Origin of the sequence: Bacillus cereus ATCC 14579, assembly GCF_000007825.1 — a bacterium.
Classification (GTDB): domain Bacteria; phylum Bacillota; class Bacilli; order Bacillales; family Bacillaceae_G; genus Bacillus_A; species Bacillus_A cereus.
Genome location: NC_004722.1, coordinates 5,271,372 through 5,329,042 on the forward strand (window position 1 = coordinate 5,271,372; position 57,671 = coordinate 5,329,042).

A 57,671-nucleotide genomic window follows, 5' to 3' on the forward strand; every position below is an offset into this window, starting at 1 on the left:
ACAGACAATCAAATTCTCGATGAAAAGTCATTCCACCTATATGGGACAACAGTAGCCGTGGATGGCACTTTAACGAAAGATACAACAAACGAATTAAAAGAAGGAAAAGACTATAAACTCAAAATAACAACAGACAACAATACGGGGAAACAACAATTTACAATTGAATTTCTTCATACTATTGATCGAGCTTATATTTTAGAATACCGTTCACTCATTAATGCAGATAATAATGAAAAGGTAAGCAATAAAGCGAAGATTACTGGTAATAGTTTGAAATTAACAGAAACTGAAAAAATTGAAGAAATAGTAGTTAAAGTATCTTCTGGATCTGGAGGCGGTTCTGCTACTAAGGGACGCGGAAACCTTCAAATTAAAAAAGTAGATAATGCAGATCCAAATAAAATTTTATCTGGCGTAGTATTTACTTTATTCGATCGCACAGGTACAACTGCTATTCGAACAATTACAACAGACAAAAATGGTATCGCTCAGTTTAACAACTTAAAACGCGATGAATATCTGCTCAGAGAAATGAAAACTCTTGATGGCTATGTCATTAGTAAAGAATTAAAAGCAGGTAAACTTGTTAAGCTTGGTGCAGAAGAAACTACAACATATACTCTTAAAAACGAGAAATTTGTTGGAAAAGTAGTACTTACAAAGACTGATGCTCATAACAAAGAAAAGCTTAAAAATGCAGTTTTCTCTCTGCTTGATCAAAACCATAATGTCATTCCTGAACATAAAGAATTAATAACAAATGATAAAGGACAAATTACTGTAGATAATTTAAAACCAGGAACTTACTACTTAAAAGAAATAAAGGCTCCTGAACATTATCAATTAGATGATCGACTTATTGAATTTACAATCGAGGAAGATCAAACAACAGTAATTAATAAAGAGGCCCAAAACAACTTGATTAGAGGCTCAGTTATCCTAACAAAAGTTGATAAAGAGGGTAATACTTTAGAAGGTGCAGTATTTAGTGTACGGGACCGAAATAACAAAAGAATTCCTGGTTATACCAAATTAACGACAAATGGTAACGGACAAATCGAAGCGAAAAATTTACTTCCTGGAGAGTACCAATTTGTTGAAGAAAAAGCACCTGAACATTATGAAATAGATAAAAAACCGCTTAAATTTACAGTTGAAAAGAGCCAACAGAAAGCACTTACTGTTACAGCGACAAATCACCTCATTAAAGGTGGTGTCACTTTAACGAAAGTCGATGATGTCGATGGCACTGCCCTTGAAGGTGCTGTATTTAAAATTGTCGATGCGAATGACGAGAAACAAGTAATTCGTGAAAATATAAAAACAGGTTCAGATGGAAAAGTTACCGTTAAAGATTTAGAGCCTGGTGCTTATAAATTTATCGAAACAGAAGCTCCTAAGGATTATACGTTAAGTACAAACCCTATCGAGTTTACAATTGATAAAAGCCAACAAGCTCTTGCTACTGTTACGGCAAATAACAGCTTAAAAACGGGCGAGGTTGAATTATTAAAAGTTGATGAGTTTGGTGAGAAAAAACCACTAGAAGGTGCGGTATTCAAACTTGTCGATACAAATAATAATGACGTTTCCCCTCACACTAACTTAACTACTGATAAACACGGTAAAGTTAAAGTTAGTAACCTACGTCCTGGTACGTATAAATTTATTGAAATAGCTGCTCCTGAACATTACGTTTTACGAGCAGAACCTATTGAATTTACAATCGATAGAAGTCAGAAAGAAACTCTACTTGTGAAAGCTGAAAATGCTTTAAAACCAGGAGATGTTGAATTAACAAAAGTTGATGATATCGATGGTACAGCTCTTGAAGGTGCTGTATTTAAAATTGTTGATGCAAATGATGAAAAGAAAGTTATTCGCGAAAATGTAAAAACTGGTGCGGATGGTAAAGCTATCGCTACTGGCTTACGCCCTGGCGATTATAAATTTATCGAAGTAACAGCACCGAAGTATTACGACAAAAATACAAAACCAATTAAATTTACGATTACAGAAAGTCAAACAACTCAGGCTACTGTTACCGCTAAAAACAGCTTAACAAAAGGCGGTATTGAGTTAACAAAAGTGAATGCTGCAGATGAAAAGGAAACACTTGAAGGTGCAGTATTTAAAATCGTTAATAGAGATACTAATGAAGATGTTCGTACGGACCTTGTTACGAATAGTAAAGGAATGCTAGTTGTAGATGACTTACGTCCTGGTAACTATAAGCTTATCGAAACAAAGGCTCCAACTTATTACGATGTAAATGTAGAACCAATTGAATTTACAATCGAAAAAGGACAACAAAAACTCCTTCCACTTACATTTAAAAATAGTTTAACGAAAGGAAAAGTTAAACTTATTAAAGAAGATGATGTGGAAAGTAGTAAAGCTCTTGCCGGCGCTGTATTCACATTGCAAGATGCAACTGGCAAAGAAATTATGAAAGATTTAACAACAGATGATTACGGAGTATTAGTTATTCCTGATTTAGCACCAGGGGATTATCAATTTATCGAAACAAAAGCCCCTGAACATTATAAATTAGACAAAACACCTATTAAGTTCACAATTAAAAAAGGTAGTAAGGAAGATCTTCCTATCCCTGTTACTGTAAAAAACAGTTTACTTACAGGTGGCGTCACTTTAACAAAAGTTGATGATGTTGATGGCACTATTCTTGAAGGTGCAGAATTTATAATCGTTGACGCTCATGATACTAAAAAGGTAATTCGCAAAGGTTTAACGACTGATAAAAACGGTAAAATTTCTGCTTCTGATTTACGTCCTGGAGACTATCAATTTATTGAAGTAAAAGCTCCAAAAGACTATACCTTAAGCAAAGACCCTATTCCATTCACTATCGAAAAAAGTCAAAAAGAGAATATTACTGTTACTGCTACTAACAGTTTAAAGAAAGGTGCAGTAACATTAACAAAAATTGACGACATCGATCGTACGATGCTCGAAGGTGCAATCTTTAAGATTGTTGATATGAATGGTAAGGAAGTTCATACGAATCTTGTTACAGATAAAAACGGTAAAATTTCTGTTTCTGATTTACGCCCTGGAGACTATCAGTTCATTGAAACAAAAGCTCCTGAGCACTATGTATTAGATGAAACAACGATTCCATTTACAATTGAAAGAAGTCAAACGAAAGAGATCAATGTTACAGGCAAAAATGCTTTGAAAAACGGTAGCGTTGAACTAACAAAGATTGACGATATTGATATAAATACAAAACTTGCTAACGCCGTATTTAATTTATTAGATGCAGACGGAGAGCTAGTTAAAGAAGGCTTAAAAACAAATGATGAAGGTAAAATTGTTGTTGAAAACCTACGTCCTGGTACGTATCAATTCGTTGAAACAATTGCTCCTGAACATTACGATTTAGATAAAAGACCTATCGTATTTACAATTAAAAAGAGCCAAACTGAAACTCTTCATGTCACTGCTACAAATACTTTAACAAAGGGTGCAGTTAAACTTTCTAAAGTTGATGATGTTGATGGCACTGTTCTTAAAGATGCAGTATTTAAAATTGTTAATATGAATGGTGATGTAGTTCATAAAGACCTTGTTACAAATGAACAAGGAATAATCGAAATTAACGACCTACGTCCTGGTGATTACCAATTTATCGAAACGAAAGCTCCGAAGCATTACGTTTTAGATGAAACACCAATCAAATTCACTATTGAAAAAGGACAGAAGAAAGCTATTTCTTTAACTGCTACAAATAGCTTAAAACAAGGTAGTATCGAATTACTTAAAGTTGATGATTTAAACACTCAAACAAAACTTGCTGATGCGGTATTTAATTTACTGGATCAAGATGGCAAAGTACTTAAAACAGATTTAAAAACAAACAGCGAAGGTAAAATCGTTATCGAAAACTTACGTCCTGGTACGTATCAATTCGTTGAAATAACGGCTCCTGAACACTATGATTTAGACAAAAAACCAATTATATTTACAATTGAAAAAAGCCAAAAAGATATTGCTACCGTTACTATGAAAAATAGTTTAACAAAAGGCGGCGTGGAACTTTCTAAAGTGGATGACGTCGATGGCACTACTCTTGAAGGCGCAGTATTTAAAATTGTGGATATGAATGGTACTGTAATTCGCAAAAATCTTGTTACGAATCAACAAGGTAAAATTAGCGTTTCTGACCTACGTCCTGGTGATTATCAATTCATCGAGACAACGGCTCCGAAACACTACGATTTAAACAAAGAGCCGATTCCATTCACAATTACAAAGAGCCAAGCTGATCCTATCTCCGTTACAGCTACAAATAGCTTAACGAAAGGCGCTGTGGAACTTTCTAAAGTGGATGATGTAGATGGTACTGCTCTTAAAGATGCGGTATTTAAAATTACTGATCTGAATGGTAACGACATTCGTACTGAGCTTACAACAGATGTACACGGAAAAATTTCTGTTTCTGATTTACGTCCTGGGGACTATCAGTTTGTTGAAACGAAAGCTCCTGAACACTATAAATTAGATAGTACACCTATTAAGTTTACAATTAAGAAAAGCCAAAAAGAAAAGCTCCAAGTTACTGCTACAAATAGCTTAACTGAGGGTGCTGTAGAATTAGTAAAAGTGGATGATATAAATCCAGATACAAAACTTTCTGATGCAGTGTTTAACATCATCGATGCGAAAGGTAAAATTGTTCGCACTGATTTAACTACTGATAAAGATGGGAAGATTACTGCTACGAACTTACGCCCAGGAGACTATCAATTCATTGAAACGAAAGCTCCGAAAGATTACGATTTAAATAAAACACCTATTAGCTTCACTATCGAAAGAAGTCAACTAACTCACGCTTCTGTTACTGCTAAGAATGGCCTAACAAAAGGTGGCGTGGAATTAACGAAAGTTGACTCTATAGATAAGAAAGAAATGCTAGAAGGTGCGGTATTTAAAATTACTGATCTGAACGGTAACGACATTCGTACGAATTTAGTTACCAATAAAGACGGAAAAATCATCGCTAAAGACTTACAACCAGGAGACTATCAATTTATTGAAACAAAAGCTCCTAAACATTACGACTTAAATGAAGAACCAATTAAGTTCACAATCGAAAGAAGTCAAACAAAGCATGTCTTCGTTACAGCTATTAATAGCTTAACGGAAGGTAGTGTTGAGTTAATTAAAGTTGATGATGCCAAGCAAAACACAACACTTGAAGGTGCAGTATTTAAAATTGTTAATAAGGATGGACACGATGTTCGTACCGATTTAACTACTGATAAAAACGGCCGTTTAGTTGTGGATGAATTACCGCCAGGAGACTATGAGTTTATCGAAACGAAAGCTCCTGAACACTATGACTTAAACAAAACACCTATTAAGTTCACAGTTAAAAAAGGCCAAGAAAAAATCGCCTCTGTTACTGCTACGAATAGCTTAACTAAAGGCGCAGTTGAATTAACTAAAGTTGATGACATCGATGGTACTACTCTTGAAGGAGCAATCTTTAAAATTGTAGATATGGACGGCAAGGATGTTCGTTCTGATTTAACTACTGATAAAGATGGGAAGATTTCTGTTTCTGATTTACGTCCGGGAGATTATCAGTTCATTGAAACGAAAGCTCCAACTGGCTATGATTTAAACATTAAACCAATTCCTTTCACAATTACGAAAGGACAATCTCAGATTACCTCTGTTACAGCTTTAAATAGTTTAACAACAGGTTCAATTGAGTTAACTAAAGTTGATATTGATCACCATGGAACACTTGAAGGTGCCATTTTCAATATTTTAGACCAAGATGGAAAAATCATCCGAGAAGGTTTAAAAACAGACCAACACGGAAAAGTAATCGTAAATGATTTGAAACCTGGTAATTATCAATTAGTAGAAACACAGGCTCCTAAAGGCTATCAATTAGATGCATCACCAATAAACTTTACAATTGATAAAGCCCAAGCTACACCACTACAAATTACAGTTTCAAATAAAAAGATTGAATCTTCGTCAGGTGGAGATGACAAGCCAGTTACTCCTCCAAATAAAGAAGAGAACAAAGGCAATGAAACATCTGAGAAACACGAAAACGGAACTTCCGAAGAAACATCGAATAAAACAGATAACAAACAGCAAGATGATCGAAATACGGATAAACACCTTCCAAATACAGGTCATAAAGAAGACCCTACACAAACAGTAGGTATCCTTCTTCTACTAGCTGGATTATTAAGTATTTTGGCTACAAAACGCAAAAAAAATTATTAATAATTTTTTCACATCCAATCAATCTCTCAATTGATTGGATGTTTTTTTATACAAAAAGGACGATACATAAAGTATCGTCCTTTTAACGGGGTGAGGCTGCCCAAAAGTACGGAAAACCTTTGAACAGCCTCTTATTTTCATATGGATGCCTTACATATATCACTGATAATAATTATGAAATGCGGAAACATAATTACCATCAACTGATTCAAACATGAGAAATGAAACCCTACAGTGGTTCCATTTCTCTACATAATCTAAAGTTTGGGTACACTAGATTCATGCAATGTAGGAGCTTTCAGAGTAGAAAGCGAACCTTCGTTTAAAATGATAGCATACATATCTTCCTCAAAAATATGCAAATATGCATATATTGTTTTTATTTCTCAATGTCAGAATATTGAAAAACAAAAGACTCGAAGGTAAAATAAAGTCATTATCCGTCTTCTTTTGTCAGTCACAGAGAATAGAAGAATAGGAGAGGAAAAAATGAGAAAATCATTGAAACAAAAAATAGTAAGCTCTTTGCTTGCTGTATCACTCGCTGTTAGCTTAGCTCCAATTGGGCAAGCAAAAGCGGATTCCACGTCAGAGGTTACACAAACTCCATCTATTACAAAACAGATTGATCCAAACCGCGCGATTGAACATGTTCGTTTCTTATCTGAAACAATTGGTCCTCGCCCCGGTGGAACAAAATCCGAAGAATGGGCTTCTCGTTACATTGGTATGCAGCTTAAATCAATGGGCTATGACGTAGAATATCAACCATTTCAGGTGCCCGATCAATACGTTGGATTCATTGAATCACCACTATCAACAAAACGTAATTGGCAAGCTGGTGCTGCTCCTAATGCACTCATTTCTACAGAAGCTATTACAGCCCCCCTTATCTTTGTTCAAGGTGGGACAAAATTAGAAGATATTCCAAATGAAGTAAACGGTAAAATTGTTTTATTTGAAAGAGGAACGACAGTTACAGACTATAATAAACAAGTTGAAAATGCTGTTAGCAAAGGTGCAAAAGGTGTTCTTTTATACAGTTTAATTGGCGGACGCGGAAATTATGGACAAACCTTCAATCCCCGCCTAACGAAAAAGCAGTCTATCCCTGTCTTTGGTCTTGCTTATGCGCAAGGAAATGCATTTAAAGAAGAAATCGCTAAAAAAGGGACAACAATTCTTTCCCTAAAAGCGAGACATGAATCTAAATTAACATCTCTAAATGTTATCGCCAAAAAGAAACCAAAAAAGAGTACAGGTAATGAGAAAGCAGTCGTTGTAAGCTCGCACTATGATAGTGTTGTCGGAGCACCTGGCGCAAATGATAATGCTTCTGGAACTGGATTAGTATTAGAACTAGCTCGTGCTTTTCAAAATGTAGAAACTGATAAAGAAATTCGCTTTATTACCTTTGGTTCTGAAGAAACTGGATTACTTGGTTCGGATTATTACGTGAATAGTCTATCCCAGAAAGAACGCGACCGTATTTTAGGTGTCTTTAACGCCGACATGGTTGCAACAAATTATGATAAAGCAAAGAATTTATACGCTATGACACCTGATGGCTCTACAAACTTTGTAACAGACGCTGCCTTGCAAGCAGGTAAACAACTAAATAATGACCTCGTCCTACAAGGTAAATTCGGTTCTAGTGATCATGTTCCATTTGCTGAAGCTGGTATTCCTGCTGCTCTATTCATTTGGATGGGTGTCGATAGTTGGAATCCATTAATCTATCATATTGAGAAGGTATACCATACACCTCAAGATAACGTATTAGAAAACATTTCACCTGAACGAATGAGAATGGCATTAGACGTTATCGGAACAGGAGTTTATAACTCGCTTCAAAAACCTGTTCCTCAAACTGAACAGAAAGCTGCTTAATCATTTAAAAGACCACTGATTTTATCAGTGGTCTTTTATTGAGAAAAAATATATATGCATAAAAGCATATTTTATCCTACCCATTATCGTATACAATATTAACTGTAACAACACCGATTACAACTAATAAGGAGGCTTTTTCTATTATGAAAAAAATGATTTTAGCAGGTGCATTAACTTTAGCAGGAATTACTGGAGCTACTGCGTTTATTCCTGAAACAAAAGTCGCTGCTGCCGCTCAAGAACAAAGCTTTACAAAATTTTATTCTTTGCAAACTGGAGGTAGTTCTGAACAAGAACCTATTTTCCTTCAAAAAGGACAAGAACTAACAATTCATCCTAACAGCAAAACTCCTAGTTACAGTGTTTATGACTCAAATCATAACCTAATTGGACGTTATTCTGATGGTTACGGCCGAATTTTCACTGCAAAAACAGATGGAAATATGTATGTTCAATTTCATGCACCTTACGTTTACTATAGTCCTGTTAGTTTTTCCTGTTACTTATACTATTCAATAAAAAAGAGGTCCTTTATAGGGCCCCTTTTATTTCTCTTGCCAATTCACTTTTACGAATCCATCTTTCACTTTTAATCCGCTTATATTCAATACATACTCTTCATTTGCTTTTAAAGTAACTGTAAAACTACCTTTTTTCGATTCACAGATTTCCTTTAACTCTTTTATACCTTCTCCTCGTCTTTCATACACGCTAAAGCATAAGTTCCCTCGTTTTGCATCTGTCTCATAAGAAAATGTCACTTCTGTGTCCTTCTCATACTGAAGTTCAATATCTTTACCGGCAATATCCCATGATGAGAATTTCGCCTCGTAACTTGTCTCCCCTTGCTTCTCATTTTCTAAATATATATCTCCTGCTTTCCACGCGTCATCTAACGTTTGTGCAAAAGCAAAACCACTAAGTAATACAAACATTGTACTTGCCAATATCGCAACTAATGTTACTTTCTGTTTTTTAACAAAGTTCATCTTATATTCTCCTTCAACTTTCTTTTTACTTCTTCTTACCATATATAACAAAAAACCGATAAAAAATGGAAATATAACCGCTAAGACACTCCATCCTTTACTCATTTGATGTGCTTTAGCATCTGTATATACCCATGATGCAACACATATTAAAAGTGCTATAAAAGCTAAAAACATCGTCACTCCAGCTACTTCAAATAGTACAAACGGATTAGCGAACTCATTCATGTAATTTATACTCCTTCTTTAAAAATGACTGTATTACAACATATATCGGAATGTATACATGCATCATAATCACAATGGCTATTAACATAGGAATTTTATAATCCAAATGAGTGACAAATTGTTCTATAACAATTGTTAGCAAAACAATCCAAATGGTATGAATACAAATCATCCATTTCCTCTCTAACTTCTGAGCCTTTCGCACGCCCTGCTTCGTGTTATTTATTAGCTCTTCGCTTGGAGTTATCTCTTCTGCTAAACTGCTCTTTATTTTCTGTTCAAATTTATCTTCCTTCATGAACGAACCCCTCCAAATGTTCTCGCATTTTCTTTTTCCCATAATTAAGCCGATACTTTACCGTACCAATCGGTATATTTAATATTTCGCTCATTTCTTTATAAGAGTATTGTTCATAATAGTAGAGTACGAGCACGGTTTTATATTTTTCATTCAATAGCTGTATAACTTCCCGTATCATTTCCGCTTCCACTTTTTGAATAAATTCTTCTGATATATTCACATCATCTGCGAAATCTATTTCTCCACCATCCTCTTTATGAAACAAATCCAATATTCGATCTTTCCACCTTTTTTTCTTACGATAAAAATCATAAAACGTACGAACACAAATTGTAGTAATCCATTTTTTATAATTCTCCACGTAAGAAAGTTGGTGCCGCGATGAAAAAACTTTTATCCATGTCTCTTGAAAAATATCTTCCGCGTCTTCTTTCGTCTTTGCTAACTTATAGCATAAGGAATATATTTGCTTCTTATATATATCAATTAATTCTTCTACCTTTTCTTCCATCATAAGCCTCCTGTCATTTATATAAGACGACGCAAATTCCCTTTTTGTTTGATAAAATTTTATTTTTTTATTATCTCCACATAAAAAGGCAATCACAACATCGTGTGATTGCCTTTTATTTAAAAACGAAAGTCCGCTTCCGCTTTTCTTTATTGTCCAGCTCCAGCGGCTAGAATACTCGGTGGCTTCGCGCCTTCCTCCGAGGCAAAGTACGCCTCTCTGTCAGGAGCTCCATCCCCCTCCTATTCTAAACGAGCCGCTTCCGCTTTTCTTAATTACATTTTTTCTGGTGCAGATACTCCTACGATTGCTAATGCATTTTGAAGTGTAGTGCGTACTGCTTTCATTAACTCGTAGCGAGCTTTACTTAATTCTAAGTTATCTTGGTTTAATACTTTTTCTGCATTGTAGAAGCTGTGTAATGTTGCTGCTAATTCAAATGCATAGTTTGTAATACGGTGTGGTAAACGTTTTTGTGCTGCATCCGCAACTACTGCTGGGAATTCACCAAGTTTTTTCAGTAACTCTACTTCTTTCTCAGAAGTAACAAGTTTGTAGTTAACGTCTCCGCCTGTAGCTAATCCTAATTCTTCACCTTGACGAAGGATACTGCATACGCGAGCATGAGCATATTGTGCGTAGTATACTGGGTTTTCATTAGATTTTGATACAGCTAAGTCCATATCGAAGTCTAAATGAGAATCACCGCTACGCATTGCGAAGAAGTAACGCATTGCGTCCACGCCTACTTCTTCCATAAGCTCACGAAGTGTAACTGCTTTACCTGTACGTTTACTCATTTTCATTTTTTCACCGTTTTGGTATAGTTGTACCATTTGGATGATTTCTACTTCAAGTGTTTCTTTATCGTAACCTAACGCTTGAATAGCAGCTTTCATACGTGGAATGTAACCGTGGTGGTCAGCACCCCAAATGTTGATTAACTTATCGAAACCACGCTCTAATTTATCACGGTGATACGCGATATCTGGCGTTAAGTACGTGTAAGAACCATCGTTTTTAATTAATACACGGTTCTTATCGTCACCGTAAGTCATTGAACGGAACCAAGTTGCACCGTCTTCTTCAAAAATCTCGTCGCGCTCTTTTAATACAGCAAGAGCTTGATCAATTTTTCCGTTTTTGTATAATGATGTTTCTGAGAACCATACATCAAATTTAACACGGAAGCTTTCTAAGTCTTTTTGAAGTTTTGCTAACTCATATTTTAAACCGTACTCACGGTAGAATTCATAGCTTTCTTTTTCATCAGCTTTCGCATAACGATCACCGAACTCTTCTGCTAAACGTTTACCGATTCCAATGATGTCCGCACCATGGTATCCGTCTTCTGGCATTTCTTTCTCTAAGCCTAAAGCTTGCATGTAACGAGCTTCAACAGAAAGAGCTAAGTTATGAATTTGGTTACCAGCGTCATTAATGTAGTACTCACGAGATACATCGTACCCTGCTTTTGCTAATAGGTTACATAAAGTGTCACCTACTGCTGCACCACGTGCATGTCCTAAGTGAAGGTCACCTGTTGGGTTCGCAGATACGAACTCAACTTGTACTTTTTCACCTTTACCAGTATTCGTTTCACCGTAAGCTTCACCAGCGTTTACGATTGTTGGAATTAAATCTGTTAAGTAGCTATTATCCATATAGAAGTTAATAAAACCAGGACCAGCGATTTCGATTTTTTCAATAGAAGCTTTTGCTTTATCGAAGTTTGCAACTAGTTCTTCTGCAATCATACGAGGTGCTTTTTTCGCAACGCGTGCAAGTTGCATTGCCATATTTGTAGAGAAGTCACCATTTGTTTTATCTTTTGGAGATTCTAATACAACGTTTGGAATTTGTTCTTCTGTCGCTAATTCTGCCTTTAATACAGCAGCCTGAATTTCTTCTTTAATCAATCCTTTTACCTGTTCTAAGGAATTCATTATTTTGCCTCCTTCAAATTAATTGTAATAGTATATCTGCCAGCTTCTTGTTCACTTAGAAGCAATGCGTACGTTAAGAAGAGTTGTCCTTTTTTCTTTTCATCCGACCATTTAAAAAGAACGTTATCAGTCTTTGTTTGCAATGCAAACGTACCAAGTTCACTCGTATACGTACCAGTTGTCCATTCACCTTTCACATGCGTCTGACGCATAGAAACAGCACCTGAACGCATAATGAGAACTTGTTCATCTTGAATTTTAATAATTGTTTTCACTTCGCCTTGTTCGTTCGGCTCCTGGAATGTTACATATGTACCTTGACCTTTTACATAGTATTGACCATTTGCTTCAAAAGCAACGGTTTCCTTCCTCGCCCCTTCACGGATTTCTGTTACGAAATGAACGTGTACCGGCAAGCCTGCAAGTTGTTTCTCCACGTCTTGCACACCTTTCAAATGTTATAGATATTAAATACTACTTATAATAAATCACTTTTCCTATCATATCAAAAAAAGACTCTGTCTGTCTGCTGAAAAATCAGGAAAACTCCATTTCAAAAAATAATTCACTTCTACTTTATTTCATATGATAAAATATTTTTTAAATCTAAATATTCCTTCAATTAAAGAGGTGAATGTAGTGATACCAACAAAGTTAAAAAAGGGTGCTGAAATACGAGTGATTTCACCATCGTGTAGTTTAAGTATTGTTTCAAATGAAAATAGAAAACTTGCTATAAAAAGATTAACTGACATGGGCTTTCAAGTTACATTCTCAAAATATGCTGATGAGATAGATCGATTTGCTTCCTCCTCTATTTCTTCCCGCATTCAAGACCTCCATGAAGCATTTCGAGACTCTAATGTAAAAGCTATTTTGACTACACTTGGCGGATACAACTCAAATGGTTTATTGAAACATCTCGATTATGATTTAATTCGTGAAAACCCGAAATTTTTCTGTGGTTATTCTGATATTACTGCCTTAAATAATGCAATTTACGCAAAAACAGGGCTTGTTACATATTCAGGACCCCATTTCTCTTCGTTTGGAATGGAGAAAGGGCTCGGATATACAACCGATTACTTTTTAAAGTGCTTAACTTCTAATGAGCCTATTGAAGTCCTTCCATCTGAAACATGGAGCGATGATTCTTGGTATATAGATCAGGAAAATCGAGAATTTATTAAAAATGAAGGATATGTTTCAATTCAAGAAGGAGAAGCTACGGGAGATATTATCGGTGGCAATATGAGCACATTTAACTTACTGCAAGGTACACCATATATGCCAAATTTAAAGGAGAAAATTTTATTTATTGAAGAAGATAGTTTAACTGGAACATCTACTCTTAAAACTTTTGATCGTTATTTACATTCCCTTATGCAGCAGCAAGGTTTTGAATACATAAAGGGAATCGTTATAGGAAAGATGCAAAAAGGTGCAGAATGTACGATAGAAGACATTCAAGAAATGATTGCTTCAAAACCTGAACTTGCACATATCCCTATCATTGCAAACGCAAGTTTCGGGCATACAACCCCGATTTTCACTTTTCCAATTGGTGGACATGCAAAAATTATTTCTCACAAAGAGAAGACATCTATCACTATTTTAACGTACTAAAAAAGGAGCGAATGAGTCGCTCCTTTTATGGTTTTTCTATTTTTTCCAACGCTTTTTGCGGAATGGATTCTTTCGGGATTTCAGCCCATCCTTTTCCTTGCATACCTTTTGCATAAATTTTTATAAACGCCCCCGTATGCAATTCACGGTTCATCATTCTTTTAATAACTTGTAACTTTCCATCTTCTGTATACCCTTTAAAAGTATACAAGTATTCTCCGTCTTTTTTCTCACCTTTATCTATAACCGCATAATAATCTTGTATTTCTTTATTTGAAAAGAAGTTGTCTACAAAAGCATGTACACCTTCTGTTTTTGTGTTCAAATAATACGCTGTTCCACCTAGAATAATGGCGAATACAGCTAAAACTTTAATTACCAATTTCATACATGAACCTCCTGTTTGCACTTCTTTCTCGCTAGTATTATATCTATACTTGTATTATACGGAAAAGAGCATACTATACTCTATCTAAAAGTCTTACACTTTCCTTACATTATTGTAAGGGATTTTTTCTTACAACCAGTTCCCAAGAAAAAATTTTTCCGTTTCATACACTTTTATATTATTATTGAATGATACGAATTTTTATTACAAAAATCAAAGGAGACAGTTTTCAAATGGCTATCTTGCAAGGTTTAGCACTATTACTTGTTGTACTTTGTCTATTTACACTTTTCAGTTACCGTGCGCCTTACGGAATGAAGGCGATGGGCGCTTTAGCTAATGCAGCAATTGCAAGTTTTCTTATTGAAGCATTTCACCGTTATATAGGTGGAGAAATGTTTCATAATGACTTTTTACAATCAGTAGGAGAAGCTTCCGGTAGTATGAGCGGTGTCGCAGCAGCGATTTTAGTCGCATTAGCAATCGGTGTTTCCCCCGTATATGCTGTTTTAATTGGTATCGCTACTAGTGGATTTGGTATTTTACCAGGATTTTTCGCTGGATACGTTTGTGCCTTCGTCGTGAAATTTCTCGAAAAGAAATTACCAGCTGGTGTGGAATTTTTAGCAATCCTATTTATCGCTGCACCAATCTCACGCGGAATGGCAATGCTTATGGATCCGCTCGTTAACGCCACACTTGGTAAAATAGGTTCTATGATTTCAGTTGCAACTACAGAAAGTCCTATCATTATGGGTATTATGCTTGGTGGATTAATAACAGTTATTTCTACCTCTCCACTGAGTTCTATGGCACTAACTGCAATGCTTGGATTAACAGGTTTACCAATGGCAATTGGTAGTCTGGCTGTAGCAGCTTCAGCCCCAATGAACTTTATTTTCTTTAAACGCTTAAAAATTTGTTCAAAGAAAGATACAATTGCTGTAGCAATCGAGCCTTTAACACAAGCCGATGTTGTTTCAGCAAATCCGATTCCAATTTATGCGACAAACTTCGTTGGCGGTGCACTTGCTGGTATTATTACCTCTCTGTTCCAGCTCGTTAATAATGCACCAGGAACAGCATCACCAATCCCAGGACTTCTTGTCTTATTCGGATTTAATGACGTTGTAAAAGTAACAATTGCTGCTATATTATGTGGGATCGTTACCACTATTGTCGGATACATCGGATCTATTGTGTTCCGTAAATATCCGATCCGCTCTGCTGATGAAATTCGCGGAGTTACTTCGGGAGAGAAGGTTGCATAAGAAAAAGAGCTATTCCCATCGTTTAGGAATAGCTCTTTTTTGTGTCGCGTAACAGTAAATGAAATTATATCGGCGGTTTTTTAATATATCAGCGCAACTCGAATTATATCGGCGATTTTTTTAATATATCGACTTACCGACACATAACGAAAAAATAAGAGCCCTCTAATCATATAGAGGGCTTTTATTTTATCTAGCTGCAGTGGCTAGAATGATCGGTGGCTTCGCTTCTTCCTTCGAGGCAAAAAGAGCCTCTACGTCTGAAGCTCCATCCCCCTCACATTCTGAGCGAGCCGCTTCCGCTTTTATTTCTATCCAGTTACGCCTCTTAGACCCTTGCGTCTAAGAACCTTCCCTGCCAAAAGGTAAAAAGCACCTTTTGCAGGAAAGAACTTTAGCCGCCGGGCTTAAACAGTCGGCTTCACTTTTATTTTACCCAACCGAGCAGCATTTCCCGCACGAATTTGCTTGCTGCGACTGGTGTTTGATCACTATGGTCGTAGACTGGAGCTACTTCTACCAAGTCTGCTCCAACTACATTTATATTTGAATTTGCAATTGCTACGATGGAATCTAATAATTCTTTAGATGTGATACCGCCAGCTTCTAACGTTCCTGTTCCTGGAGCGTGAGCTGGGTCTAATACATCAATGTCGATTGTGACATAGACTGGGCGGCCAGCAAGTTTCGGTAATACTTCTTTTAACGGTTCTAATACGTCAAATTTGTATAAGTTCATACCTACTTCTTTCGCCCATTCAAATTCTTCCTTCATTCCAGAACGAATTCCGAAAGAATATACGTTTTCCGGACCAATTAAATCACACACTTTACGAATTGGTGTAGAGTGGGATAAAGGCTCCCCTTCATACGATTCACGTAAATCAGTATGAGCATCCATGTGGATGATTGCTAAATCCGGATATTTTTTTGCCATTGCCTTAAAAATTGGCCAAGACACTAGGTGCTCACCGCCGAGACCTAGTGGAAACTTATCGGCATCTAAAAGTTTTGATACATACTCTTCAATCATGTCTAAGCTGCGTTGTGCGTTTCCGAATGGTAATGGGATATCACCCGCATCAAAATATTTTACCTCTTCTAGTTCACGATCTAAATACGGGCTATATTCTTCAAGACCGATTGATACTTCACGAATACGTGCAGGGCCAAAACGAGATCCCGGACGGTAACTTACTGTCCAATCCATAGGCATCCCATAAATAACTACCTTTGACTCTTCAAAACTTGGATGACTTTTAATAAATACTTTACCTGAATAAGCTTCATCAAAACGCATATTCTTTTCCTCCTTATGTGGAACTTAAGGTATCCCAACCTTTCACTATTTCTCAAATTTGGAGCGAATTGCTCCTCTTTCTCGATTTACCGGGTCTTCTTTTTAACAACAAGAAGACGATTTTCTCTACAGAAGTGTAAGTAGCTAGCATGTTCAAGTCTTCTGGACAAACACCTTAAATGAGCTACTTACACTTTATTTGTTTGATACAATTCTCTTACTTAATTAAATCGCCAACAAATTTCGGTAATGCGAATGCTGCATTGTGTAATTCTTTTGTGTAGTATTTCGTTTCGATTTCGTGGAAACGCTCTTCAATTACTTCTAATGGATCATGTTTTTTAGATCCAATTGTGAACGTCCAAAGACCACTTGGGTAAGTTGGAATGTTTGCTGTGTATAAACGAGTGATTGGGAAGATCTCTTTTACGTCTTTAAACACAGTTGTAATTAACTCTGGTGTGAACCAAGGGTTGTCCGTTTGTGCAACGAAAATACCATCTTCTTTTAACGCTTTTGAAATTCCAGCGTAGAAGCCTTTTGTAAATAGGTTTACTGCTGGTCCTACTGGCTCAGTAGAATCTACCATAATTACATCGTATTCATTTTCGCTTTCTGCGATATGTAGGAAACCGTCTCCTACTTTTACTTCTACACGCTCATTATCTAATGCGCCTGCAATTGATGGTAAGTATTGTTTAGAGTACTCAATTACTTTTCCATCGATTTCAACAAGAGTTGCTTTCTTTACACTTGGGTGTTTTAACACTTCACGAATAACACCACCATCACCGCCACCAACAATTAATACGTTTTCAGGGTTTGGATGTGTAAATAAAGGTACGTGCGCTACCATTTCGTGATAAACGAACTCGTCCTTTTCTGTTGTCATAACCATGCCATCTAAAATAAGCATGTTTCCGAACTCTTCCGTTTCAACCATATCAAGTTTTTGGAATTCTGTTTGCTCCGTATGTAATGTGCGGTTAATACGCGCCGTAATCCCAAAATGTTTTGTTTGTTTTTCAGTGAACCATAGTTCCATCGTACAATCACGCCTTTCAATGCAAATTTATAATAGGGACATCATTAATGTCCCCTAACAAAAATAAAACAAAACATCCAAAATGTATAGTTAAAAGTACAAAAATACCGAAAATATATTTTAGTCAGAGGGTTCTAACATATGTGCGGAAAGGGTTTGCACCGTAAAAGGAAAGAAAACCCTTTCTTAAGAAAGGGCTTTTGTCTCTATTTCTACTGGTTTACGAATTGGAATTAGGATCATAATACAACCAACTAACACCACAATTCCACCTACTAAAAACGGACTTTGTGGTGAAACAGTATGACCGATAATTCCTGATAAAATCGGAGCAATCGCACCACCTAACCAACGAACAAAGTTATAAACACCTGACGTAACAGATCTTTCATAAGGTGAAATATCCATTACATAACTTGTGTATAATGCATTGTTTAAGCCAGACGCCAATCCTGATAAAACGATAAGAGTAATTTGTAACCACATAATTTTCACAAAGAATAGTGCAATTAAGAAAATCGCAAATACGAGTAAACTACCCTTCAATAATGTTTTTGGTTCATATTTCCCTTCTAGCTTATGTGCTAAAATTGCAGAACCGTAAGCTAACGCGAGTCCCCATCCGCAAAATACAAAGCCTAATTGAATAGCTGATAAATGCATAATAAGTGGTGAATATGCTAACACGACAAAAAATCCGTAGTAGTATAGCATCCCTGAAATGGCACCTTGCATAAATGGTTTATACTTCACCAGGTTAAGTAATTCCCCTACGCCAGCAGCCTTACGCTTCACTTTTCGTTCTGGTTCTTTTACAAAAAAGAATACTAAAATAAATGCTAAGAAAATTAAAATACTCGTCGCGAAAAACGGATAACGCCAAGAATGACCACCTAATATCCCGCCTAATAACGGTCCGCCAGCCATACCTAAGCCGATAGCTGCTTCGTATAATCCTACTGCTTCATGAACTTCTTTACTTAATGCAATCAATAAAGTCATCGCCGTCGCGAAGAACATCGCATTCCCTAATCCCCATCCAGCGCGGAAAAGAGATAATTGAGCAATCGTTTGTGACATACCACATATAAACGCAAATACAGTCACAATCGCAAGACCGATTGTCATCATCCGTTTATCACCAAATCTCGATGCAAATATACCAGCTGGTAACATCATAATTGCCATCGTTAAAATATAAGCGGTAAATAACATTTCAACTTGCCAATGTGATGCACCAATTTTCTCTGCAATAATCGGCAAAATTGGGTCGACTACTCCTATACCCGAAAAGGCAAGGAAGGTAGCCACCACTGTAATCAATCTCCCTAGTTTTTGTTTGCTCTCCATTTTGATTACTCTCCTTTTGTGCTCTCTAAAAATGTTACTGCACGATGTAAACTATCTTCTAGTTCTGCCTTTACACGTTGCATTTGCTCCATTTTTTCGTCTAACGTTTGCACTTGTTTTTCAAGCATATCTTTAATTTCTTGAATCACTTCACGATCACGAGGATTTTCGCTATTTCTTCTTTGCTCCATTCTTTCTTTTAGTGATAAGAAATGCTGCATTTCTTGAAGTGTGATTCCTAGCACTTCTTTCGCTTCTACAATTCTTTTAATTCTGGCAATATCCTCATCCGTATACAGACGGATATTTCCCTCACTACGTTCTGGGGGATGAATTAAACCAATTTCCTCATAATAACGAAGTGTACGTTTTGTTAAACCGACTTGCTTTGTTACTTCATCAATTTTATACATGTTTATTCCTCCCTTCACTTGATTATTACATTTTACGTTAACGTTAACTTTTCTGCAACTGTTAGACTTTTGTAAATGTTTGTCATATTCAATTGTATTTTCCCTAAAGCAGTTTCATAATAAAAGAAAAGAGATAATAAGGAGAATTTCACATGAGTAAACCACTTATTTTCGCTCACCGCGGAGTAAAAGGAACACATCCCGAAAATACGATGATTGCCTTCCAAGAAGCAGAACGCATTGGTGCTCACGGAATTGAACTCGATGTCCACTTATCAAAAGATGGTGAACTTGTCGTAATTCACGATGAAACCGTCGATCGTACAACAAATGGCGTTGGACTTGTTTCTGAAAAAACGGTAGAGGAACTACAATTATTGGACGCTGGTAGCTATAAAGACCCTTCTTTCCATGAAGCAAAAATCCCAACGTTGCGTGAGGTTTTCATTTGGCTTTCCACAACGAACTTACAACTAAATATTGAATTAAAGACAGATGTTATTCATTACCCAAATATTGAGGAAAAAGCTGTTGCACTTGTGCGTGAATATCATCTTTCTAATCAAATTGTATTTTCATCATTTAACCATGACTCTGTTTCATTATTAGCAGAAATTGCTCCTGAAATCCCAAGAGCAATTTTATATGATACACCACTTACTGATCCAATTTCCGAAGCAAAACATAGAGAAGCAAGTGGATTACATCCAAACTTCCAGTTATTAACGAAAGAATTTGTGCAGTTAGCACAAGAGCAAGGATATGTTTTCCGTCCATATACAATTAACGAATACAAAGATTTACAAACTATGATTGATTATGGTGTAGATGTCATCATTACCGATTGGCCAGCACGTGCCTTTGAGCTCCTTTCTTAATGGAAGGAGCTTTTTATTTTCGAAATTTCATTGTTTAAAATAAACGAAAACCCTCAATACTAATACAATAACGCTTGTATTAATGAGGGGCTGAAAAAAGATGGATCAAACTATGAATCCAAAACTTAAAAAATATAAACGTCTTTTCTTCACCGCAATGTTTTCGTGCGTCCTTTTCTTCGTTTTTTCTTTTTTTGTTATTATTATAGTTGCAAAAATTATGGGACCTCCTCCTGTTGCGGTCCCGCAAACAAGCGTCTTTTACGCAAACGATGATACTGTTATTGGACAAAGTAACGAAATTCAAAAACGTTACAATGTCTCTCTTAATGAAATTTCACCTTATGTAAAAGAAGCGACCCTTTCTATTGAAGATCAAAGATTTTATAAACATCACGGCTTCGATGTGAAACGGATTGCAGGTGCAATTGTTGCTGATTTAAAAGCGATGGCAAAGGTACAAGGAGCTAGTACAATTACACAACAATACGCGCGTAATCTGTATTTAGATCATGATAAAACGTGGAAACGAAAATTATTAGAGGCAATGTACACTATCCGCCTTGAAGTAAACTATAATAAAAATCATATTTTAGAAGGATATTTAAATACAATTTATTACGGACATGGCGCTTATGGCATCGAAGCTGCGTCCCGTCTATATTTCGATAAAACGGCAAAAGAGTTAACATTAGCAGAAGCTAGTATGCTGGCAGGTATCCCGAAAGGGCCAAGTGTCTATTCTCCCTTTTTGAAAGAGGATCGCGCTAAAGGACGACAAGCTCTCATATTAGATGAAATGGTGAAGCAAGGATATATTACGAAGCAACAAGCAACCTTAGCGAAGAAAGAGACACTAACTTTTGCCTCATTAGATACGAAAAAAGTAGCAGAGGTCGCACCATATTTCCAAGATGCTGTACAAGCTTCGCTTCTTCGTGATGTTGGATTAGACGAACAAGCTTTACAACGAGGTGGCTTACGAATTTATACAACGCTAGACCCTAAACTACAAGCTGTAGCAGAACAAGCTGTAAAAGATCATATACCTGACACAACAAACATACAAACTGCTCTCGTCTCTATGAATCCAACGACAGGTGAAGTGGCTGCTCTTGTTGGTGGAACTGATTATAATATGAGTCAATTTAACAGGGCTACACAAGCCGTTCGTCAGCCTGGTTCTACATTTAAGCCATTTCTATATTATGCGGCATTAGAACGAGGATTCACGCCTGCTACGCGCTTAAAAAGCGAATATACTGTATTCACCCTAGGTGACGGCGTTTCAAAGTATAAACCGAAGAACTATAAAGATTATTATGCAGATGATTTCGTAACGATGGCACAAGCTCTCGCAGTCTCTGATAACATTTATGCTGTGAAAACGAATTTGTTTTTAGGAGATGACACGCTAGCAAAAACAGCGAAACAATTTGGAATTAAAAGTGCATTAAAAGATGTGCCTTCTCTAGCTCTCGGTACATCACCAGTAAAACCAATTGAAATGGTTAACGCTTATAGCATGTTCGCAAACGGTGGAAAAGAAGTAAAACCTACTTTCATTCGCCGCATTATGGATCATGAAGGAAATATATTATACGATGCTCATTTAGAGAGTAAACAAGTTCTCGACAAGAGCAAAGCATTTGTAATGGAAGAAATGATGACTGGTATGTTTAATAAGAAACTAAGCAGTTATGCTGCTGTAACTGGCCAATCGATGTTATCAAAATTATCAAGAACATATGCCGGCAAATCTGGTTCTACTGAAACGGATAGTTGGATGATCGGATTTACTCCGCAAATCGTAACAGGTGTATGGGTCGGATATGATCAACCAAAATCTATTTCAAACGTAGCAGAACAGGGGTATGCGAAGAAAATATGGACTGATACGATGGAGAAGGGCTTAGATGGACAGCCTAAAAAAGAATTTAAACAACCAAGTGACGTCGTAGCGGTTAATATCAATCCAGAGAACGGTAAAATTGCTACAAAAAATTGTCCTATTTCTGTGAAAATGTATTTCGCTAAAGGTACCGAACCGACTGAATATTGTATGGATCACGTCGATGATAAAGAAGAATTTGAAAAAACAACTGAAGAAAAGAAAAAAACAAGTTGGTGGAAAAAATATCTTCCTTGGTAAAAAAAATAGCTGACGGGCATCCGTCAGCTATTTTTTATTCACTTAATAATGCACGGCGCAATTCTTCACTAGATTCGTTCCAAATCGCTTCATTATGTTCTTTCAAGAACGTACCAAGTACCTTTTTAGATGATTCATCCATATGGTCAACCATAATGTGACGCTTCAATGATTTATCCATTTTATTTACGTGTTCTGGAAGTGATTTATATCCGCGGCGAATCTCACGGTCAACTGTCATTTCACAAGCTGTTACACCTGCGTAATACGCACCTGTCGCAGTTCTTTCAATTGTTACCCAAACAAGCCAAAATGGTTTTCCATTTGGAACTTCATCTTTATTTGTTAAAAACTTAATACCTTTTTCTACTGTACTACGCGCATGCATCGCACCGATATCAACGAATGCAGTCTTCTCTAGTACATCAACAAATACGGGTGAAATGTTTTCTAAGCTTAATGCTCCAACACCAAATCCACCATGTCCATCTGTTGAATCATTTTTCACGATATTAAAACCGATTTTTTTCTTTTTCTCTGTCATATGTAAAATCCTCCTCACTTAAAAATTATAAAAGGCCAAAAATAGGCGCAATGATGCTGTCTAAAAATACAAATACATGCGGAATAACTACCTGGAAAATAGGTTGAATTGTGTAATTACTAAGCGGTGTAATAACGAGAATTAATAACGCAATTGCCCCGTATTTTTCATACTGTGTCATTTTCGCGCGAATATTTGCTGGCGCTAAATCTTCCACAACTCGATATCCATCAAGTGGCGGGATCGGTAATAAGTTAAATACAAGTAAAACGATATTCAGCATAATAAAAATCTGGAAAAATTGAGCTAACGTATCTGCCACTGCAGATGGAATTGAGTATAATACACCAAATTTTAATAAGCTATACCAAATAATTAAACCAATTGCACTTAAAATTAAGTTACTAATCGGCCCTGCAATTGACACTAATATACCTGCCAGACGCGGTCTTTTAAAGTTATATGGATTAACAGGAACTGGTCTTGCCCAACCGAATCCAAGAATTAATACTGCAATCAAACCGATAAGGTCTAAATGGGCCATCGGTGATAACGTTAAACGCCCTTGTCTCTTTGCTGTATCGTCCCCAAATTTATATGCAACATATGCATGTGCAAATTCATGAACGGATAGTGCAATAATAATTGCCATTGCTACTAACGGAATTTCGTGCAATGGATATCTAAATAACTGATCCATACTTCATCTCCTCTTCCATATGTCAAAAAAAGAAATTATTTGTTTTTTCGATTGTTCTTCCCCATAATCCGCTATAATAAGAGTGTAACTTACATAAAAGGAGCGATTGTACATGCCATACGTAACAGTGAAAATGCTAGAAGGACGCACAGAAGAACAAAAGAAAGCTCTTGCTGAGAAAGTAACAGCAGCAGTAAGCGAAACAACTGGTGCTCCTGAAGAAAACATCGTTGTTTTCATCGAAGAAATGTCTAAAAACCATTATGCAGTTGGCGGAAAACGCTTAAGCGACAAATAATTTCAAGTTTTTTCATAAGAAGCAGCCATTAGCTGCTTCTTATTTCTTTCCTTCTAACAACTCAATAATTCTCTCTTTATATTTTCCTTTTCTTCCATCTTCATAGATTAAATCATGTGGATAGAATAGCTTTTGATCCGTTCTTTTCTTACCTGTAATCGCCTCAACAATATCCGACTCACGTGAAAGCTCTCTAAGCTCTCCGTTTGGCATAAGAAGTAGGATTGGTAGACGCTCTTCTTCTTCTCCTGCACGATAAAAGTCATACGGTAAGTCTGATGTTGAATCAACTACTAAATAATACTCCGGATCAAGTCCAATCTTTTTAAATAAACTACTTAATTCCATCCAATTATCTAAACCGTGTTTATCTGTAAACTCTACATATTTAAATAGATTTCGATTCATAAAACGGCGGCATAAATCGCTTAAAATTGGATCTTCTTCTTCCTGCCATACTTGGAAGTAGTAATACATAACGTTCTCGTCTAACTTTAAATAATCCTCTACTGTTACTTCTTCTTCAAATAAAGAATAGAAATGAACAGGATGATTTTTGAATGTATAATACTTCTCGTGCAGTGATTTCGCACGGTGTAAAATCTTCGTTAAAATAACTTCTGCACTTCGCGTTACTGGGTGGAAATATACTTGCCAATACATTTGATAACGACTCATAATGTAATGCTCAACAGCATGCATACCACTATTTTTAATGACTACTTGATCCCCATACGGGCGCATTACACGCAGTATACGTTCCATATCGAAGTTTCCGTACTTTACGCCTGTAAAATAAGCATCTCTTAATAAATAATCCATACGATCCGCATCAATTTGGCTCGAAATCATACTAATTGCTAATTTATTAGTAGACGTTTTTGCAATTACATCTGCTACCTTTTGTGGAAACTCCTTATCAACACGACTTAATACATCATTAATCTCCGTATTGCCAACAATAATCTTTTGCGTAAATTTCTCATGATCTAATGAAAATACTTTTTCAAACGAGTGAGAAAATGGGCCGTGACCGACATCATGAAGTAATGCCGCACATAAACATAACAATCTATCTTCAGCATTCCAATTTGGTCTGCCATCAAACACATCATCAATCATACGACGAATAATTTCGTATACACCTAACGAATGAGTAAAGCGACTATGCTCTGCACCGTGAAATGTAAAAAATGTCGTTCCAAGCTGCTTAATACGGCGCAAGCGTTGAAATTCTTTCGTTCCGATTAAATCCCAAATAACACGATCACGCACGTGCACATATTTATGTACTGGGTCTTTAAACACTTTTGTTTCGCTGAGTTTGTCGTTTAAATATACCACTTTCCGACATCCCCCTTTCTTTACTACATTCTTACTTTATATTATAAACGAAATGAGAAACAGAAAGAAATGAAAGACTGTATTAATTCCCTTTATAAAAAGAAAAAATCACCTTTACCGAAGTAAAAGTGATTTCCTTTATACATTATTTACCTAAAACGAATTCAGCAACTTCGTCTAAGATCATATCTTTCCCAAGTGGGAAGTAACCTTTGTTTAAGTCTTCATTTTTAATTGTGAATACGTGGTTGTTTTTAACAGCGTTCATGTTTTTCCAAATTGATTCTTCTTGGAATTCTTTCAAAGCGCTGAGAACCGTCACCAGTTGTAAATACGAATAAGTAATCTGGGTTGTAATCGATTAAAGCTTCTTTTTGTACTTGTACTAGTGGTTTATCAGTTGGTGTACCTTTAACTGCTGGTAGTTTTAAGTCATTAAAGATTACGCTACCGTAACCGTAGTCACCGTATACGCGGAAAGCATTTGGATATGCAGCCATTTTCATAAATGTTGCTTCACCAGTTTTAGCGACGATTTTGTCATGTAATTTGCTTGCTTTTTCATCATACTTTTTGAACCATTCTTTTGTTTCTTTTTCTTTACCGAAGATTTGACCTACTTCTTCAAATTTTGGACGCCATTGATCTAATGGAGTGTTTAACATAACTGTTGGTGCAATTTTAGATAATTGATCATAAATCTTTTCTTGACGATTATTTACAAGAATTAAATCTGGTTTTGCAGCAGCTACTGCTTCGATGTTAATTTTATCGCCCCAAGCAGAACCAACTGGTTTAACGTCTTTTAGTTTCTTTTCAATATGTGCATCAATTTTTTCTTGAGATGTATTAGCAGTAATAACCGGTTTCATACCGAAAATTAATAATTCTTCTGTTGAACCACTAAGGTCAGCAATTTTCTTTGGGTTTGCAGGAATTTTAATTTCCCCTTTTGCATGTTTTACAGTGCGCTCTTCAGTCTTTGCATCTGCTTTCTTTTCTTCTTCTTTGTTAGAACAAGCTGCAAATAGTACAGAAGTCACAACTAGTACCATTGCTAATAGTGCCATTTTAAAATTCTTCATGTTCCCACTCCTTCTAGCTGTATTTATCTTATAAGTTACAACGAACTATAAGAAACAAAGATAACAATTAATTAATATATATTTATTAATTGTTGTTAATAACCCATTCTAACGGGCGTTCAACTTCCCATTCTTATATAAGAAGCTCAACGTCCATTAGAAGTCCCCCTCTTCACGAGGGGGTTCTACTTATGCTTTTTTACGCAATTGATTACTAATCATCGCTAAATCATATGTTAAACAAATTGGCTTACAGTTTACTGGACATGGAACGATTTGAGCTTCAATCTCAAATACGTTACGAAGTGTTTCACTTGTCATAACTTCATCTGGCGTTCCTTGTTTCATTAACTTACCTGCTTTTAATGCAATCATATGATCGGAGAAACGAGAAGCGTGATTTAAGTCATGGATAACCATAACAATCGTTCTACCTTCTTCTTCATTTAACTTTTTCAATAAGTTTAATACTTCTAATTGATGAGCCATATCTAAGTACGTCGTTGGTTCATCCAATACAAGTAATTCTGTTCCTTGTGCAAGAGCCATTGCAATCCAAACACGTTGACGTTGACCGCCTGATAGCGCTTCTGCTGGACGATTCGCAAATTCTTTCATTCCTGTCACTTCAAGTGCCCAGTTAATATAGCGATAATCCTCTTCTTTCAACGTGCCAAACCCTTTTTGATGAGGGAATCTTCCATATGACACAAGCTCAAATACAGTAAGACCCGTTGGCACTTCTGCAGTTTGTGGTAAAATCGCCATTTTCTTTGCAATTTCTTTCGTTGGCTGTTTCTCAATTGCTTTTCCGTCAAGATAAACAGTACCTTGCTTTGCCTTCAAAATACGAGACGCCGTTTTTAATAATGTGGACTTCCCACAACCATTTGGTCCAATAATTGTTGTAATTTTCCCTTCCGGAATTTCAACTGTTAATCCATCAATAATTAAACCTTCATTATAGCCAACCGATACCGCATCCACCGCTAAAGTTGCCATACGAAAAGCCTCCCTTTATTTTGTCCTCATAAGTAAATAAATAAAATACGGTGCACCAATTACAGAAATAACAAGACCGACTGGTATTTCTGAAGTTGTTAGTACACTTCTTGAAATTACGTCTGCGAATAAAAGTAAAAACGTTCCTATTAGCGCAGCTGTGGGCAACATAATTTGATGTTTACCACCAACAAGGCGCCTTGCTAAATGCGGGGCCATTAAACCGATAAAGCCAATTCCGCCGGCAACAGCAACAGATGCCCCTGCTAAACAAACTGCAATAAATAATAATTTACGTCTTTCTTTTTCTACGTTTACACCAAGGCCAACTGCTGTAGAATCGCCTAGGTTCATTACATTTAATATGTGTGCTTTACTTATAGCAAGCGGTAAGAAAATAACCATCCATGGAAGTACACTTAATACGAATTTCCAATCTGTACCCCATAGACTTCCCGCCAGCCAAATCGTAGCAAAACGAAAATCGTTAGATGTCATCTTCATAGAGAAAATTAAACTAACAGCTCCAAATCCAGCTGCAACGGCAATACCGACTAGTATTAATCGAGTCGATGAAACGCCGTCTTTCCATGCTAGTAAATAAATAATTACCGCTGCTAATATCGCTCCAACTAGTGCGAAGAATGGGAGAATGAATACAGATAAAAATGTACCAGTCCCTACTTTCCCGAAGAAGAAGTAGACGAATATAACAACTGTTAATCCCGCTCCAGCATTAATACCTATAATACCTGGATCAGCAAGAGGATTTCGTGATAAACCTTGCAAAATCGCGCCTGACATAGCTAAAGCAGATCCGACTAGTATAGCAATTACCATACGCGGCATACGGAATTCAAATAAAATAACAGACTGATCTTCAGCCCCTAGTCCAACCAATGACTTTAATACGTCCATTGGCGGGATTTTAAAAGTTCCTGTATTTAAACTAATAAGAAATATAGAAACGATTAGTCCTACTAAAATCGTTAATATAGAAATGTTCTTTTTTGTTAAGACACTCGTCCTCACATCTTTCCTCTCCCTTCATTACGTGCTAAGTAGAGGAAGAATGGAACCCCAATTAGCGCTGTAATTGCTCCAATTGGCGTTTCAAATGGCGGGTTAATAACGCGAGATAACATATCTGCACATTCAATTAACAGCCCACCTAAGACCGCAGAACATGGAATAACCCATCTATAGTCCGAGCCTACGAGGAAACGAGTCATATGCGGAATTACAAGACCAACAAATCCAACTGATCCTGCCATGGAAACTGCGGAACCCGTTAAAACAAGAACAAGTACTGTTCCGATAAATTTAATCAATGTCGTATTTTGACCAAGTCCAATCGCAATTTCTTCACCGAAGCTCAAAATTGTAATATATCTCGACATCATAATTGCGATAAAAAGACAAATAAGGCCAATTGGCACTAACATATTAATACTTTGCCATTTCACTCCAGCGACTCCGCCTGCATTCCACATACTCACCTCTTGGGCAAGATTGAAATACAATGCGATTCCAGATGAAATTGCCCCTAATAAAGCACTAATAGCTGCACCTGCTAAAGCTAATTTCACAGGTGTTAATCCACCTGGTGAAGAAGATCCAATTCCATATACAATGCTTGCACCAAACGCAGCTCCAATAAAAGATGCGATAACAAACATTAAATAAGGTGAATTAGGGAAAAATGCATACATAATTGCAATTCCAAATACAGCTCCATCTGTAATCCCCATTAACGATGGTGAAGCAAGTGGATTTCGCGTCATACCTTGCATAATTGCTCCTGATACCGCTAAAAAGGCACCTGCAACTACGCCCCCTATTGCTCTAGGCATGCGAAGCTCTTGAATTACGTTATGATGTGTAATAGATCCATCAAACTGAAATACAGCTTGCCATACAGTCTTTAAACTAATATCTGCAGCCCCAAAAGAAATAGAAACTGCCATGCTTAAAGCTAACAAAATTGTACCCGCTACTAAAATAATAGAAGCGATGAGCGGTCTGCTCTTAATCTCTTTACCATTCTCTTCTTGCTGTTCTATACTGCTTGCGCTCGCTTCCATCCCTCAACCATCCTAACCAACAACATATATTTATTGAAATGAAATTTATTCTCAAATAGTAATAAAAAAATTAGGTGAATTGTTATTTCCCTGATAATGATTCTCAGAATCAGACACTTCTATTCTACCTATCGCTTTAAAAGACTGTCAACCATTATTTTGAAATATAAATTTATACAAATTGGTATTTTAATACAAAAGTTATGTTCATCCTTTAGAAAATGTTCGTCCACACAAGAGTACTTTCGCAGAATAAATCATTCCTCTTATGGGCATAAAAAAAGAAGAGTAATCTTTTCACTCTTCTTTTTCTTACTTATTTAACTTTGCTTCAATTTTCACGATTAACTCATCTTCTGTTGGAGCCGCAACTGGACGGTTATTTACAAATGCGAATGATTTTTTACGACCAGGACCACAGTAAGACTGACATCCAACTTCAATCGTTGCACATGAATCTACTTTTTTTAACTTCGGAACTAACGTTTTAATGTTCGTTGCCTGACAGTCATCGCACACGCGAAACTCGTTTCCCATTACATAACACTTCCTCTATTTTAAACTTTTCTCAAGTACATTTAAAAATAAACACTAAATGGTATTTTACCGCTCTTTGAAGCTCGTTGCAAGTTTCCCTACAAAGCCTATTCTCTACATAATGATACATATTTATATGCTCTCCTACAGAAGCGCTCACCATTCATGGGAAAATTTTTACCTTTCATCGAAATCTACCATATTTTTAAAAGCTTTGTATAAAAGTTTATTTTTTTGCCCATTATAAAAATAGGAAGTTCATAAAAAGAAAGGGAGTTGAATCTATGAAAGTAAGACAAGATGCTTGGACAGATGAGGATGATTTATTACTTGCTGAAACGGTACTTCGTCATGTTAGAGAAGGAAGTACGCAATTAAATGCATTTGAGGAAGTAGGGGATCAGTTAAATCGTACATCTGCTGCTTGTGGTTTCCGCTGGAATGCTGTTGTTCGCTATAGCTATGAACAAGCTCTTCAACTAGCAAAAAAACATCGTAAAGATAAAATGCGTGCTGCAAGCGGTGAACAAGCGAAAAAACGTTTACTTTATACACCACCAGCTTCAGATTCGATAACTGATTATGAAGAATTAGTACAAGAAGAATCAATCGTACAATATAAAGAAGCTATTCCATATCAAGAATCTACTGCTCCTGCTGCAAGAAGCTCTATGACAATGCAAGATGTTATTTATTTTTTACAAACAGTCGGATCTTCAAATATAAAAGTGACAGCTCTTGAAAACGAGAATACGAGATTGAAACAAGAAATTAAAGCACAAATCCTTCGGAATGAGGAACTAGAAAAGAAACTAGAAAAATTAGAAAAGCAATCTCATACTGTACAAGAAGATTACGAAACACTTATGAACATTATGAACCGTGCTCGTAAATTGGCAGTCATGGATGACGAAGAACGTTCTCAAACATCTTTCCGAATGGACCGAAACGGTAATTTAGAAAAAATTGCAGAATAAGAAGGATGCATGCAATGCATCCTTTTTATTATTTCACCTTTAATCTCCCCCTTTATATGTGAGAAAACTCCATTCTTCATTTTTTGCTATAATAGAGATTGTCATTTTAAAGATAAGGGGTTAGTTATATGAGCAATTCCCGTTCCATTTTATCTCAGCCAGAGTGGCGCATTGTAGATCAGTCTAGTTTGGGACCAACATTCCATGCACTTCAGTCATTCGCAATGGATGACACATTATGCACAAGCATTGGAAATGGCAAGTCAGCCGCAACAATGCGTTCTTGGGTTCATCACAATACAATTGTCCTTGGCATTCAAGATTCACGCCTTCCGCATTTAGAAGAAGGTATTTCTTTTTTAAAACAACACAACTTCAATGTTATTGTTCGTAATTCTGGCGGGCTTGCAGTCGTGCTTGATGAAGGTGTTTTAAACGTATCACTTTTATTCCAAGAAACAGAAAAAGGTATCGATATTGATCTTGGATACGATACAATGTGGCATTTGATTAAGGAGATGTTAAAGGATTACGACGTTACTATCGAGGCAAAAGAAATTGTTGGCTCTTACTGTCCTGGTAGTTATGACTTAAGTATTCGCGATCAAAAATTCGCTGGTATTTCACAACGTCGTATTCGCGGGGGGGTCGCTGTCCAAATTTATCTCTGTGCTACCGGAAGTGGCTCTGAGCGTGCCGCACTCGTTCGTGATTTCTACAACCTAGCAATTCAAGGAGAAGAAACACGCTTTACGTACCCTGAAATTGTACCAAGTACGATGGCCTCACTCTCAGAATTACTTGGCGAAACCATTACAGTACAAGATTTAATGATGCGTCTTTTAAAAACATTGCAGCAATTCGCTCCAAAGTTAACACCATCTCAATTAACAATAGATGAGATTCCTTTATATGAGACGAATTTACAACGTATTATTGATCGTAATAATAAAGCACTTGGCTTAGAAAAATAAAGACCGTCGCTATTATAGCGACGGTCTTTATTTCAATTCATTATAGAATTAAAGTGCTTGAGCTGCTGTAATTAAAGCTAACTTGTACACTTCTTCTTCGTTACATCCACGAGACAGATCATTTACAGGCATGTTTAAGCCTTGTAAGATTGGTCCTACTGCTTCGAAGTTACCTAAACGTTGAGCGATTTTGTAGCCAATATTACCAGCTTCTAAGCTTGGGAATACGAATACGTTAGCATCACCTTTAATTGTAGAACCTGGAGCTTTTTTCTCAGCTACAGATGGTACGAATGCAGCATCGAATTGGAATTCTCCATCTAAAGTTAACTCAGGAGCCATTTCTTTTGCAATGCGAGTTGCTTCTACAACTTTTTCTGTTTCTGGAGATTTCGCAGAACCTTTTGTAGAGAAGCTTAACATAGCAACGCGTGGATCAATGCCGAATAACTCAGCAGTTTTCGCACTTTCGATACCGATTTCAGCTAAATCTTGGCTGTTTGGTGCAATGTTAATTGCGCAATCAGCGAATACATATTTCTCTTCTTCACGTACCATGATGAATACGCCAGAAGTTTTTGTAACGCCTGGTTTTGTTTTAATAATTTGAAGTGCTGGACGAACTGTATCAGCTGTAGAGTGAGCTGCACCACTTACTAAACCGTGTGCTTTGCCCATGTATACAAGCATTGTACCGAAGTAGTTTTCGTCTTTAAGGATTTTGCGAGCGTCTTCTTCAGTTGCTTTACCTTTACGGCGTTCAACGAAAGATGCTACCATTGCATCCATTTCTTCGTATGTAGCTGGGTCGTAAATATCAACGCCTGCTAATGTTAAATTCATGCTAGCAGCTTTTGCGCTAATTTCTTCCTTATTACCAACTAAGATTGGTTTTACTAACTCTTCTTTTGCTAAACGCTCTGCAGCGCCTAAAATTCTTTCATCAGTTCCTTCAGGAAGTACGATAGAAATGCCTTTTCCTTGAACTTTTTCTTTTACTGTTGTAAATAAGTTGCTCACGAATAAACCCTCCTACATATGTTAAAAAAACTCTATCTTTAAGAATACTGCTTTTCTTCTATATTTTAAACTTATAGCTCCCAAAAAATAGATAAAATAAAAATGATTATATTTTCATAAAATTCAGCCGTTAAATTCACCTTGCTCAAACACTTAAATGTGACAATTTTATGCGCCAAGGTTTTATATAGATGATTTTAAAACTATATATGCTATAGTTAACGTGTAAAACTATCATTAACTGAGGTGAATAGAATGAGTGAAGCAACAACAACGTTAGATGGCTGGTATTGTTTACATGATTTACGTTCTATTGATTGGGCTGCATGGAAAACATTATCTAGCGACGAACGCGGACAAGCAGTGTCTGAATTTTTAAATGTCGTTGAAAAATGGAACGAAGTAGCTACTGCGAAAAAAGGTAGTCACGCAATGTATACAGTTGTTGGCCAAAAAGCTGATATTATGCTTATGATTTTACGTCCAACAATGGAAGAGTTAAATGAAATTGAGACAGAATTGAATAAAACAACTTTAGCTGAATATATGGTTCCTGCATATTCTTACGTATCTGTTGTTGAATTAAGCAACTACCTTCCAGCTGATGAGGATCCATACCAAAACCCGCAAATTTTAGCTCGTTTATATCCTGAATTACCGAAAGCAAATCATATTTGCTTCTATCCAATGGATAAGCGTCGCCAAGGTGATGACAACTGGTACATGCTTCCTATGGAAGAACGTAAAAAAATGATGTACAGCCATAGTAAAATTGGTCGTCAATACGCAGGTAAAGTACGCCAAGTGATTTCAGGATCTGTTGGATTCGACGATTTCGAATGGGGCGTAACATTATTCGCTGACGATGTTCTTCAATTTAAGAAACTTATATACGAAATGCGCTTCGATGAAGTAAGTGCTCGTTATGGTGAATTTGGAACATTCTTCGTTGGAAACATTTTACCAGACGAAAAAGTAGAGAAATTTTTACACATATAAATGGTGAAAAGGAACGAAATTCGTTCCTTTTTTTATTCTTCTCTATATTTATCCTCAAAAATCTCCTTTTTTCTACACTTTTGAAGAAAAACCAACATTTTTTCAAATTTCTTGTAAAATTGTAACCTTTTTATATGTAAAGATATGCTAAAATGATACGAGCTATATGCTAAATAACGATGCGAAGGTGATAATCTATATGAAAAAAATCTTGTCTATTTTACTATTGCTTGTATTGTCAATTTCTTCCTTAGGAGTAACAACATCCCATGCGGAAGAAAAAATACATATTGAGGCGGCGGCTGCACTTTTATTTGATGCAGATACAGGAAAAATACTTCACGAGCAAAATCCAGATGAATTGCTAGCTATTGCTAGTATGTCAAAATTAATTGTTGTTTACGCTGTTTTAGAAGCAATTAAAGAAGGAAAAATCACATGGGATACGAAAGTAAATATTTCTGATTACGCTTATGAAGTCTCTCGTAATAATGAATTCTCTAATGTACCGTTCGAAAAAGGACGTCAATATACTGTAAAAGAATTATATCATTCTATTGTTATATTCTCTGCAAATGGATCTAGTATTGCTTTAGCAGAACTTCTTGCAGGAAGTGAGAAAAACTTCTTAAATCTTGCAAATGAACATGCTAAAAAGCTAGGATTAAAGAAATATAAATTTGTAAACGCTACTGGCTTAAATAACGCTGACTTAAAAGGAAAACATCCTGAGGGTACTGATCCAAATGCAGAAAACTCTATGTCAGCTCGTGATATGGGTATGCTTTCAAAAGCAATGATTACAAAGTATCCAGAAATGCTAGAGGATACAAAACAAAGATTTAGAAACTTCCCAGACAATCACCCAAAACCAATTCGTATGGAAAACTGGAATTGGATGTTACCAGGAGCTGCTTTCGCTTATGAAGGTACTGATGGTTTAAAAACCGGAAGTTCTGATACAGCTGGATACGGATTTACCATTACTGCTAAACGTGGTGATGTACGTCTTATCTCGGTTATTATTAAAACAAAATCAATGGATGAACGTTTCACGGAATCTCGTGAATTAATCGAATATGGATTTAATAACTTTGAAAAACAAAAACTAAAAGTTAATAAAAACAATACAATCTCTGTAGTAAAAGGGAAAGAAGACCAAGTAACTGTTGCACCCGAAAAAGAAATAACAGTAATTGCGAAAAAAGGTAGCAAAGAGCCTTATAAAATTGGAACTGAATTAGATAAATCTCTTTCTGAAGATGGACATTTAGTTGCCCCTATTAAGAAAGATACCAAAGTAGGCTCAATTACTTTAGAATCAACTGATAAATATGGTTTCTTAGACGGTAGTAAAAGTATGAAAGTTACTGCAAAAACGACAGAGGAAGTTGAAAAAGCAAATTGGTTTGTGTTAACAATGCGCTCTATTGGTGATTTCTTCTCAAACTTATGGTCTAAAATTTTTTAATAAAAAAGCTGGCTCACGCTAGCTTTTTTTATTTTCCACTCTCAATGTAAAACTTCGTTTGGTTGTCATATCTGAGTCCTTTTTCTCATACGTATGAACTAGTAATTGTTACACACTTCATCTAGAGATAAAGTGAAACTTTAATCAGTGGGGGAATCCCCCGCTGATTATTAGTTGAACCAATCGGGCGTTTACGGGCAGTTTGATCTCCCATCTAATTTCTTTACTTCAACCAAATTTTAGGGCAGGAGTCTTACTGCCCGTTAATGCGGGATAAACCTCTTTCCAAAAGGTATTACAAAAAGAGAGGTGACACATAATGGGCGTTATTGCTTATAACGAAGAAGATGTAAAGTTGTTGGCTAGACTGATGCGTGCTGAAGCCGAAGGAGAAGGGCAACAAGGAATGTTAATGGTCGGAAACGTTGGAGTAAATCGTGTCCGCGGAAATTGTTTAGATTTTAGAAAAATACGTAATTTACGTCAAATGGTTTATCAAAATCCTGGTGGTTTTGAGGCAACACAAAAAGGGTATTTTTATCAAAGAGCCAGGGAACAAGATATCGCTTTAGCAAGGCGAACTATTCAAGGACAACGTTTTTGGCCCGCTAACTTTGCCTTATGGTTCTTTAGACCTGAAGGTCCTTGTCCGCCAACTTGGTATAACCAACAAAACTCTGGTCGCTTCAAAAAGCACTGCTTCTTCCAACCATCTGGCGAAGACTGCCCTAGCGTATATTAAGAGATGAAAATGAGGAGGGATTTTTGAATGGCACAGCAACAAAATCCGTACTATGGAACAGGTTTTTATCAACCATCTGGAACTTATGTACAACCGCAACAAATGACTCAACAACAGCAGCAAGCGATGCAACAACAAACAGCTCAAGCTGCGCAAGCTCAATATGCAATTTCTCAAGGCATGTTACCTCTAGAGCAATCCTATATTGAAAATATCCTTCGTTTAAACAAAGGTAAGCAAGCTACAGTTGTAATGACTTATGAACGTGGCAGTTCCCTTGGTACACAATCTTATACAGGTATTATTGAAGCAGCTGGCCGTGACCATATCGTTATTAGTGAACCGCAATCAGGAAAACGCTATTTACTATTAATGATCTACTTAGATTACGTAGAATTTCCAGAAGAAATTACGTATTTACCTAGTCAACAAGCAACTTATACTCCAAGACCATAAAAAAAGCTGGCAAATGCCAGCTTTTGTTTTTTATAATCCTTTTACAACTGCAGTCCCTACTAGAATCCACGCCACAACAAACGCTACACCACCAAGAGGTGTAATTGGGCCAAAGAACTTAATGCCTGTCGTACTTAATGCATACAAACTACCTGAGAACATAATAATCCCAGCTACCATTAGCCAACCAGCAGTAGTTAAAAGTGATGATTGAACCTTATCCATCAATAAAGCAACTACGAATAATCCACCTGCATGAAACATCTGATATGTAACGCCTGTTTTCCAAACTTCTAACATTTTCGCAGAAATTTTATTTTCTAAACCGTGTGCTCCAAAGGCCCCTAACGCAACAGATAGCCCCGCTGCAATACAACCTAGTAAAAAGAAAATTTTCATCTTAATTCCCCTTTTTTACCTTTATCATAAGCAATTTTTTCATATAAGCCAAACGATTTATCTTCTAAAAATCAAATAAAGAATTACCGTTTGCATCACTTTCTTTTATATATACTGGCTCCCCAGAAACAGGTGCAATTGGTTGCATAGTTGTTACTGGTTGTGATCCAATTACTTGCGATGGAATTTGCGGTTCTCTATATATAGATGTTTCAACTTGTTCATCTAATAATAAGTCACATAAAGCACGCACAACTAATAAATGTTCTTTTGACTTTTGTCCTTCACTACTTTTTGCCTTCGCAATTTCATTCGCCATTTTATTTAAAATCTTGTCGCTAGATATTTGCATTCCTTCTCACCTCGTACTTTGTAATTCTTTCTCGAATTGCCCCAATTTCTCTACTGAACCAAATACTATTATCATATCACGTTCTTTCAATTTTTCCTGCCCTGCTGGATTATGTATAATATCCCCATTTCTTGAAATCGCTAATATTGTTACATCAAACTGATTCCTTACATTACTCTCTAGTAACGATTTACCAACTAATATTGAATCTTTTCCAACTAGAATTTCTTCAATGACAAATGACTGTTCTATTCCATACAACACTGTATCAATATAATGAACGGTTAATGGATTTGCAATACCTTTTGCGATATGAATACCCGCCATACTAGATGGATTAATAACCTTATTTGCACCGGCACGCCTTAATTTCTCTTCAGTTTCTGGCTTTTCAGATCTCGCCACAATTTTAATCGTATCGTTTAACCCTCTTGCTGTTAATGTAATAAATACATTTTCGGCATCATTTGCAACAATAGCAACTAAACCAGCTGCTTTTAAAATTCCGGCATTATGTAATACTTGATCTTCCGTTGCATCTCCATGTACAAATAAAAGCTTTTCCTGCTCCAATATACTTTCATCTTTATCAACAACGACAAATGGAATATTCTTTTCTTGCAATTCATGTACAACTTGAAGCCCCACTCTACCGCAACCACATACTATAATATGATTTTTCAACTGCGCTATTTGTTTATCCATCTTCTTCCTCCGTACTGCATGAAATAAATTCCCTTCAATAATCATAGCGGCCACTACCCCAATTGCATACGTAACAATACCTACGCCAACAGGAATAATAAGAAGCGCAAATACTTTCCCCGCTTGCGTTACAGGAACAGCATCTCCGTATCCAACAGTCAATACAGTAATCATTGTCATCCAAAATGCTTGAAACAAACTAATCTCTTCAATCGTCATAAATCCTATCGTTCCTAGAATTACAACAAAAGTCATACATATAACTGCTATCCATAATTGCTTACGTGCATTCATACCGTGTTTCAACTCTTTTCTCTATCTACAATCTTTGCCAGTGGAAATAAAATACGTATATACTAGATACGGAATCTATGAAAGAGGTTGATATAATGAAGACATTTCTTTCCGCCTTACAATGGGCACTATTTATTTTAGCTGGAAGCCTTATTGTACCAATTAGTGTCGCAACTAGTTATGGTCTTAATGGCGCTGAAGCTATCGCATTCGTACAAAGAACGTTATTTGTTCTAGGCTTTGCTGGTCTCTTGCAAGCTATATTTGGGCATAAACTTCCTATTCAAGAAGGTCCTGCTGGCCTTTGGTGGGGAATTTTCTCCCTTTACGCAAGTTTAGGCGTCGTATTATTTGGATCAAGCAATGAGACACTTAAAGTTCTTCAATATGCTTTCTTATTAAGCGGTATTATTTGTATTATTCTTAGCGTTTTTGGACTTATTGATAAACTTGTTCGCTATTTTACACCGACAGTCATTGGAACGTATTTATTTCTTCTTGTCGCGCAGCTTAGTGGCTCCTTCTTAAAGGGAATGTTTGGCCTTGATGGAAAACATACAGAAGTACAACCTAACGTATTTATTCTTTCACTCATTGTTATTTTACTATCCTTTTTCATCATGAAGCTACCTATTATTGGACAATATTCCGTTCTTTTCAGTATCGTATGCGGCTGGATATTATTCGCATGTTTCGGATTATCTAATCCAATAACACCAGTGACAGACATAATCCGTTTTCCATCCTTATTTGTTTTCGGAATGCCTCGTGTTGAATGGAACATGGTAATTACGGTCATTTTCGTTACACTCTTACTTCTAACAAATATGTTAGCAAGTATTCGCGTTGTACAAAAGGTTGTCTCTAAATATGAAGAAAACGCTGCATCAGATCGTTTTAAACAAGCTGGCATTATAACAGGAATCAACCAATTGCTAGGCGGCCTATTTTCAGCTATTGGGCCTGTCGCTATTTCTGGATCAGCAGGTTTTATTGCAACGACTAATATTTATAAACGTCTCCCGTTTATATTAGGGTCAAGCTTTATTATTGTCGTTAGTATATTTCCAAAGATTACTTCATTCTTTGCAGCAATCCCTGTTGCAGTTGGTTATGCCGCTATTTATCCTGTATTCGCAAGGCATGATTGGTCTCGCCTTTCGAGAATACGAAACTGTCCAGGATAAAGAACGATTATTTAAAGTAGCCGGTCTTTCAATCTTTACAGGAGTCGGAGTTATGTTTGTTCCAGCAGGAGCATATTCCACACTTCCACCATTTCTAGCATCGTTTTTAAGTAATGGTCTCGTTCTTGGATCTGTAATGGCAATCTTGCTAGAAATACTATTTTCTCGTTCCGCTGCAAAACAAATATCGTAAATTGGAAAACTTCCATTATTGCACTCTACCTTTAGAGTTGTTACGATAAAATCAAACTTTAATCATTGGGGTTTTATTCTTCCCCAATGATTATTAACCAATATTATGAGCAACAACTCATAATAATTTATCTACTTCTTTTCAAAGAGATTTGATGTCTTACTATTATTCCTCAACATCTTCATGAACATGTATTTTGATTTCAATTAAAGAAAGGAATTTTCTATATGACTTATAAAATGATTGTTTTAGATTTAGATGATACTTTATTACGTGATGACCATACTATTTCACCTCGTACGAAAGAAGCGTTAATGACTGCACAAGAGCAAGGGGTAAAGGTTGTACTTGCTTCTGGACGTCCAACGTTTGGTATGCGCAATGTAGCCAAAGAACTTCGCTTAGAAGAATACGGCAGTTTCATTCTATCTTTTAATGGCGCAAAAATTATTAACTGTAAAACAAACGAAGACATCTTTAGTAGTACACTATCTCCTGAAATCGTTCACAACCTATTTGAAATTAGTAAAACTGAAGATGTATGGATTCATACTTATATGGGCGATGATATCGTAACGGAAGAAAATAATCCTTATACTGAAATTGAGGGCGATATTACTGGTATGCCAATTGTTGTAGTAGATGACTTTAAAGCCGCAGTTAAAGAGCCTGTAGTAAAAGTATTAATGAATAAAGAAGCTGAACGCCTTGTTGAAGTTGAAAAGAAACTTCAACAACAACTAGAAGGCCAATTAAGCGTGATGCGTTCGAAACCATTCTTCTTAGAATTTACAGAAGCCGGTGTTACAAAAGGAACGAGCTTAAACAAACTGATTCAAAAGCTTGGCATTAAGCGTGAAGAAGTTATCGCAATGGGCGATAGCTATAACGACCAAGCAATGATTGAATTTGCTGGTCTTGGCGTTGCAATGGGCAATGCACCTGATGATATTAAAGAAATTGCGAACTACGTAACAGATACAAATATGAACGATGGTGTTGCAAAAGTTGTAGAGAAATTCGTTTTAAAAACGGATGTACTTGTTTAATATTTTCATTCACAAAACCTATTTGAAGTCAAATACTTCAAATAGGTTTTTATTTAAATTCTCATGCTTTTGTGACTATATTTTGAACTTTGCACTATTCTCGTAGTGTAAACTTTCTTTTTGTATATAATGAAACAAAATAGACTATTTTATTTTGAAAAAGAATACAAATTTACTATATACAAGCATACGTTAAAGGAGGCTACTTTATGTTATCTACACCAATCGGACGATTAAGAGCAATTGGACTAGTTGAGGGTATTTCTTTCCTATTACTATTATTTGTAGCAATGCCATTGAAATATTTCGCAGGATTTGCAACAGCTGTTAAAATTACAGGCATGGCTCATGGTGTTCTATTTATTCTATTCATCTTTGCAGTAATTCAAGTAACAATCGTACACCGTAAATCAATTTTATGGGCACTTGGAGCATTCGTTTCATCAGTTATCCCATTTGGTACTTTTGTACTAGATGCAAAATTAAAGAACGAGCAACAATGATAATAAAAAGGTAGTTAACAACTGTTAACTACCTTTTCTATTTATAAATTTGGAATTTCCCAATCAATTTCTCTTTCGCCCATATTAGCTAAAATTGTATTTATTTTAGAATATGGCTTACTACCAAAGAAACCACGTCTTGCCGATAATGGGCTTGGATGTACAGATTCGATAATATGATGATTCGGATTCGTAATTAATTTCTTCTTCGCCTGCGCATGGCGCCCCCACAATATGAAAATAACTGGCTTTTCACGTTCGTTCAACAGTTCAATTACACGATCTGTGAAGTGCTCCCATCCTTTTCCCTTATGAGAATTTGCTTCGCCTTGACGAACTGTTAATACGGTATTTAGTAATAATACTCCTTGTTCCGCCCATTTTACTAAATAACCGTTATTCGGGATTTCATAACCATATTCATCTCGAAGTTCTTTATACATATTTAACAATGACGGTGGTGTTTTAACACCAGGTTGCACAGAAAAGCTTAAACCATGCGCTTGATTCGGTCCATGATATGGATCTTGCCCTAAAATGACAACCTTTGTATTTTCATAACTTGTATACTGAAGAGCGTTAAAAATATCTTCTACCTTCGGATAAACAACATGCGTGCTGTATTCTTCTGTCAAAAAACTGGATAGAGTAAGATAATACTCTTTCTCGAATTCTGGTGCCAATAGTGGCTCCCAATCATTCTTTAAAACATTTTCCATACTGTCACTTCCTGTCTAATTAATTCACCATATCCTGTCTTGTAAATACTACGAACGAAATAACAAGAGAAACAACTGCCCAAACAGTTAAATTCATCAAAGAAAATCCCATCGATAAACCTTGTAATGCAGGTAATTTTCCTGATAAATAATCCGTTAATGATAAATTCACACTAAAAATATATTTGGCGCCTTCCCAAGATGTTGCGAACGAGCTTAAAATACCGCCTGCAATTAATGCAGCTAGCATAACGCCCATACCAGCTGGTGTATTACGAATTAAAACAGAGACCATAAATGATATAGTTCCGACAACGATAGCAACAAACCAGGCTAGTCCATACGCCATTAAGATGTATTGCCACTGCGGAATAAGATGTACAAAGTTCGTATTTAACGTTTCCTTATCAATGACGAATCCTGTTAAAACAGGTAAATTCCATCCCGAGTACCCAAATACAAGCCCTGATAATATGTAAGCAAACAAACCTACAAGAAACAGTATGAGCGAAATGAAAAATAACATCGTCACGTATTTACTAAGGAGTATTTTCCAGCGCCGAATCGGCCGCGTAAGTAACATCTTCATCGTCCCATCACTTCGTTCTCCTGAAACGATATCAATGGCGACAATCATTACGAGAAGCGGAATAAATAATGTAATTCCTTGTTCAATAAATGCTCTGACAAAAGTCGGTGCACCCGGTGCCATCGGATTAATATTATGATCTAAATAATATTGTTGTTGCTCAACTCTTACCTTTAACCAATCACGCCATTCTTCTGGCAACCTAGAATTGTTCAACCGGTTCTGAGAATCAACAATTTGCTGTTGCAATGAAACCTTCCAATCAGTTGTACCGAGTCTTTTTTGTGTCGTTTCTATTTCACGATACTGCGCATACACAAAAAGCGGGATCAAGATTGCTAAAATAAGCATGACAACAAAAATACGTTTCTTGCGGTAAATCTTTTCTGATTCATTTAAAACTAGATTCGCAAATTCACGCATGCTGCTCACCCCTTGTGAGTTCAATAAATAAATCTTCTAGCGTAAATACAAGCTCCTTAACGCTATGTACATCTATTTCATTTGCGACAAAGTGTTTATTCCAACTACTTATAGATGCAATATCCATGCGGCATAGTAATCGATCGCCTTCTACACTCACTTCCCTTACTTCTTCGGCCGCTTCTAGCATATCTTTCGCCTTAGAAATCGGTGTAACAATCCATTCTACACGATCACTTGCTGTTTTAATTAATTCTTCAACCTTGGCAACTGTTATCATCTTTCCTTTATGAATAATAGCAACGCGATCGCATATCATTTGCACTTCACTTAGCAAGTGACTTGAAATAAACACGCTCATATTTTCTTCTTTCACAAGCTTATGTATAAATTCCCTAAGTTCTCTAATCCCTGCTGGATCTAAACCATTCGTTGGCTCATCTAATATGAGCAATTTCGGATTCCCAAGGAGCGCCTGTGCAATTCCAAGGCGTTGTTTCATACCAAGTGAGTACGTTTTTACCTTGTCATGAATTCTTTCATCTAAATGAACCATTTCAGCAATTTCAATAATACGTTCATCTGATATATCACCTAACATACGAGCAAATTGCTTTAAATTTTCCCATCCCGTTAAATATGTATACAACTCTGGGTTTTCAACGATACTCCCAATTTGACGCATCGCTTCTCTGAAATTTTCCTTAATCGAATAACCACCGATAGAAATCGTACCTTCTGTCGCCTTAATCAATCCGACTAACATTCGAATGGTAGTCGTCTTTCCAGCACCATTTGGTCCTAAGAACCCGAACACTTCTCCTTGCTTTACATCAAAGGAAATATTCTCTACAAGAGTCTTCTTTCCAATTACCTTCTTCAAGTCTCGTACGGAAAGTATCGTCGTCATTTTACCCCTCCTTGTTCTAGTTTTAATTTACTTACAACATTTTGAACTAAACGTTCTGCCATATACGTATAACCTACTTCGTTCGGATGAAAATGATCAGAGTATAATAAATCTTTCCCGCGGTTTTGGAATAAATCAAATGTCGGTGTAATATACACATTTTTATCGTTTAGCGCTAATTTCTCTAAAGATGCATTCCAGTCCACAACAATGTTTGAAGACCCTTTTAAATCTTCTACATCTTCAAAAGGATTGTATAAACCAAGCCAAAAAATCGGACTATCTGTATTTAATTTACGAATTTCTTCTATAATTTTCTTTGCTTCATTTTGAAACGTCTCTGTGTCAGGACGATACGTCTCTAAATCTATTTTCCCAAGTGATTCCCAGCCTGGGAACAAATCATTTCCACCAATCGTTAACACAATTACATCTGCTTGCTTAATTGAATATTGAGCGCCATTACTTTCAATTTGTTTTAATAAATCGGGCATTTTTGCACCACTAACTGCTAAATTTGTTAATGCAATTTTTTGCTTATAATCTTTTTGTAAATCCTCTTTCATTCGCCCAACATAGCCAATTCCTTCTTTATCACCAACGCCACGCGTTAATGAATCACCTAAACTAACGATTTGTAACGTTCCCATTTTCTTTTTCTCTTTTGCCACTACATCGGTCTTTTTAATTAAATTTGAAGCTTTCGGATTTAATACATCATTTACACCTGAAACAAAGCCATATGCAAATAAACAGAAAGATGCAATTGTAATGAGTAGAATTACTTTTACTACTTTTGATCTCATATCAAAACCCCTTTTAGCCCTCATAGATTGTCCATAATTATACCAAACGAAATTTTGAAAAGCGATTTTCACACCTTCTCAATTATGTCGTTTCTCTATCTACTAACTCTGGTAATAACTCTATATGCTTCACATCTAATTTCTCTTCATTAATCTTTTCATATAATAATTCAAACGCTTTCACTCCAACGTTTTTACTAGAATGCGAAATCGTCGTTATACCCAATATATCTGCCACCTCTTGATCATCACACCCGATAATCGTAATATCCTCTGGAATACGAACTCCTTGTTTTTTTGCTTCTGTAACCATCCCCGCTGCAATATGGTTACAAGATACAAGGAACGCCGTCGGTTTTACTGACATATGAGCCCATTCTCTAATTACATTGCGTCCATCTTCCACTGTAAAACACCCCTCAAATTTCCAGGTCTCTAACGGTGTTACGATACTCTGTTGAAGCGAATCTTCGTACGCCTTCTTTCGTCTTTGGCTATTAACGCTATTACTTCTTCCAATACAATATCCAATACGCGTATGACCGGCATCTATTAAGCTTTTCATCCCACGTGAAAATACTTTGTAGTAATCGATATGGACACTTGAAATATACTTCGAATCTATTTCTTCACACATAACAATCGGACCGAATTTCGTATATTCTTCAAGCTTCTCCTTACTATTTGTCCGAGAACAAATAATAACCCCATCAAGCTTTTTCATTTTTAACATATTCAAAATTTCTAGTTCTCTTTCTTCACTATAATTCGTCTGGCAAAGCATCATATTATAATTATTCTTTGCTGTCTCTTTTGATATCCCCTCGATAATAGCGCTATAATATTGATCATTTACGTGTGGCAATAAAACGCCAATTACATTCGTTTTTCCTTTCACTAAATGAATTGCATTCACGTTTTGCGTGTAATTTAATTCTTCTATAATCGCTAAAATTTCTTTTCGTTTCTGTTCATTTACGTACGGATGATTATTTAGTACACGTGAAACAGTTGAAACAGATACTCCAGCAAGTTCAGCAATCTTTCTTATATTTGTCATCTCATTTTCCCCTTCTCACAAAAATTCTTCCTTGACCTGGTAAGCTTTCCACAATATATCCTTTCCTAGCAAATACATTTAGAAAGGATATACAACTATGCTTCGATTCAAATTAGAATATATATTTTTCATTGGCGGTTTACTCATTCTTGCCATCGGTATTAATATGATGACGATAATTACTTCCTTTGGACTTAGCCCTTATGATTCCTTCTTTATTGCACTATATCAAAATTTTGGGATAAGTATTGGTTTTTGGATTTTCATGATTAACTTTGCCTTTACACTTATCGTACTCTTTTGGAATAGAAAACAAATTACAATCGGTACAATTGTAACGATGGTTCTTATTTCTCTTTTTGTTGATTGGATTGGTTCCATTACAACTATTATGGACGCTATCCGCTCTCTTCCAAAATATATAACACTTATTTGCGGAAATCTATTCGTTGGAGCTGGAATTGGTCTTTACGTCTCTACAAACCTTTGTGCAGCGCCTCAAGAAGCTTTCGTTTTAACGGTTGCCGAGAAGAAAAAATGGACGTTTAGAAGAACAGAGATTTCATTAGCCTTTTTATTTTTAACGTTAAGCTTTTTATTAGATGGACCTATCTATTTTGGAACAATCATCTTATCCTTTACAACAGGCTGGATTATCCAAGCATTTATTCAAGTTGGTACGCAGATTTTAAATAGAAAAGAGCCTATTAAGCAAGCTGCTTAATAGGCTCTTTCTGTTTTATGGTAAGAGATACTACTTAGCATCCCCTTCAATTCGATAGTTCGCTTTCAAACAATCTATTTCTTCATACCCTTGCAACGTATGTAGAATATAATCATAATCAGCAAGAGACGCACGATGCGTTACAATTACAATTTCAGCCTTTCCTTTCTCTTCAAGCGGCATTTGAATAATTTTCTCAAAGCTAACTCCGCGCTCAGAGAACAATGAAGTAATTTTTGCAAATACACCAATTTCGTCTTTTACATGCAGTCTTAAAAACTTTTTCACGACAATTTCGTCTGGCTCTTTTAATACTTTTTGATATTGTGGGACTACAGCACTATTTCCTGTTACCCCTAATCTAATATTTTGCATTACAGCAACTAAATCCGAAACAACAGCTGTCGCTGTCGGTAAACTTCCTGCGCCTGGTCCATAAAACATCGTTTCTCCAACTGCTTCACCGTACACATACACAGCGTTATATTCATTTTGTACTGCCGCAAGAGGATGTGTATTTGGAAGTAAAGTTGGTTCAACTGTAACCTCCAATTTTTCACCATCTCGTTTTGCAAGACCGATTAATTTAATTGTATAACCTAAGCTCTTACTGTATTCAATATCTTCCTCTGTAATAGAGGTAATCCCTTTTACTTTCACATCTCCAAGCTCTACATTTGTAGAGAAACCGAGGGTAGCTAAAATCGTCATTTTTCTTGCTGCATCTAAACCTTCTACATCTGATGTTGGATCTGCTTCTGCAAATCCAAGTTGTTGGGCTTCTTTTAACACGTCGTTATATGCTCTCCCTTCGTCTGACATTTTCGTCAAAATAAAATTTGTTGTTCCATTTACAATTCCCATTACTTTCGTAATAAGATCTGAAGAAAGTCCTTCTACGATACTGCGTAAAATTGGAATTCCCCCTGCCACACTCGCCTCATAGAATAAATCAGCCTTATTATCTTTTGCTGTCGCTAATAATTCAGCTCCATGTAATGCCATTAAGTCTTTATTTGCAGTTACAACATGCTTTCCGCTTTTTAAAGCTTGTAAAATATATGATTTTGCATCATCAATGCCACCCATCACTTCAATGACAACATCAATATTTGGATTATCTAAAATTTCATTTGCATCTTGTGTTAATAGAGTAGAAGGTACCTCTACCTCTCTCTCTTTCTCAATGTTTTGCACTAATACTTTCGTTACCTTCACTGGACAGCCTACTTGGTGTATGAGTCGTTCTTGATGATCCGTAATAATACGAACCACACCACTGCCAACTGTCCCAAGACCTAATAACCCAACTTGAATTTCTTTCATAGTACTGTCCACCCCTCAAAAATTGTGTTTAGATGAAATTATATGAGTAAAAAATCTGAAAAACAATGTATTTTGAACATTCGGAAAAATAAAGGTTAATCTTTACAAGGAAAACGTTACCACGTGTTACACAATCTTTCTTTACAATATATAAGGGGTTTCTTGATACACGTAATAATTCAACCAATTAGAAAACAATAAATTACCATGACTCCTCCACCTAACAAGCGGCTTTTCATCTGGATTATTATGTTTAAAATAGTTTTTTGGCACATCAATATTTAATCCCTTGTCACGATCTCGTTCGTATTCTTGTTTTAACGTCTCACAACTATATTCGCTATGTCCAAGGGCAAACACTTGCCTTCCTTCTGGCCCAATAACAAGGTGAACACCTGCTTCTTCAGAGTTTGCTAACAATGTTAATTCTTTCACTTCTCTAATATCATTCTCTCGTACTTCTGTATGACGAGAATGCGGAGCAAAAAACAATTCATCAAATCCTTGTAATAATTTCACATGTTGCTCGCAAACTTCATGTTCAAATACACCAAACATTTTTTCCTTAAGGGGATACTTTGGAACACCATAATGATAGTACAAGCCAGCCTGTGCCCCCCAGCAAATATGGAGCGTAGATGTTACATTCGTTTTTGAATACTCCATAATATGTTTAAGCTCTTCCCAATAATCTACCTCTTCAAAAGCAAGGGTCTCCACTGGCGCTCCTGTAATAATGAGCCCATCAAACTTTTCATTTTCAATATCACGAAACGTTTTATAAAAGCTTGTTAAATGTTCTTGCGTTACATTACGCGATAGATGTGATTCCATATGAAGCAAATGAACATCTAATTGTAACGGTGTGTTTCCAATTAAGCGAAGTAATTGCGCCTCTGTGTCTTGCTTCGTTGGCATTAAATTTAATATAGCAATTTTTAAAGCACGTATATCTTGTGTTTCTGCCCGCTCCTTCGTCATTACAAAAATATTTTCTTTTTGCAACACTTTGCGAGCCGGTAAATCTTTATCAATTATGATTGGCATGTGTTTTGCCTCCAACTAGAGCTGCTTCCAAATCTGCAATAATATCAGAAACATCTTCTATACCAACCGATAAACGAATTAAATCGGATGTAACACCCGCTAAACGCTGATCTTCAGCATTTAATTGTCTATGCGTCGTACTAGCAGGATGTATAACGCAAGTTCGTGCATCAGCTACGTGCGTTACAAGAGTTGCTAGTTTTACATTTGCGATAAATTCTTTTGCTGCTTCTAATCCGCCTTTAATACCGAAAGTTAAAACACCACTAGCACCTTTTTTCAAGTACTGTTGTGCTAATGAGTAATTTTCATTACTATCTAAGCCTGGATAATTCACCCATTCAATACGTTCATGATTAGCAAGCCACTTAGCAACTGCAAGAGCATTTTCACTATGACGTTCCATTCGTAAATGCAATGTTTCTAAGCCAATATTGCTAATATATGCATTGAATGGGCTCATACAATTTCCATAATCTCTTAATAGTTGAACACGTGCTTTCACAATATATGCTGCTGCACCAAAGTTTTGAACGTAACTTACACCGTGATAACTTGGATCTGGTTCAACAAGCTCAGGATATTTTCCATTTGTCCAATCAAAGTTTCCACCGTCAATTACAATACCGCCTAAAGAGCTCGCATGCCCATCGATATACTTCGTCGTAGAATGAACAATAATATTTGCCCCATATTCAAACGCTTGGCATAAATAAGGAGTTGCTAATGTATTATCAACGATAAAAGGTACCTCTAATTCTTTAGCGGCAGCTGAAAATTCTTTGAAATTTAAAACATTCATCGCTGGATTTCCTAATGATTCTGCATAGATAAGTTTCGTCTTATCGTTAGCAAGTGCCGTAATTTCATCTGCCGTTAAATTTGGATTAAAGAACGTAACATCAATGCCAAGCTTACGTAAACTCACCCCAAATAAATTAAACGTTCCCCCGTAAACAGTTGAAGAGCAAAGTAAATGATCCCCACTACTACAAATATTTAAAACTGCGAGCATAATAGCTGCTTGCCCAGAAGCCGTTGCAACAGCTCCTACACCGCCTTCTAAATCTGATAACTTCTGCTCAAATGCTGCTAAAGTAGGGTTTCCAATACGTGTATAAATATATCCTTCTGCCTCTAAGTTAAATAGAGCTGCTAAATCATCCGAAGTATCGTATTTATACGTTGTGCTTTGATAAAGTGGTAAAACACGTGGTTCACCATTCTTTGGCGTATAGCCACCTTGCACACAAATTGTTCCTTTTCCCCATGATTCTCCCATCTCTCATTCTCCTTTCTTTTATACAAAATAAAAAACTGCTCCTTTCCTGAAAACAAGAAAGGAGCAGTTTGAAAACACGCTCTAAAGGCTCTTTCTTATCTCTCAGGATTACTACCTGCAGGATTTGGCACAATTCCGTTATACGGCTGTTGCCAAGGTTTCATCGGGCCTGTCCCTCCACCTTTTCTTGATAAGACTATGCAATTACCGTTGATTTTATAGCAATAATTTCCTAATGTCAAACAGTTTTTCTGAATGTTCTAAAATAAATGTTAACAGTTTCATATAAATCAACAAAAGAAATATATTCTAGTCTATTTCAAAAAAGACCTTTAAAAACCTCAAATCAGTCTATAAAATTAAATAAGTAATTTAACCTATAAATTCAAATTCCCCAAAAGTTAGCCTATATGTTGAATAGGCCATCTTCTCAAAAAGATACTATATATATTCAATCCATTTTTCACTAGTATATTTCACTTTTTTCCCTACTAAGATTTACATAACGGAGGTATAACATGACAAATAAAAAAGATATGCATTACATACTTGCTCTATATGGCATTCTTCTAGGATCTATAGTAGGAGCTACAGTCTGGTTATTTTTAGTCACAATAAATATTGGAATCCACTTTATTTGGGGATACTTGCCTGAAGTTCTCTCTTTTCCCTCTTATTACACCCTTTGCGTAACAATAATTGGCGGGGTCCTTGTTGGTCTATCACAAAAACATTTCGGTACATACCCACGCCTTATGCCTGAAGTAATGGCTGAATATAAAAAAACTGGTCGAATCGAATATCGCTTTGTCCATCGGGCTACTTTAACAGCGATTATTGTTTTAATTTTCGGTGCTAGTCTTGGTCCAGAAGCCGCACTAGTTGGAATTATAGGCGGACTGTGCACATGGGTAGGGGATCGCTTTAAATTTGCCTTAAAGGGTATGAATGAGCTAACCGAGATCGGAATTGGCGCTACTTTAAGTGTCATTTTTAACGCACCATTATTCGGTTATTTAGCACCAAATGAAAATGAGGGGGAAGAAATTGCTGCTTTTTCTAAAGGAAAAAAAGCGATTGTATACTTAGCTACTACTTTCGCAGGTTTTTCTGTTTATTTACTACTGAGTAAACTTGATAATCGTGGATCCTTTATTGTTGATTTCGGAGAAGGTACACTTTCTTTCAATGAATGGATTGCATTTCTTCCACTTGCTAGTATCGGTGCTATAGTTGGTTTCTTTTATTTCAAGTTAGAATTCACATTAGAAAAGTTAATTCACCCTTTTAGAGAATACAAGCTGACACTCGGAATTATCGGTGGTATTTTATTAGGAATTGCGGGAACCTTTCTTCCGTACACATTATTTTCAGGGGAACATCAATTAAAAGAATTAGTTGTTGAATGGAGCCATTTATCTTTTTGGATACTACTTCTTTCAGGGATTTTAAAGTTGTGCATTACTGCCGTTTGTTTGAACACAGGGTGGCGAGGTGGACATATCTTCCCAATTATATTTTCTGGGTCAAGTATCGGATACGCTGTAGCATCTATTCTTCCTATAGATCCAGTAGCATCTGTTGCCATCGTAACAACAGCAATTTCAAGCTATGCGTTACGAAAGCCAATAGCTATAACATTACTATTACTTATGTTTTTCCCGCTTAATTTACTATTGCCCATGCTTGGTGCAGCTGCTATCGGTAATGCCTTTCCACTCCCAAAACATAACGAAAATAAAAATTAATAAAAATAGGCAGTGGGGACGAAAGCTCCACTGTCTATTTTTTTATTACACATGCTGCTTCAATAACGCTTCTAACTCCTCAAAATTATGCACTTCATATGTCGGTATAATCCCACTATCATTTAATTTCCTTTCTGGATTAAACCAACAAGTATCAATTCCCGCTACATATCCACCTTTAATATCAGCGCTTAATGAATCCCCAATAATCAGCCCTTCTTCAGGTGCAAAGTTAGGAATCCGTTCAAAAACATAATCAAAATACTCTTTCATCGGTTTTTGAAAACCTGTATCTTCCGAAACAAAGACATCTTTAAATAATGAATGTAACCCTGCATTGCGCAAACGTTTATCTTGCGTCTTAGAAACACCATTTGTCACTATATACAATTCATACTCCCCTTGAATTTGATTTATAAATTCAAATGCACCTTGCATGAGTTGATTTCCTTCTTCTAAGTAGTTACGATAATTATTTTCGAATAATATTCCATTTACTTCTTCTCCATACTCTTTAAACAACAGAGAGAATCGTGTATTTACAACTTCATTGCGTGATAGTTCACCTTTTTCAAAAGCATCCCAAAGACCTTTATTTATCTTTTTATAACGAGCCTCTATCTCGTCTGTTAAAGGGATTCCCTTCTCTTCAAAAAGCACCCGTAAAGCCACTTTTTCAGCCTTTTGGAAATCTAATAATGTATCATCTACATCAAATAGCAATGTTTTATATTTTTTCATAAACTCATCACACTCTCTTTTCTACAAAAACAAATTTACATAAATCGTATCATTCCTTCTTGTAAAGATAATAGGAGATATCTCATACTATAAATAGAGGTGAAAATATGAAAATCAGCAAAAATGAGGAAGAAATTTATCAATACATGCAAATCCATCAATTCCATACCCTATTTTCATTTCATGTCTTGCCATATGTAGAGCTACATTCTTTTCAAACGAAAGAGATGATATGTAGCGAAGGAAATACTCTCCCTTATCTCTATTACTTAATTTCTGGGAAGGCAAAAATATATATGAGTCATAAAAACGGGAAGGTTTCATTAATTAATTTTATTCAAGCACCATCTTTTATCGGGGAATTAGGATTAATAGGAGTAGAAAATATTACTAAGTCCGTTGAAGTACTAGAAGATTGTGTTTGTTTGGCACTTCCTCTTAAAGATTGTCAGCAACTTTTATTACAAGATGCAACATTTTTACAGCACTTATGCAAATTTATTGGAGAAAAGACAATTACTCGCACTGAAAATTACGCAAAAAACTATAGTTATCCTTTTGAAAATCGATTAGCTGCTTTTATTTTATTAACAGAACAAAATAATTGTTATATAGAAAAGCATACTGAGGCCTCGGAATATTTAAATGTCAGCTACCGTCATCTTTTATATGTATTAAATCGGTTTTGCCAACAAAATTATTTAAGAAAAGAAGGCCGAACATATTATATACAAGATCGAAATACATTAGAAAAGCTTGCTGATGAACTAAAAATATAAAAAAACAGCATTAACATATAAACGTTAATGCTGTTTTTTCGAGTGACGAGTATAATTTTAATTAAAATTTACTTGCTACTTTAGCTGCTTCTTCAAGACCTGCAGCGATGATTTCTTCTGCTTTATCTGGGAATTGGTTATGCCCTTCAATAACTACTGTTTCCATGTTTGTTGCGCCGAAGAAGCCCATCATACTTGCTACATATTTAACAGCCATTTCTACCTCAGCTGCTGGCCCTTCTGAATATACGCCGCCTCGTGCATTTAATAATGCAATCTTCTTATCTCCGATTAGGCCAACTGGACCCTCTGGCGTATATTTGAACGTTTTACCAGCACGGTTTAAATAATCAATATATGTGTGCAATACTGCTGGAATCGTTAAGTTCCATAATGGGAAGCCGAAAACAACTTTATCAGCTTCTAGGAATTGATTTAAATACTTATCAGCAACTGCTACTGCTTTTGCTTCTTCTTCTGTTAAATCAAATCCTTTACCTACCTTGAATGTACCATTGATCATGTCTACGCCTACGTATGGTAATTCTTCTTTATATAAATCAAGTTCTACTACTGTATCATTTGGGTTTGCTTCTTTATAGTTTGCTAAAAATGCCTCATATAATTTTACACTAACTGCTTGTTCCGCTGGACGGTTATTTGCTTTAACGAATAAAACTGTTGCCATTATTTATTCCTCCTAGTACTCACTCTTATGTTGTTATATGCTTTCAAAAAAGGTATCCCTTGTAATTGTTGTTTTGTTGCTTACAAACATATTTTATCTTTATATAAAGACAATTTCGTCCTCACATAGACGTATTTTTCCATAAAAAAAGTCCACCTTCTAAAGGCGAACTTGGTCTTACGACTTTCGTCTTATACAATTCCATTTTTAACTGCATATAATGCCGCTTGCGTACGATCAGATAAATTCAACTTACTCAAAATACTACTTACATGCGCCTTAACCGTCTTTTCTGTAATAACTAAAACAGATGCAATTTCCTTATTGCTCATCCCTTTCGCTAATAGCTGCAATACTTCATTTTCTCTCGCTGTTAGCACATCCACTTGAATAGAAGATTCTTCTTCCTTTTCTTCTACAGGTAATGTTTGAGAGAGAAGAGCATTTGCTATATCCGGATGTAATTGAATATTACCTTTATATGCGCTTCGAATAGCCTCAACAAGCTGATCTGGTTCTACATCTTTTAAAATATACCCACTTGCTCCAGCCCTTAATGCAGGTAACACATGCGCCTGATCAGAAAAGCTAGTTAATACAATTACTTTCACATTTGGATACTCTTTTTTTATATATGCCGTCGCCTCAACACCATCCATTTCAGGCATATATAAATCCATTAATATAACATCGGGATTTGTTTCTCCTACTTTCACTAACGCTTCTTTCCCATTATTCGCTTCTCCAACTAACTCTAAATCTTCCTGTGTACTTAAGAAAAATGCTAATCCTTTTAAAACGACTGTATGATCATCAACTAACAATACTTTTATTTTCACAAACTTCCCTCATTTTCACATCATAATGGTACATTTACTTTTACGCTCGTTCGTTTATTACTACTTACAATTTTAATTGTTCCACCAACTAATTCTACTCTTTCACGCATCGTAGTCATACCTAGTGATTTCTTTTCTTTTATATTCTTTTCCACAAAGCCCTTTCCTTGATCAACTATTTCTAATGATACATTTTTCTCATTCACTGTAAAATAAATCGTCGCTTCTTTTACACCTGCATGCTTACTTACATTGTTCAGTGCTTCTTGGCCTATGCGCCACAAAGCTTCTTCTACTACACGAGGTAAATCACGAACACCCGTAACTTGCTCCCTAATTTTCAGTCCCAAATTTTCACCGTACTGCTTTAGAGCTGGCAATAATCCTTTTTCTAATCCTGCCGGACGAAGCTGCCAAATTAATGTCCTCATTTCTTTCAAAGCTCCTTGCGCAAGTTCACGCATCTCATGCAAAGATTGATCTACCTTTTCATTTTTACCTTTTAAAACTGCCTCGGCGCCTTTTGTCATGAAGGTTAATGAAAATAATTTTTGCGAAACAGAATCATGTAAATCTCTTGCTAACCGATTTCTTTCTTCCATTCGTACAAGTTCACGGCGCTGCTCGTTTAACCTCAAATTCTCTATTATTAACGAAACATGGTTCGATAATGCTTGAATTACATCTATTGTATTAGCATCAAACTCTCCATTATTCAAACTAACACATAAAACACCAAATATATGGTTTTGAATATGTATTGGTGTAGCAATAACAGCTCGATTTAGATGTACATTATGTCCTATTTGATGTTTTATTAGAACTGGTTCATCTTGTTCTAACGCCTTCTTGGCCGCCTCTTTTACATCCTCTTGTAACTCTTCCTGAACGTAAGACGCTCGCAGAGATAATTCTTTTTCCTCCCTAATAAAAAGCGCTACTTGATTCCATTGAAATACTTCACCTACGTGATTTACCACCTTTTCAGGTAGTACATTAAACTTATGAATCATTTTTAAATCTTGAATGAAACGCTCTAATTTCACATAATAATGTGCTCTTCTCTTTTCATTTTCATATAATTTTGTTCGCTTTAAAGCCGTACCAATTTGGAAGGCAACCGATTGGAGTAATACTAATTCTTCTTCTGAAAAATGTGTTTTACCCGGACTTGCAACATTTAACACCCCAAATTTTTCTCCCCCAGCTTTTAAAGGAACCGTAGCATGATGAAGAATGCCCTCCGTATCCCCCCAATTATATTCAATTGCATTATTAATTCTTTTACATTCAATAATATTAACGGCTCTCTCTAATTTTCCATCTACAAAACCTCGTAAACACCAACATTCACCTTCGCACATCGGGCGTTTATTTTCATATGTAAGTGCCTCTGGTAATTGATAATCAATTAACTTCGTATACTTCCCATTTTCATCCGCAAGAAAAATCCATCCTGTCGTTAAACCTGTTACACTTAGCAATTTCTCGAGGACAGCTTGCAATACATGATATGTATCATTTGATGTATTTAATGTTTCTGCAATTTCCTTTAATATAACTAATTCATTCGTACGATTATCTCGAAACATACTCATTCTCCTGCATACAAGATTTTAAATAGCTCTTAAAATAAATCATCTACTTTTCACTTTGTACTTATTCGTAACATTGATATAATGGTGAAAACATAGTTTTCATTATATCACTCGAGGGGGCTTTCATAATGACATTAAATAAAGCACTTACTATCGCTGGTTCTGACACAAGTGGCGGTGCTGGTATACAGGCAGATTTAAAAACATTCCAAGAACTGGGCGTATACGGAATGACATCTCTTACAACAATCGTAACGATGGATCCACATAACGGTTGGGCACATAACGTATTTCCAATCCCAGCTTCTACATTAAAACCACAATTAGAAACAACAATTGAAGGTGTTGGCGTAGACGCTTTAAAAACAGGTATGCTTGGATCAGTAGAAATTATTGAAATGGTTGCAGAAACAATCGAAAAGCACAATTTCAAAAATGTAGTAGTTGACCCTGTTATGGTATGTAAAGGTGCAGATGAAGCATTACACCCTGAAACGAACGATTGCTTACGTGACGTTCTTGTGCCAAAGGCATTAGTTGTAACGCCAAACTTATTTGAAGCTTACCAATTAAGCGGTGTGAAAATTAATTCTCTTGAGGACATGAAAGAAGCAGCGAAGAAAATCCACGCTTTAGGTCCCAAATACGTACTAATTAAAGGCGGAAGCAAACTTGGTACGGAAACTGCAATCGACGTCCTATATGATGGAGAAACATTCGAACTTCTAGAATCAGAAAAAATCGATACAACCAATACACACGGTGCAGGTTGTACATATTCTGCTGCAATTACAGCAGAACTTGCAAAAGGAAAACCTGTGAAAGAAGCAGTAAAAACTGCTAAAGAATTCATCACAGCTGCTATTCGTTACTCATTCAAAATTAACGAATACGTAGGTCCAACTCACCA

The 57,671-nt window shown here is 36.2% G+C and carries 51 protein-coding genes, 4 pseudogenes and 1 riboswitch (2 of these 56 cut by a window edge); of the genes and pseudogenes, 21 read left to right on the forward strand and 34 right to left on the reverse strand.

The annotated features are described in order from the left end of the window. From BC_RS26720 to BC_RS26730, 3 genes and pseudogenes are all read left to right on the forward strand, one after another. Positions 1–6,276: pseudogene (locus BC_RS26720) on the forward strand (SpaA isopeptide-forming pilin-related protein); it begins 3,128 nt to the left of the window's first position. Positions 6,277–6,765: 489 nt separating this feature from the next. After that, positions 6,766–8,166 (forward strand): M28 family metallopeptidase, encoded by a 1,401-nt coding sequence (locus BC_RS26725; RefSeq protein WP_001232212.1) that lies wholly within the window; start codon positions 6,766–6,768, stop codon positions 8,164–8,166. Between the two features lie 146 nt (positions 8,167–8,312). After that, positions 8,313–8,688, forward strand: a pseudogene (locus BC_RS26730) (hypothetical protein). A 26-nt stretch (positions 8,689–8,714) separates the two neighbouring features. Here the strand turns inward: BC_RS26730 and BC_RS26735 are convergent. From BC_RS26735 to BC_RS26755, 5 genes are all read right to left on the reverse strand, one after another. Beyond that, positions 8,715–9,386 carry an ECF-type sigma factor negative effector gene (locus tag BC_RS26735; RefSeq protein ID WP_001001596.1) on the reverse strand — a complete coding sequence of 224 codons (672 nt, stop codon included), beginning with the start codon at positions 9,384–9,386 and terminating at the stop codon, positions 8,715–8,717. Next, the gene (locus BC_RS26740; protein ID WP_000656684.1) at positions 9,379–9,684 is read right to left on the reverse strand and encodes an ECF-type sigma factor negative effector; all 306 of its coding nucleotides are present in this window, start codon (positions 9,682–9,684) and stop codon (positions 9,379–9,381) included. The genes BC_RS26735 and BC_RS26740 overlap by 8 nt, the downstream gene beginning before the upstream one ends. Continuing rightward, positions 9,671–10,198: an RNA polymerase sigma factor gene (locus tag BC_RS26745; protein WP_000391642.1), complete on the reverse strand. Its 528-nt coding sequence runs from the start codon at positions 10,196–10,198 to the stop codon at positions 9,671–9,673. Before BC_RS26745 ends, BC_RS26740 begins: the two co-directional genes overlap by 14 nt. Before the next feature lie 275 nt (positions 10,199–10,473). Continuing rightward, a complete protein-coding gene (argS, locus tag BC_RS26750; protein ID WP_001086456.1) occupies positions 10,474–12,144 on the reverse strand; it encodes an arginine--tRNA ligase in 1,671 nt (556 codons plus the stop codon). Next, a complete protein-coding gene (locus tag BC_RS26755; RefSeq protein WP_000414867.1) occupies positions 12,144–12,581 on the reverse strand; it encodes a DUF1934 domain-containing protein in 438 nt (145 codons plus the stop codon). Before BC_RS26755 ends, argS begins: the two co-directional genes overlap by 1 nt. Positions 12,582–12,783: 202 nt before the next feature. Here BC_RS26755 and BC_RS26760 point away from each other — a divergent pair, with 202 nt between their 5' ends. After that, on the forward strand, positions 12,784–13,770 hold the full coding sequence (locus tag BC_RS26760) for a S66 family peptidase (protein WP_000613224.1): 987 nt from the start codon (positions 12,784–12,786) through the stop codon (positions 13,768–13,770). 25 nt (positions 13,771–13,795) lie between these two features. Here the strand turns inward: BC_RS26760 and BC_RS26765 are convergent, their stop codons facing one another. After that, positions 13,796–14,158: a YxeA family protein gene (locus tag BC_RS26765; RefSeq protein WP_000779921.1), complete on the reverse strand. Its 363-nt coding sequence runs from the start codon at positions 14,156–14,158 to the stop codon at positions 13,796–13,798. Positions 14,159–14,391: 233 nt separating this feature from the next. Between BC_RS26765 and BC_RS26770 the strand changes: the two genes are divergently transcribed. After that, entirely contained in the window at positions 14,392–15,429 is a 1,038-nt protein-coding gene (locus BC_RS26770) for a PTS sugar transporter subunit IIC (RefSeq protein ID WP_000996320.1), read from the forward strand. A gap of 427 nt (positions 15,430–15,856) precedes the next feature. On the opposite strand, the gene speB is transcribed toward BC_RS26770, so the two are convergent. The 4 genes from speB to BC_RS26790 form a co-directional block, all read right to left on the reverse strand. Then, a complete protein-coding gene (speB, locus tag BC_RS26775; RefSeq protein WP_001209831.1) occupies positions 15,857–16,729 on the reverse strand; it encodes an agmatinase in 873 nt (290 codons plus the stop codon). Positions 16,730–16,946: 217 nt separating this feature from the next. Next, positions 16,947–17,774, reverse strand: coding sequence for a polyamine aminopropyltransferase (gene speE, locus BC_RS26780; protein ID WP_000424691.1), 828 nt, complete (start codon positions 17,772–17,774; stop codon positions 16,947–16,949). A 186-nt stretch (positions 17,775–17,960) separates the two neighbouring features. Continuing rightward, positions 17,961–19,124 carry an MFS transporter gene (locus BC_RS26785; protein ID WP_000444228.1) on the reverse strand — a complete coding sequence of 388 codons (1,164 nt, stop codon included), beginning with the start codon at positions 19,122–19,124 and terminating at the stop codon, positions 17,961–17,963. Positions 19,125–19,129: 5 nt separating this feature from the next. Continuing rightward, on the reverse strand, positions 19,130–19,537 hold the full coding sequence (locus BC_RS26790; protein WP_000276560.1) for a MerR family transcriptional regulator: 408 nt from the start codon (positions 19,535–19,537) through the stop codon (positions 19,130–19,132). 152 nt (positions 19,538–19,689) lie between these two features. Between BC_RS26790 and BC_RS26795 the strand changes: the two genes are divergently transcribed. Both BC_RS26795 and BC_RS26800 read left to right on the forward strand, forming a co-directional pair. After that, complete coding sequence (locus BC_RS26795; RefSeq protein ID WP_000042779.1) at positions 19,690–20,415, forward strand: glycerophosphodiester phosphodiesterase; 726 nt, start codon at positions 19,690–19,692, stop codon at positions 20,413–20,415. A gap of 100 nt (positions 20,416–20,515) precedes the next feature. Beyond that, a complete protein-coding gene (locus tag BC_RS26800; protein ID WP_000372958.1) occupies positions 20,516–22,567 on the forward strand; it encodes a transglycosylase domain-containing protein in 2,052 nt (683 codons plus the stop codon). 34 nt (positions 22,568–22,601) lie between these two features. Here the strand turns inward: BC_RS26800 and BC_RS26805 are convergent, their stop codons facing one another. Then, complete coding sequence (locus tag BC_RS26805) at positions 22,602–23,111, reverse strand: YwhD family protein (protein ID WP_000136678.1); 510 nt, start codon at positions 23,109–23,111, stop codon at positions 22,602–22,604. Positions 23,112–23,136: 25 nt separating this feature from the next. Next, the gene (locus BC_RS26810) at positions 23,137–23,811 is read right to left on the reverse strand and encodes a site-2 protease family protein (RefSeq protein ID WP_000372441.1); all 675 of its coding nucleotides are present in this window, start codon (positions 23,809–23,811) and stop codon (positions 23,137–23,139) included. Between the two features lie 112 nt (positions 23,812–23,923). Here BC_RS26810 and BC_RS26815 point away from each other — a divergent pair, with 112 nt between their 5' ends. Continuing rightward, positions 23,924–24,109 carry a 2-hydroxymuconate tautomerase gene (locus BC_RS26815; RefSeq protein ID WP_001147171.1) on the forward strand — a complete coding sequence of 62 codons (186 nt, stop codon included), beginning with the start codon at positions 23,924–23,926 and terminating at the stop codon, positions 24,107–24,109. A 39-nt stretch (positions 24,110–24,148) separates the two neighbouring features. Here BC_RS26815 and BC_RS26820 read toward each other — a convergent pair whose 3' ends face one another. From BC_RS26820 to BC_RS26845, 6 genes and pseudogenes are all read right to left on the reverse strand, one after another. After that, positions 24,149–25,453: an HD domain-containing protein gene (locus BC_RS26820; RefSeq protein WP_000262741.1), complete on the reverse strand. Its 1,305-nt coding sequence runs from the start codon at positions 25,451–25,453 to the stop codon at positions 24,149–24,151. Positions 25,454–25,598: 145 nt separating this feature from the next. Further along, positions 25,599–26,538, reverse strand: a pseudogene (locus tag BC_RS26825) (ABC transporter substrate-binding protein). A 189-nt stretch (positions 26,539–26,727) separates the two neighbouring features. Beyond that, positions 26,728–27,540 (reverse strand): ABC transporter ATP-binding protein, encoded by an 813-nt coding sequence (locus BC_RS26830; RefSeq protein ID WP_000212068.1) that lies wholly within the window; start codon positions 27,538–27,540, stop codon positions 26,728–26,730. A 15-nt stretch (positions 27,541–27,555) separates the two neighbouring features. Further along, a complete protein-coding gene (locus BC_RS26835) occupies positions 27,556–28,572 on the reverse strand; it encodes a FecCD family ABC transporter permease (RefSeq protein WP_001260757.1) in 1,017 nt (338 codons plus the stop codon). Next, positions 28,569–29,624 carry a FecCD family ABC transporter permease gene (locus tag BC_RS26840; protein ID WP_000388291.1) on the reverse strand — a complete coding sequence of 352 codons (1,056 nt, stop codon included), beginning with the start codon at positions 29,622–29,624 and terminating at the stop codon, positions 28,569–28,571. Before BC_RS26840 ends, BC_RS26835 begins: the two co-directional genes overlap by 4 nt. 312 nt (positions 29,625–29,936) lie before the next feature. Then, on the reverse strand, positions 29,937–30,161 hold the full coding sequence (locus tag BC_RS26845; protein ID WP_000526071.1) for a DUF1450 domain-containing protein: 225 nt from the start codon (positions 30,159–30,161) through the stop codon (positions 29,937–29,939). 284 nt (positions 30,162–30,445) lie between these two features. Here BC_RS26845 and BC_RS26850 point away from each other — a divergent pair, with 284 nt between their 5' ends. Beyond that, the gene (locus BC_RS26850; RefSeq protein ID WP_000868358.1) at positions 30,446–31,138 is read left to right on the forward strand and encodes an RsfA family transcriptional regulator; all 693 of its coding nucleotides are present in this window, start codon (positions 30,446–30,448) and stop codon (positions 31,136–31,138) included. Positions 31,139–31,266: 128 nt separating this feature from the next. After that, complete coding sequence (locus BC_RS26855; protein ID WP_000071943.1) at positions 31,267–32,112, forward strand: lipoate--protein ligase family protein; 846 nt, start codon at positions 31,267–31,269, stop codon at positions 32,110–32,112. Between the two features lie 48 nt (positions 32,113–32,160). Here the strand turns inward: BC_RS26855 and pta are convergent, their stop codons facing one another. After that, positions 32,161–33,132, reverse strand: a complete 972-nt coding sequence (pta, locus tag BC_RS26860) for a phosphate acetyltransferase (RefSeq protein ID WP_000067215.1) — start codon at positions 33,130–33,132, stop codon at positions 32,161–32,163. A gap of 255 nt (positions 33,133–33,387) precedes the next feature. Here pta and hemQ point away from each other — a divergent pair, with 255 nt between their 5' ends. From hemQ to gerQ, 4 genes are all read left to right on the forward strand, one after another. Then, positions 33,388–34,131 carry a hydrogen peroxide-dependent heme synthase gene (gene hemQ / locus BC_RS26865; RefSeq protein ID WP_001287595.1) on the forward strand — a complete coding sequence of 248 codons (744 nt, stop codon included), beginning with the start codon at positions 33,388–33,390 and terminating at the stop codon, positions 34,129–34,131. A 199-nt stretch (positions 34,132–34,330) separates the two neighbouring features. Further along, positions 34,331–35,602, forward strand: a complete 1,272-nt coding sequence (locus BC_RS26870) for a serine hydrolase (protein ID WP_000722869.1) — start codon at positions 34,331–34,333, stop codon at positions 35,600–35,602. Positions 35,603–35,921: 319 nt separating this feature from the next. Then, the gene (gene cwlJ / locus BC_RS26875) at positions 35,922–36,344 is read left to right on the forward strand and encodes a cell wall hydrolase CwlJ (RefSeq protein ID WP_000538169.1); all 423 of its coding nucleotides are present in this window, start codon (positions 35,922–35,924) and stop codon (positions 36,342–36,344) included. 27 nt (positions 36,345–36,371) lie between these two features. Further along, entirely contained in the window at positions 36,372–36,800 is a 429-nt protein-coding gene (gene gerQ / locus BC_RS26880; protein WP_000068652.1) for a spore coat protein GerQ, read from the forward strand. 30 nt (positions 36,801–36,830) lie between these two features. On the opposite strand, the gene BC_RS26885 is transcribed toward gerQ, so the two are convergent. From BC_RS26885 to BC_RS26895, 3 genes are all read right to left on the reverse strand, one after another. Next, positions 36,831–37,199: a DUF423 domain-containing protein gene (locus BC_RS26885; protein ID WP_000688316.1), complete on the reverse strand. Its 369-nt coding sequence runs from the start codon at positions 37,197–37,199 to the stop codon at positions 36,831–36,833. Positions 37,200–37,263: 64 nt separating this feature from the next. After that, entirely contained in the window at positions 37,264–37,551 is a 288-nt protein-coding gene (locus BC_RS26890) for a YwdI family protein (protein ID WP_001167347.1), read from the reverse strand. A gap of 6 nt (positions 37,552–37,557) precedes the next feature. Then, positions 37,558–38,550: a potassium channel family protein gene (locus tag BC_RS26895; protein WP_000993980.1), complete on the reverse strand. Its 993-nt coding sequence runs from the start codon at positions 38,548–38,550 to the stop codon at positions 37,558–37,560. Positions 38,551–38,645: 95 nt separating this feature from the next. Between BC_RS26895 and BC_RS26900 the strand changes: the two are divergent. The 3 genes and pseudogenes from BC_RS26900 (at position 38,646) to BC_RS26910 (ending at position 41,482) form a co-directional block, all read left to right on the forward strand. Further along, a pseudogene (locus BC_RS26900) lies at positions 38,646–39,930 on the forward strand (purine/pyrimidine permease). A gap of 227 nt (positions 39,931–40,157) precedes the next feature. Next, positions 40,158–40,979, forward strand: a complete 822-nt coding sequence (locus BC_RS26905) for a Cof-type HAD-IIB family hydrolase (RefSeq protein ID WP_000221373.1) — start codon at positions 40,158–40,160, stop codon at positions 40,977–40,979. Between the two features lie 209 nt (positions 40,980–41,188). Further along, positions 41,189–41,482: a DUF3817 domain-containing protein gene (locus BC_RS26910; RefSeq protein ID WP_000953396.1), complete on the forward strand. Its 294-nt coding sequence runs from the start codon at positions 41,189–41,191 to the stop codon at positions 41,480–41,482. 41 nt (positions 41,483–41,523) lie between these two features. On the opposite strand, the gene BC_RS26915 is transcribed toward BC_RS26910, so the two are convergent. The 5 genes from BC_RS26915 to BC_RS26935 are packed head-to-tail and all read right to left on the reverse strand — an operon-like array spanning position 41,524 to position 45,989. Then, complete coding sequence (locus BC_RS26915) at positions 41,524–42,201, reverse strand: uracil-DNA glycosylase (protein ID WP_000432519.1); 678 nt, start codon at positions 42,199–42,201, stop codon at positions 41,524–41,526. A gap of 19 nt (positions 42,202–42,220) precedes the next feature. Further along, on the reverse strand, positions 42,221–43,213 hold the full coding sequence (locus BC_RS26920; protein WP_001206500.1) for an ABC transporter permease subunit: 993 nt from the start codon (positions 43,211–43,213) through the stop codon (positions 42,221–42,223). After that, entirely contained in the window at positions 43,206–44,123 is a 918-nt protein-coding gene (locus BC_RS26925) for an ABC transporter ATP-binding protein (protein ID WP_000207717.1), read from the reverse strand. The genes BC_RS26920 and BC_RS26925 overlap by 8 nt, the downstream gene beginning before the upstream one ends. After that, on the reverse strand, positions 44,120–45,001 hold the full coding sequence (locus tag BC_RS26930) for an SGNH/GDSL hydrolase family protein (RefSeq protein WP_002180592.1): 882 nt from the start codon (positions 44,999–45,001) through the stop codon (positions 44,120–44,122). Before BC_RS26930 ends, BC_RS26925 begins: the two co-directional genes overlap by 4 nt. A 10-nt stretch (positions 45,002–45,011) precedes the next feature. Continuing rightward, on the reverse strand, positions 45,012–45,989 hold the full coding sequence (locus BC_RS26935; RefSeq protein ID WP_000181976.1) for a LacI family DNA-binding transcriptional regulator: 978 nt from the start codon (positions 45,987–45,989) through the stop codon (positions 45,012–45,014). 97 nt (positions 45,990–46,086) lie between these two features. Here BC_RS26935 and BC_RS26940 point away from each other — a divergent pair, with 97 nt between their 5' ends. Then, a complete protein-coding gene (locus BC_RS26940; RefSeq protein ID WP_000943403.1) occupies positions 46,087–46,713 on the forward strand; it encodes a YczE/YyaS/YitT family protein in 627 nt (208 codons plus the stop codon). A gap of 30 nt (positions 46,714–46,743) precedes the next feature. Here the strand turns inward: BC_RS26940 and BC_RS26945 are convergent, their stop codons facing one another. From BC_RS26945 to BC_RS26955, 3 genes are all read right to left on the reverse strand, one after another. Next, entirely contained in the window at positions 46,744–48,039 is a 1,296-nt protein-coding gene (locus BC_RS26945; protein ID WP_000659109.1) for a homoserine dehydrogenase, read from the reverse strand. 141 nt (positions 48,040–48,180) lie between these two features. After that, positions 48,181–49,086: a homoserine O-acetyltransferase MetA gene (gene metA, locus BC_RS26950; protein ID WP_001121536.1), complete on the reverse strand. Its 906-nt coding sequence runs from the start codon at positions 49,084–49,086 to the stop codon at positions 48,181–48,183. Next, on the reverse strand, positions 49,070–50,368 hold the full coding sequence (locus BC_RS26955; RefSeq protein ID WP_000504788.1) for a bifunctional O-acetylhomoserine aminocarboxypropyltransferase/cysteine synthase: 1,299 nt from the start codon (positions 50,366–50,368) through the stop codon (positions 49,070–49,072). The genes metA and BC_RS26955 overlap by 17 nt, the downstream gene beginning before the upstream one ends. 92 nt (positions 50,369–50,460) lie before the next feature. Continuing rightward, positions 50,461–50,565: riboswitch (SAM riboswitch) on the reverse strand. 321 nt (positions 50,566–50,886) lie between these two features. Here BC_RS26955 and BC_RS26965 point away from each other — a divergent pair. Further along, complete coding sequence (locus BC_RS26965) at positions 50,887–52,116, forward strand: chloride channel protein (protein WP_000182456.1); 1,230 nt, start codon at positions 50,887–50,889, stop codon at positions 52,114–52,116. 45 nt (positions 52,117–52,161) lie between these two features. Here BC_RS26965 and BC_RS26970 read toward each other — a convergent pair whose 3' ends face one another. Continuing rightward, the gene (locus BC_RS26970; protein ID WP_000760196.1) at positions 52,162–52,857 is read right to left on the reverse strand and encodes a YjjG family noncanonical pyrimidine nucleotidase; all 696 of its coding nucleotides are present in this window, start codon (positions 52,855–52,857) and stop codon (positions 52,162–52,164) included. Positions 52,858–52,964: 107 nt separating this feature from the next. Between BC_RS26970 and BC_RS26975 the strand changes: the two genes are divergently transcribed. Then, positions 52,965–53,636, forward strand: coding sequence for a transcriptional regulator YeiL (locus tag BC_RS26975; RefSeq protein WP_000703313.1), 672 nt, complete (start codon positions 52,965–52,967; stop codon positions 53,634–53,636). 61 nt (positions 53,637–53,697) lie between these two features. Here BC_RS26975 and BC_RS26980 read toward each other — a convergent pair whose 3' ends face one another. The 3 genes from BC_RS26980 to BC_RS26990 all read right to left on the reverse strand — a co-directional run bounded on the left by BC_RS26980 (position 53,698) and on the right by BC_RS26990 (position 56,755). Continuing rightward, positions 53,698–54,324, reverse strand: coding sequence for an FMN-dependent NADH-azoreductase (locus tag BC_RS26980; RefSeq protein ID WP_000246741.1), 627 nt, complete (start codon positions 54,322–54,324; stop codon positions 53,698–53,700). Between the two features lie 191 nt (positions 54,325–54,515). Then, positions 54,516–55,163 carry a response regulator gene (locus BC_RS26985; protein WP_000695801.1) on the reverse strand — a complete coding sequence of 216 codons (648 nt, stop codon included), beginning with the start codon at positions 55,161–55,163 and terminating at the stop codon, positions 54,516–54,518. A gap of 20 nt (positions 55,164–55,183) precedes the next feature. Further along, positions 55,184–56,755 (reverse strand): GAF domain-containing sensor histidine kinase, encoded by a 1,572-nt coding sequence (locus BC_RS26990; RefSeq protein ID WP_000488138.1) that lies wholly within the window; start codon positions 56,753–56,755, stop codon positions 55,184–55,186. A gap of 134 nt (positions 56,756–56,889) precedes the next feature. On the opposite strand from BC_RS26990, the gene pdxK reads away from it, so the two are divergent. Next, positions 56,890–57,671, forward strand: the 5' portion of a protein-coding gene (gene pdxK / locus BC_RS26995) for a pyridoxine/pyridoxal/pyridoxamine kinase (RefSeq protein WP_000174260.1). The gene runs 43 nt beyond the window's last position; only the first 782 of its 825 coding nucleotides appear in the window; its start codon is at positions 56,890–56,892; the stop codon falls past the right edge of the window.

What these genes read in the sequence shown, in the direction of transcription:
- BC_RS26725 (WP_001232212.1), top strand. Translation starts at nt 6,766, where the DNA reads ATGAGAAAATCATTGAAACAAAAAATAGTAAGCTCTTTGCTTGCTGTA.
- BC_RS26735 (WP_001001596.1), bottom strand. Translation starts at nt 9,386, where the DNA reads ATGAATGAGTTCGCTAATCCGTTTGTACTATTTGAAGTAGCTGGAGTG.
- BC_RS26740 (WP_000656684.1), bottom strand. Translation starts at nt 9,684, where the DNA reads ATGAAGGAAGATAAATTTGAACAGAAAATAAAGAGCAGTTTAGCAGAA.
- BC_RS26745 (WP_000391642.1), bottom strand. Translation starts at nt 10,198, where the DNA reads ATGGAAGAAAAGGTAGAAGAATTAATTGATATATATAAGAAGCAAATA.
- argS (WP_001086456.1), bottom strand. Translation starts at nt 12,144, where the DNA reads ATGAATTCCTTAGAACAGGTAAAAGGATTGATTAAAGAAGAAATTCAG.
- BC_RS26765 (WP_000779921.1), bottom strand. Translation starts at nt 14,158, where the DNA reads ATGAAATTGGTAATTAAAGTTTTAGCTGTATTCGCCATTATTCTAGGT.
- BC_RS26770 (WP_000996320.1), top strand. Translation starts at nt 14,392, where the DNA reads ATGGCTATCTTGCAAGGTTTAGCACTATTACTTGTTGTACTTTGTCTA.
- speB (WP_001209831.1), bottom strand. Translation starts at nt 16,729, where the DNA reads ATGCGTTTTGATGAAGCTTATTCAGGTAAAGTATTTATTAAAAGTCAT.
- speE (WP_000424691.1), bottom strand. Translation starts at nt 17,774, where the DNA reads ATGGAACTATGGTTCACTGAAAAACAAACAAAACATTTTGGGATTACG.
- BC_RS26785 (WP_000444228.1), bottom strand. Translation starts at nt 19,124, where the DNA reads ATGGAGAGCAAACAAAAACTAGGGAGATTGATTACAGTGGTGGCTACC.
- BC_RS26790 (WP_000276560.1), bottom strand. Translation starts at nt 19,537, where the DNA reads ATGTATAAAATTGATGAAGTAACAAAGCAAGTCGGTTTAACAAAACGT.
- BC_RS26795 (WP_000042779.1), top strand. Translation starts at nt 19,690, where the DNA reads ATGAGTAAACCACTTATTTTCGCTCACCGCGGAGTAAAAGGAACACAT.
- BC_RS26800 (WP_000372958.1), top strand. Translation starts at nt 20,516, where the DNA reads ATGGATCAAACTATGAATCCAAAACTTAAAAAATATAAACGTCTTTTC.
- BC_RS26805 (WP_000136678.1), bottom strand. Translation starts at nt 23,111, where the DNA reads ATGACAGAGAAAAAGAAAAAAATCGGTTTTAATATCGTGAAAAATGAT.
- BC_RS26810 (WP_000372441.1), bottom strand. Translation starts at nt 23,811, where the DNA reads ATGGATCAGTTATTTAGATATCCATTGCACGAAATTCCGTTAGTAGCA.
- BC_RS26815 (WP_001147171.1), top strand. Translation starts at nt 23,924, where the DNA reads ATGCCATACGTAACAGTGAAAATGCTAGAAGGACGCACAGAAGAACAA.
- BC_RS26830 (WP_000212068.1), bottom strand. Translation starts at nt 27,540, where the DNA reads ATGGCAACTTTAGCGGTGGATGCGGTATCGGTTGGCTATAATGAAGGT.
- BC_RS26840 (WP_000388291.1), bottom strand. Translation starts at nt 29,624, where the DNA reads ATGGAAGCGAGCGCAAGCAGTATAGAACAGCAAGAAGAGAATGGTAAA.
- BC_RS26845 (WP_000526071.1), bottom strand. Translation starts at nt 30,161, where the DNA reads ATGGGAAACGAGTTTCGCGTGTGCGATGACTGTCAGGCAACGAACATT.
- BC_RS26850 (WP_000868358.1), top strand. Translation starts at nt 30,446, where the DNA reads ATGAAAGTAAGACAAGATGCTTGGACAGATGAGGATGATTTATTACTT.
- BC_RS26855 (WP_000071943.1), top strand. Translation starts at nt 31,267, where the DNA reads ATGAGCAATTCCCGTTCCATTTTATCTCAGCCAGAGTGGCGCATTGTA.
- hemQ (WP_001287595.1), top strand. Translation starts at nt 33,388, where the DNA reads ATGAGTGAAGCAACAACAACGTTAGATGGCTGGTATTGTTTACATGAT.
- BC_RS26870 (WP_000722869.1), top strand. Translation starts at nt 34,331, where the DNA reads ATGAAAAAAATCTTGTCTATTTTACTATTGCTTGTATTGTCAATTTCT.
- cwlJ (WP_000538169.1), top strand. Translation starts at nt 35,922, where the DNA reads ATGGGCGTTATTGCTTATAACGAAGAAGATGTAAAGTTGTTGGCTAGA.
- gerQ (WP_000068652.1), top strand. Translation starts at nt 36,372, where the DNA reads ATGGCACAGCAACAAAATCCGTACTATGGAACAGGTTTTTATCAACCA.
- BC_RS26885 (WP_000688316.1), bottom strand. Translation starts at nt 37,199, where the DNA reads ATGAAAATTTTCTTTTTACTAGGTTGTATTGCAGCGGGGCTATCTGTT.
- BC_RS26890 (WP_001167347.1), bottom strand. Translation starts at nt 37,551, where the DNA reads ATGCAAATATCTAGCGACAAGATTTTAAATAAAATGGCGAATGAAATT.
- BC_RS26895 (WP_000993980.1), bottom strand. Translation starts at nt 38,550, where the DNA reads ATGAATGCACGTAAGCAATTATGGATAGCAGTTATATGTATGACTTTT.
- BC_RS26905 (WP_000221373.1), top strand. Translation starts at nt 40,158, where the DNA reads ATGACTTATAAAATGATTGTTTTAGATTTAGATGATACTTTATTACGT.
- BC_RS26910 (WP_000953396.1), top strand. Translation starts at nt 41,189, where the DNA reads ATGTTATCTACACCAATCGGACGATTAAGAGCAATTGGACTAGTTGAG.
- BC_RS26915 (WP_000432519.1), bottom strand. Translation starts at nt 42,201, where the DNA reads ATGGAAAATGTTTTAAAGAATGATTGGGAGCCACTATTGGCACCAGAA.
- BC_RS26920 (WP_001206500.1), bottom strand. Translation starts at nt 43,213, where the DNA reads ATGCGTGAATTTGCGAATCTAGTTTTAAATGAATCAGAAAAGATTTAC.
- BC_RS26925 (WP_000207717.1), bottom strand. Translation starts at nt 44,123, where the DNA reads ATGACGACGATACTTTCCGTACGAGACTTGAAGAAGGTAATTGGAAAG.
- BC_RS26935 (WP_000181976.1), bottom strand. Translation starts at nt 45,989, where the DNA reads ATGACAAATATAAGAAAGATTGCTGAACTTGCTGGAGTATCTGTTTCA.
- BC_RS26940 (WP_000943403.1), top strand. Translation starts at nt 46,087, where the DNA reads ATGCTTCGATTCAAATTAGAATATATATTTTTCATTGGCGGTTTACTC.
- BC_RS26945 (WP_000659109.1), bottom strand. Translation starts at nt 48,039, where the DNA reads ATGAAAGAAATTCAAGTTGGGTTATTAGGTCTTGGGACAGTTGGCAGT.
- metA (WP_001121536.1), bottom strand. Translation starts at nt 49,086, where the DNA reads ATGCCAATCATAATTGATAAAGATTTACCGGCTCGCAAAGTGTTGCAA.
- BC_RS26955 (WP_000504788.1), bottom strand. Translation starts at nt 50,368, where the DNA reads ATGGGAGAATCATGGGGAAAAGGAACAATTTGTGTGCAAGGTGGCTAT.
- BC_RS26965 (WP_000182456.1), top strand. Translation starts at nt 50,887, where the DNA reads ATGACAAATAAAAAAGATATGCATTACATACTTGCTCTATATGGCATT.
- BC_RS26970 (WP_000760196.1), bottom strand. Translation starts at nt 52,857, where the DNA reads ATGAAAAAATATAAAACATTGCTATTTGATGTAGATGATACATTATTA.
- BC_RS26975 (WP_000703313.1), top strand. Translation starts at nt 52,965, where the DNA reads ATGAAAATCAGCAAAAATGAGGAAGAAATTTATCAATACATGCAAATC.
- BC_RS26980 (WP_000246741.1), bottom strand. Translation starts at nt 54,324, where the DNA reads ATGGCAACAGTTTTATTCGTTAAAGCAAATAACCGTCCAGCGGAACAA.
- BC_RS26990 (WP_000488138.1), bottom strand. Translation starts at nt 56,755, where the DNA reads ATGTTTCGAGATAATCGTACGAATGAATTAGTTATATTAAAGGAAATT.